The sequence below is a fragment of the Sphaerisporangium sp. NPDC051017 genome (assembly GCF_040683095.1).
Lineage (GTDB): Bacteria > Actinomycetota > Actinomycetes > Streptosporangiales > Streptosporangiaceae > Sphaerisporangium.
The window spans coordinates 1-44,543 of the sequence record NZ_JBFBCI010000066.1; the positions used below are offsets into that span (position 1 = coordinate 1).

Here is a 44,543-nt window from a genome sequence, read left to right on the forward strand (position 1 = left end):
TGAACCTGCGCCTGGAACCTTTCGGCACGTTCCCATCTCCTTCGGACTGTTACCACCCTATCGGGCGGTATGTCCGGAATCTCTGGGGCACCTCACAGTCCCTTTGTGTTTTTACGGGTGTCCTCATAGCCCCTACGAGGGGTCGCAACCAAATCACTTCCCTACGCGGTCAACAAGGGACGGCGCGGTCCTCATAGCCCCTACGAGGGGTCGCAACTCGCACCCGTTGATGTGTTCCCACATCTCTCCGTAGTCCTCATAGCCCCTACGAGGGGTCGCAACATGTACTTGCGGCGAGTCTGCCCAAGGATGATGGGTCCTCATAGCCCCTACGAGGGGTCGCAACTGCGGGTAGGTCCCGAGAGCCACCGGATAGTCAACGGTCCTCATAGCCCCTACGAGGGGTCGCAACAGCTGGCCGACGAAGATCTCGAAGGTGCCGCGTGGGTCCTCATAGCCCCTACGAGGGGTCGCAACGGCAAAACGGGCGGTACTTCTCATACCAGTATGAGGTCCTCATAGCCCCTACGAGGGGTCGCAACGCGTACTCCGGTTGTCCGGCACCGAGCTTGAACTGTCCTCATAGCCCCTACGAGGGGTCGCAACGTGTGGATCTTCAGTGTGCTGGCGAATCCCGGGCCGCGTCCTCATAGCCCCTACGAGGGGTCGCAACGGGTAGACGGCCGGGCGGCGGTACTCCGTGAACGAGTCCTCATAGCCCCTACGAGGGGTCGCAACGAGTACTCCTTCACCCCGGACAGGTGGTGGACCAGGTCCTCATAGCCCCTACGAGGGGTCGCAACGGGTCGTCCAAGTCGCTCGTCCACGTCGCGGTAAGGGGTCCTCATAGCCCCTACGAGGGGTCGCAACCCGGTCCTGCTCGGCTACATCCGAGCCGTGGACAGGGTCCTCATAGCCCCTACGAGGGGTCGCAACCTGGTGGCGCGGACCACCAGGATCATGTTCCGGAGTCCTCATCGCCCCTACGAGGGGTCGTAACATGCCGTAATTCTGTACATGCGCAGCGCGACTCAGTTGCTGGTGAGGTGCGGCTTCTGGGGGGTTGGGCCAGGGTTTGCGGTAGGTTCTCGCGTCCTCGGCGGCGTCCAGGACGTCCTGCAGGGGGCCGCCGAGGCCGGCCTGCACGGCGGCGGTGTCGATCGGGCGGCGCAGTTTCGGTCCCGACGGGCGCCGGTGTAGGCGGTGCGGCCGGACCGGCCGCGGACATTCCACCGCTTGCTACTATTCGTGCGAGTAGTATCTACTGACTGGTGCTCCTGGTCGCCAGTGACCGTGTCCCCTTTTCTTTCTGGAGCGTGCGCATGGTGTCCACCTCTGCCCCACCTCTGCCACGGCAGATGGCGAACAAGGTGCCCCTGGTCACAGCGACCTTCTGGGTCATCAAGATCCTCTCGACGACGGTAGGCGAGACGTTCGCCGACTACCTCACGGTCAATGTCGGGCTCGGCCCGGTGCTGACCGATGGTCTGGTGTTCGTCGTCCTGGCGGCGGCTCTGGTCCTGCAGGCGTCTTCCCGCCGCCACACCCCGTGGATCTATTGGCTGTCCGTGGTCTTGGTGAGCATCTCGGGAACGCAGATCACCGACTTCCTCACCGACACGCTCGGGATCAGCCTGTACGTCAGCACGGCATTGTTCACGGTGCTTCTGGCCGTGGTCTTCATCGTCTGGCATCGGCAGGAGATGACGCTGTCGATCACCGCGATCAACACGCCCCGGCGGGAGGCGTTCTACTGGGCAGCCATTCTGACCACGTTCGCGCTCGGCACCGCGGCAGGCGACCTGGCCACCGAGGCGTTGAGCCTCGGGTTCCGCAACGGTGCGCTGCTGTTCGGCGGCGCCTTCCTCATCACGCTGGTGCTGTGGCGGGTCGAGGCCTGGCAGGTGCCGGCGTTCTGGGCCGCCTACATCCTGACCCGCCCGCTGGGTGCCGCAGTCGGTGACCTGCTGACCCAGGACCATTCGCTCGGTGGTCTCGGCCTGGGCGCGACCAGGACCAGCATGCTGTTCTTCGCCGTCATCGTCGTGCTGGTCGCCCGCGAGCAGGTGGCCGCGACCAGGGCCCGCCGCGCGGGCTCGCACGCCGAGGGCAAGTCGGGCAGGGCTAGCCTGGGCCGGCCCGCGGACCTGGGGTGGGCGGCCGCCGGCATCGTGATCGTCGTCGGGATCGGCAGTTGGATGTCAGCAGGCGCCGCAGCCCAACCCGCCGATTCCCCTGCGGGGGTGACGCAGGCATCGAGTTCCAAGCTCGGGGACCTGTCTTCCTTCGCCGTCATCATCGACGACGTCAACGCACTCACCGCCAAGGGTGACCTGGCTGGGGCGAAGGCCCGGATCAAGGATCTCGAGGTGGCCTGGGACGCCGCCGAGGCTGGTCTCAAGCCCCGCTCGCCGAGTGACTGGCACGCTCTGGACGGTGCGATCGACGGGGCGCTGACCGCGTTGCGGGCCGACTCCCCGAGCCAGGCGCGATGCGGGGCGGCGATGAAGACCCTCGAGACGACCCTGAAACACCTGCAGGCATGAGCCCGCACCTCTACGGCGCAAGCTACGATTGCGGTCTGTAGTAGACCTGGGGGTGGGAATGACCGAGTCGCCGCGAAGGTCAGGCAGGCGTCCCCCGGGCGTCCTGGAGCAGGAGATCCTGGATTGCCTGACCGAGGCCGGTGGACCGCTGACTCCTGGTGAGGTGCAAACCCAGCTTGGTGGCGAACTCGCCTACACCACCGTAATGACCACCCTCGCCCGGCTGCACAAGCGAGGGCTGGCCGAGCGCGAGCCCGCCGGCCGCGCCTACGCCTACCGGGTGGCCTCCGACGCCGTGGCGGCGCAGTCGATCGCCGTGGCCGCGCAGATGAGCCGTCTGCTCGGGAAGGGCAGCGACCGTGCCGGTGTGCTTGCTCACTTCGTCGCCGACCTCGGTCTCGAGGACGAGCGGCTGCTCACCGAGCTGCTGCGCGGCCTCGAAGACGGTCGCCACGGGCGGGGGAGTGCCCGCCGGACAACGGGCGAGTGAGCGGTGGCGTGGCTGGTGTGGTCACCGCTGGTGGCCAATCTCGTGCTCGGCCTTCTCGGTCCGTGGATCGCGCGAACCCTGCCGCCCGGGATGGCGGTCCGACTGGTCCCGATCGCGATGGTGATCGTGGCCATGGGCACGGGGACGGTGCTGACCACGTTCGGGTTCCTGCTATTTGCGCAGGTACCTGAGGTGGCGTGGCTCGGCAACTGGTCCGCGAGCCGGCTCGGCGCCCAACAGCCGTGGCCGGTGGCGGCCGAGGCGATGGCTGGGATATGCGCCGCACTGCTGCTCGCCGCGGGTTTGCACACGACCGCGCGGGTGATTCGCGAGCTGGTCAGATTCGCGGGCACGGCCCGGCGACTGGTACCGGGTCCCGACGGGGTGGTCATCGTGCCCGGTGCGGTGCCGGACGCCTACACGCTTCCAGCACTGCCCGGAACTCCCGCACGTATTGTCGTGACGACCGCCATGCTGCGCGCTCTGGACGGTGAGGAAAGCCGTGTGCTGTTCGCCCACGAGGCAGCTCACGTCTCCGGCCGGCACCACATCTACGTCCAAGTGGCGCACCTCGCCTCCGCGACCAACCCCCTCCTGCGCCCCACCGCCCGCGCGGTGCGGTTCGCAGTCGAGCGAGCCGCCGATGAAGCCGCGGCGCACCGGCTCGGCAACCGCCGGCTGGTCGCCCGCGCGCTGGCCCGTGCGGCACTTGCCAAGGCCGCCGCGCTGCGCGCCGATGACCTCGGCCAAGGATCCACGGGCACCTCCTCCGTCAGCCTGTCGGCCACCGGTGGACAGGTCGCCCAGCGTGCGGCCGCCCTGCTGGCACCGGCACCACGCCCGCGCCGCGCCATCGCCGTCGGACTGCTGGCGCTGACCACCATCACGCTCCTGGGCTCCTCGGTGGCAGTGGACCAACTCGACGATCGGCTCGACCAAGCCGAGCTGCCCGCGCCAGTCCTGTCATCCTCCCTGTACCGGAGTTCCGAGTCCCTCGACCTGGCCGCGCTGCCCGGCGAGATCACAGTCATCGTCGGCGCGAACGCCTAGTTCGGCGCCGTCGGCGCCGTCCTGCTGGTCCTTTCCGGGTACGGGCCGACATGACGTAGCGTGACATTATGGAACGGATGAGTGATAGTGAATGGCGGCGGTTCGTGCTGGAGGGCACGCGGACGGGGAAGATCGGGGTCACCCGTGGCGACGGCCGCCCGCACGTCACCCCCATATGGTTCACGCTGGACGGCGACGATCTGATCTTCACGACCAGTGCCACCGGCCAGAAGGCCAAGAGCATCCGCCGCGACCCTCGTGTGGCGCTGTGCGTGGACGATGAGCGGGCGCCGTACGCGTTCGTCATGATCGACGGCACGGCGACCCTCTCGGACGACCTGGAGGAGTTGCTGAAGTGGGCCACCGTCCTCGGCGGCCGGTACATGGGCCCCGATCGCGCCGAAGAGTACGGCAGGCGCAACGGCGCGCCGGGCGAGGTCCTGGTACGGGTCCGCATCGGCAAGGTGATCGCCGCCAAGGACATCGCCGTCTGAACACTTGCGGGCCGACCGGTGCGGGCCGCAAGTGTCGTCCGGAAGCCGTGGTCCGAACGCGGGGGACTGAGGACCGCGTGCGGTGGCGATGGCGGCTCCGGGGTTTGGAACTCCTCAACCGCACCCGGTGGCGCGGGAAGGGGGCGGTTTCGGGACGCGGCGGCCCGAAGGCCGGGCGCCGCGGCGCCTCCGGGATTCCGCGGGTCAGGGACGCTCGGTCTCCAGCCGGACGGTGTCCTCGACGGTCGTCTCGCGGGTCGTCCTCAGCGCGGGGTCGACCGGGCGCAGGTAGGTCTGCCGCACGCCGGGCACCCGGTCCTCGACGACGAAGGTCGCCTTGGTGTGCACCGGGGAGCCGGGCACCTGGACCTGGGGCACCACGCGGAAGTCGGCGGTGAGTTGCTCGCGGTCCACCTTGGTCAGCACGTAGCCGCGCTGGTTGTTGTAGAACTTCAGATGCGGGTTGATCCGCAGGAACGGGTGGGCGGCAGGGTCGGAGTCCGCGCCGTCGCCGCCTGTGCTGATCGAGGTGGCGACCAGCTCCGACCCGACCGCCGGGCTTCCGGGGTCGTCGTAGTCGAGCTTCAGGTCCCCGGCCCAGTGCGCGTGCACGTCCCCGGTGAGGACGACGGCGTTGCGCACCTCGGCGTCCACCCAGCCCTGGGTGATCCTCTGGCGGGAGGAGACATAACCGTCCCAGGCGTCCATGCTGGTCACCTTGGCGGGGCCGGGGTCGTTGTCGCGCCGGCCGAAGAAGACCTGCTGGCCGATGATGTCCCACTGGGCACGCGACTGGTGGAACCCGTCGATCAGCCACCGCTCCTGCTCGTCCCCGGTGATCGAGCGGGCCGGGTCGGAGGCCGCCGGGCAGTCGCGGTACCCGTCGCCGCAGGCCTGGTCGTCGCGGAACTGACGGGTGTCCAGCATGTGGAACGTCGCCAGGCGGCCCCACCGGATCCGCCGGTAGAGCTGCATGTCGATGCCGCGCGGGACGGACGTGCGGCGCAGCGGCATGTTCTCGTAGTAGGCGCGGAAGGCGGCCTCGCGGCGGGCGAGGAAGTTCGGCTGCGGGACGTCGGGCCGCTCGGGCACCTCGCCGGCCCAGTTGTTGTCCACCTCGTGGTCGTCCCAGACGACCAGCCACGGCGCGGTGGCGTGCGCGGCCTGCAGGTCGAGGTCGGCCTTGTACTGGGCGTGCCGCTGCCGGTAGCCGGCCAGCGTCTCGGTCTCCGGGCCCTCGTGGTCGCGGACGTTGCCGCCGGGGATGGTGTAGGTGTTCTTGGTGTACTCGTACTGGTAGTCGCCGAGGTGCAGCACGATGTCGGGGTGGTCCTCGGCCAGGCGCCGGTAGGACGTGAAGTAGCCGTGCTCGTACTGCGCGCAGGAGACGAACGCCATGACGAGCGGCCCGCCGAATGTCAGCGGGTGCGGCGCGGTCCTCGCCCGGCCGACGGGTGACACGTACCCGCCGAGGCGGAACCGGTACCAGTAATCGCGGCCGGGCTGCAGTCCCTCGACCTCGACATGGACGCTGTGCCCCCACTCGGGGCCCGCTACCTCGACGCCCGCGCGCACGACGTGGCGGCAGCGCTCGTCGGCGTACACCTGCCACAGCACGGCGAACGGGCGGGACGGCATGCCGCCCATGCCGTCCTCGGCCGGCGGTTGCGGGGCCAGGCGCGTCCAGATGACGAACCCGCCGGGGCCGGGGTCGCCTGAGGCGACGCCCAGCATGAACGGGTCGGCGCGCAGGCCCCGGGAGGCGAGGCTTCGCGCCGTCTCGGCGGCGGGGGCGGGCTCGGCGAGCGCCGAGGTGGCGGGGACGGCGGCGACCGCCCCCGCGGCCAGTCCGGTGACCAGGAAGGATCGTCGGTCGAGGTGCGGCACGGAGGACTCCCAAGGTGATCACGTGTGGGACATCCGTAGCCATACCGACGATCATGACCCGTCAGTTAACGCAGATGGTCATGAAAAGGGCATACGTCTCCATCGCCCCGCCCTGTGACACCGGGGACGTTCCCGTCCTTCTCCTCCTCGGCCCAAGCTCCGGGTAAAGCCTCTACCGGTTTCGTCCGTAGTGCTCCGGCCTTCAGGCCGGGGTGAAGCGGACCGTCCCGCGTAGCGGGGCATGACCGATTCGCCGTCAAGTGAACCGGCGTCCACTCCGATCAGACCGGTCGTTTCTGCTGCTCGATGTACTGCTTGAGCACGGTCAGTGGGGCCCCGGCCAACCTGCCCGGCGAAGTAGGAGCCGGACCAGAAATGATCACCCTGCAGGTGCTTGCGGGCGTGGGCGCCGAACTCCTTGCGCAGCATCCGAGCCGAAACCCCTTCAACGAGTTGACCGGCTTGGACAAGGCGACCTTGGGCGGATGGTGGACCATCAGGTGGACGTGGCCGTGCCTCGCCGTTGAACTCACGATGTTCGACCTCGAAGACGGCACAGACCTCCCGCATGATCTGTTCGCTTCGGACCGGCATCGGGCCGGTGAAGGCGCCACGCCGATACTTCGTGATGAACACCAGACGAACGCAAAATGGGCGTGGAGGTTGGAGACGACGTGCCGTCCGGTGCGCGCATCGAGGTTCGGTTTCCGTCCCGGTGACGCAATGAAACGATACGATCACGGTGTGGCGAAGGTAAAGCAGGCGCGGGCGCATGTGGCCCGCCTGGAGTTGAGCGTGGCCCAGGCGGCGGTGCTGGACGGTCAGGCGCACACCGCTCGCGCGCTGTGGAACCTGCTGCACGAGTACTTCACCTTCCGGCAGGGCCGGTTGGCGACGTTGAAGGAGTGCGATGAGGCGATCCGGGTGGCTCGTGGTGAGATCGACTGGATGGGCCGGCTGCCCGCCCAGGCGGCTCAGGCGGTGCTGAAGACCTACCGGCAGGCGTGGGTGAACTTCTTCGACCCTGATCACCCTGCGGGGCGCCCGAGGTTCAAGGCCCGGTTGAGATCCCGGATGGCCGTTGATGTGCCCCAGGCCCGCGATCTGCAGATCAAGCGGGTCAACCGGCGGTGGGGTGCGGTCAGCCTGCCCAAGGCCGGGCGGGTGCGGTTCCGGTGGACCAAGGACCTGCCCGGCGTCACCAAGGGCGGCCCGGCCGGGCGGATCACCGGAGCCCGCCTGGTCAAGGACGCCTTCGGCTGGCACATCGTGTTCCGGACCGAACGCCAGGTGCCTGCCCCGGTCCGCCACTGTGGCCCGCAGGTCGGGATCGACCGGGGAATCAACGTCGCCCTGGCCCTGTCGGACGGCACCCCGCGTGAGCACGGGCCCTGGCTCACCGGCGGCGAGAAAGAACACCTGCGCCGCCTGGAGAAGAAGTCCGCCCGCCGGCGCGCCGCCCGTACCCCCGGGCAGCGGATTTCTCATCGGCTGACCCGTACCTATGACCAGATGGCCAGGCTCCGCGCGACAGCCAAGCGCCGAGCCGTGGACTGGCAGCACAAGACCACCACCGAACTCGCCGGCACCTTCGGCGTGGTCGTGGTGGAGGATCTGAAGATCACGAACATGGTCCGCTCCGCCACGGGTACCGTCGAGCGACCCGGCCGGAACGTGACGCGGAAGGCGGGGCTGAACCGTGCCATGAGCGGCGAGGCGTGGGGCCGTACGGTCACCTTGCTGGAGTACAAGACCCGTGATCGCGGCGGGCTGGTGGTGAAGGTGCCCGCCCCGGGCACCTCGCAGACCTGCCACCGGTGCGGGCACCGCGACGCGGCCTCCCGTGACGGCACCCGGTTCTCCTGCGCCGACCCCGGATGCGGGTGGACCGGCCACGCCGACACCAACGCCGCGATCAACATTCGCAACGCCGCAGGAACTGTGGTGTCAGGACGTGGAGACCTCGGGACTGCCCGGTCTGCGAAGCGTCAACCCCCGCGCGCCGCTTGACCACGACGCGACGGGAGAACCTCCGGCCTTCAGGCCGGGGAGGAGTTCAATCGGAGTAGCCGAGCTTCGACAGGCTCGGCTGCTGCCAGCCGCTCTGCGGGATGTCACCCCGGAAGGGCGGCGTGACGACCGGCGGCACGAACGTCTCCTTGATCGCGCGGGCGTTGACCCAGCGGACCAGGTTGAAGATCGAGCCGGCCTTGTCGTTCGTCCCCGAGGCCCTGGCCCCGCCGAACGGCTGCTGGCCGACGACCGCGCCCGTGGGCTTGTCGTTGACGTAGAAGTTGCCCGCCGCGAAGCGCAGCCGCTCGGTCGCCGAGGTGATCGCGTACCGGTCCTGGGCGATGATCGAGCCGGTCAGCGCGTACGGCGACACGCCCTCCAGTTGGTCCAGCACGGTGTCGTAGTGCCCGTCGTCGTACACGTGCACGGCGAGGATCGGCCCGAAGTACTCCTTGACGAAGATCTCGTCCTCGGGGTCGGAGCCGACCAGGACGGTGGGCCGCACGAAGTAGCCGGTGGAGTCGTCGTAGGAGCCGGTGAGCACCTCGACCGAGCCGGTGGCGCGGGCGCGGTCGATGGCGTCCCTGTTCTTGGCGAACGCGCGGGCGTCGATGACCGCGCCCATGAACGTCGACAGGTCGGCGGCGACGTCGCCCACCGTCAGCGACTCGGCGGTGGCCACGAAGTCGTCGCGGATCGCCGACCAGATCGAGCGCGGGACGTAGGCGCGGGAGGCCGCCGAGCACTTCTGGCCCTGGTACTCGAACGCGCCGCGGATCAGCGCCGTGGTCAGCACGGCCGGGTTGGCGGAGGGGTGGGCGAGCACGAAGTCCTTGCCGCCGGTCTCACCGACCAGGCGGGGGTAGGACCGGTAGCCGGCGATGTTGGCGCCGACGGTCCCCCACAGGTGCTGGAAGGTCGCGGTGGAGCCGGTGAAGTGGATGCCGGCCAGGCGCGGGTCGGTCAGCGCCGCCTCGGAGACGGCCGCGCCGTTGCCGGTCACCATGTTGATGACGCCCGGCGGCAGCCCGGCCTCCTCCAGCAGGCGCATGGTGAAGTGCGCGGCGAGCTGCTGCGTCGGCGACGGCTTCCATACGACGACATTTCCCATCAAAGCCGCGGAAGTCGGCAGATTCCCGGCGATGGCGGTGAAGTTGAACGGCGTGATCGCCAGCACGAAACCTTCGAGCGGCCGGTACTCCATGCGGTTCCACACGCCCGGCGACGAGCTCGGCTGCTCGGTGAGCAACTGGCGGGCGAACGCGACGTTGAAGCGCAGGAAGTCGATCAGCTCGCAGGCGGCGTCGATCTCGGCCTGCTGCGCCGTCTTCGACTGCCCGAGGATCGTCGCGGCGTTCAGCGTCGCCCGCCACGGCCCCGACAGCAGGTCGGCCGCCTTCAGGAAGATCGCCGCGCGCTCCTCGAACGGCAGCGCCCGCCACGCCGGGGCGGCCTTCAGCGCCGCGTCCACGGCGGCCCGCACGTCGGCGGCCGAGGCGTCGGCCGTGCGCCCGAGCACTTGCGCGTGGTTGTGCGGCTGCACCACGTCGATCGGGGCGCCGGAGGCCATCCTCCGCTCGCCGCCGATCGTCATCGTCAGATCGATCGCCGGGCCGGACAGTTCCTTGACGCGGCTCTCCAGGGCGGCCCGCTCGGCGCTGCCGGGGGCGTAACCGTGGACCGGCTCGTTGGCCGGGACGGGGACGTTGGTGACGGCATCCATGGAAGACCTCACTTGGAGCGGAGTGAACGCAGGAAGAAGGCGACGTTGGCCGGGCGCTCGGCGAGGCGGCGCATGAAGTACCCGTACCAGTCGTCGCCGTAGGGCACGTAGACGCGGACCGTGGAGCCGGCGACGGCGAGCGCCTCCTGCTTGTCGGTCCTGATCCCGTAGAGCATCTGGTATTCGAAGGAGTCGCGGCCGCGGCTGTAGCGGTCGGCGAGCAGCTCGGTGATCGAGATGAGCCGGTCGTCGTGCGTGGCCACCATGGGGTAGGCCTTCCCCCGCATGAGGATGCGCAGGCACCGCACGTACGCCTTGTCCACCTCGGACTTCTTCTGGTGGGCCACCGAGGCCGGCTCGGCGTACGCGCCCTTGACCAGGCGGACGCGCGAGCCCTCGTACGACAGATCGCGCAGGTCGCCCTCGCTGCGCAGCAGGTACGCCTGGACGGCGACGCCGGTGGCGGGGAAGTCCTCGCGCAGGTCGCGCAGGATCGACAGCGTGGAGTCGACCGTGGTGTGGTCCTCCATGTCCAAGGTCACGGCGCTGCCGGCGTCGCGGGCGGCGGCGCAGATCTCGCGCGCGTGGTCCAGGGCCATGCCCTGGTCGAGGCGCTGACCCACCGCCGACAGCTTGACCGACACCTCGGCGCGCTCGCCGAGCCCGAGCGGCCGCAGCGCGTCCAGCATCGCGACGTACGCCTTGACCGTGCCGGACGCGGCGCGCGCGTCGGTGGTCTCCTCGCCCAGATGGTCGAGGGTGACCGACAGGCCGGCGTCGGTGAGGCGGCGCACGGCGGACAGCGCGTCCCCGGCGTCCTCGCCCGCGACGAACCGGTTCACCACGTGCCGGGTGACCGGGAATCCCGAGACGGCGCGGCGCGCGAGAGGGCTCCGCGAGACCGCCAGAAGCAACGAACCGAGCATGTAAACCACCCTAAATCCGCAGTTCAGTGGCTTCCATGGACATCCGCCACGCCCGGCGTCCACCCGATTCATACAGATGTATGACAATGTTCAGGTGGACCTGCAGGAAATCGTGGACGAGATCGCGCGCGTGCTGGACGCCCCCGCGACGCTGGAGGACCGCTCGCTCCAGATGCTCGCCTACGCGGCGCAGAGCGGCGACATCGACACCGTGCGGCGCGAGTCCATCCTGCGCCGCCGCGCCACCGACGAGGTCCGCGCCTACTTCGAGGGCTACGGCATCACCTCGGCCGCGGGCCCCGTGCGCATCCCCGCCGACGAGGGCCTCGGCGTCCTCGCCCGCGTCTGCGTCCCCCTGCGCCACCGCGGCGTCACCTACGGCTACCTGTGGCTGCTCGACGCCGGCGCGCTCGGCGACGAACGGCTGGCGCAGGTCGTGCCCATGGTCGACCGGGCCGCCGCCGTCCTCGCCCGCGAGGCGCGCAGCCGCCAGGACCTGGGCGAGCGCCTGCGCGACCTGCTGTCGGCCGACCCCGAGCTGCGCGCCGCGGCCCGGCTCGACCTGGCGGGGCCGGTCGCCGCGATCGCCGTGCAGAGCGCGCCCGGCGGGGTCGTGCCGCTGTGGACGCTGCCCCGCGGCGTCCTCGCCGACCCCGGCGACCCCCTCACCGCCGTCCTGGCCCCCGCCGCCCAGGCCGAGGCCGTCGCGTCCCGGGTGCTCGGCATGTACGGCACGGCCGCCGGCATCGGAGGCGTCAGGGAGGACCCCGGCGAGGCGTGGCGGAGCTGGCGCGAGGCCACCCTCGCGCTGCGCGTCGCCCAGCGGGTGCCGAGGTTCGCGCCCGTCGCCCGCTGGGACGGCCTCGGCGTCCACCGCCTGCTGGCCCGGCTGCCCGGCGCGGAGCTGGCCGACCTCGCGGCCGAGGCGGCGGCGCTGGACGGCGAGCTCGCGCGAACCGTGGAGACCTACCTCGACCGCGGCGGGCACGTCGGCGAGACCGCCGCGCGGCTCGGCGTGCACCGCCAGACGCTGTACTACCGGCTGGCCAAGGCCGAGCGGGTCACCGGGCTCGACCTCGCCGACGGCGAGGACCGGCTCGTCCTGCACCTCGGGCTCAAGGCGGCCGAACTGCTCGCGGGACCGGCCCCGCGCGGGGTCAGGGCGCCCGGTAGATCTTGACCCAGTCGACGAACATCGACACCGTGGCCGGCGTGGTCGAGTCCCGGCAGGGCGACCACTGGTTGCAGACCACGTCGTTCTGCAGGGTGAGGTGCATCGGCCGCCCCGGAGGGACGTTCGGCCCGGTGTAGTCCCACGTCTTCCTGCCGTCCAGCCAGAACGTCAGCCGCCCCGGCAGCCAGTCGACGGCCACCGTGTGCCACTGGGTGAAGTCCGCGCGCATGAGGCTCTGCGCCTGCCGCGACTCGCCGCGATGGATGAAGATGCCGCCGGTCTGCCGCGACGCGTCGATCACCTCGGCGAAGTCGATCTCGGTGTACTCGGGGCTCTGGCTGTCCGGCCACAGCAGCGTGACCAGCGAGTACCCGCGGCCGGGCTCGCCGCGGAACCGGACCTCCCAGCGGCCGTAGGTCTGCGCCAGATGGCCGGCGACGCCGCCGGAGAGGTCCTGGCCGCCGTAGAAGCCGCCGGTCATGTGCAGCATGCCGTCGTGGACGGTGGTCGCCTGCGAGGTGCGCGGGTTCACCGCGGCGCCGGGGGAATGGTAGACGTCCCACTTGCCCCGGTCGATCTGCGTGCCGTCGAAGTTCTCCACGAGGACCGGCGTGCCCCACTTGGGATCGGCCTGCGCGGACACGTCGGCGCCCGCCGTGGGGCCGGGCGCCGGCGGCGCGCTCGTGCGGGGGGAGACGGTCGCGGCCGGGGGAGCCGTCCGGTCGGCGGACCAGGGGCCACCGGGGGGAGGGGCCGGAGAGTCGATGCCCCGGGGAGGGGCGGAGGCCGTGGGCGTGCCGCCGTACCTGCGGTCGTACACGGGAGGCGGGGGCCCGTCCAGCGAGTTCCCGCCTGGCCGGCCGGCCCCGCCGCCGCCCGGGGCGGTGGGGCGGCTCGTCACCGGCGGCGCGTGGGGCGGGTAGACCGGGAGGGACGCCGTGGGCGCGGGGGACGTGGGGGAGGCGGGGGCCGCGGTGCGGGCGGCGGGAGGCCGCGATTCCCGGGACTGCTTCGGGCCCTGCTCGCCCGGGACCGGGCAGAGCGCCAACGTCGTCGCCGCTACGATCATGTATGCGCTACGAATCGACATGCGCCCATGAAACCAAGCATCCTCCTGTGATCCCAGTGTTATAGCGAATTCGCGTCTCAGTAGGATCCGGGGTATTCACCTTGCAACAGGCAGGCCCCACACTTGGCCTTGTGTCGGATTTCGAGGTACTTGTTCTGGGTTCTGGCCCCGGCGGTCAGAAGGCGGCCATCGCGGCGGCCAAGCTCGAACGCAAAGTGGCCATTGTCGAGCGGCGCGACATGATCGGCGGGGTGTGCATCAACACCGGCACGATCCCCTCCAAGACGATGCGCGAGGCCGTCCTCTACCTCACAGGCCTCAACCAGCGGGAGATGTACGGGCAGAGCTACCGGCTGAAGGAGGACGTCACCATCGCCGACCTCACCATGCGCACCGCGCACGTGGTGGGACGCGAGATCGACGTGGTCCGCAGCCAGCTCTCCCGCAACCACGTCACGATGCTGGTCGGTTGCGGCCGGTTCCTTGACCCACACAGCGTCGAGATCGCCGACGAGAACGGCAAGACCACCAAGGTCACCGCCGACAAGATCATCATCGCCACCGGCACCCGGCCCGCCCGCCCCGCCAGCGTGGACTTCGACGACCGCACGATCATCGACTCCGACGGGATGGTCCGGCTGGAGCGCGTGCCCGAGTCGATGGTGGTCGTCGGCGCCGGCGTCATCGGCATCGAGTACGCATCCATGTTCGCCGCGCTCGGCACCAAGGTCACCGTGGTCGAGCGGCGCGACCGCATGCTGGAGTTCTGTGACCTGGAGGTCGTGGAGGCGCTGAAGTACCACCTGCGCGACCTCGCGGTCACCTTCCGCTTCGGCGAGACCGTCGCCTCCGTCGAGCGCCGGGCGCGCGGCTGCGTCACCGTGCTGGAGAGCGGCAAGAAGATCCCGGCCGAGACGGTCATGTACTCGGCGGGGCGCAACGGGGTCACCGACGGGCTCGGCCTCGCCGCCGCCGGCCTGTCCGCCGACGAGCGGGGCCGCATCGCGGTGGACGAGCACTACCGCACGGCCGTGCCGCACATCTACGCGGTCGGGGACGTCATCGGCTTCCCCGCGCTGGCCGCCACCTCGATGGAGCAGGGGCGGATCGCGGGTCACCACGCGTGCGACGAGCCGCTCAACGGCATTTCCCACCTCCAGCCGATCGGCATCTACACCGTCCCCGAGATCAGCTTCATCGGCAAGACCGAGGACGAGCTGACCAAGTCGCTGATCCCCTTCGAGGTGGGGGTGTCCCGGTACCGCGAGCTGGCGCGCGGGCAGATCATCGGCGACACCTACGGCATGCTGAAGCTCCTGGTGTCCCCGGAGGACCGCGGGCTGCTCGGGGTGCACGTATTCGGCACGGGCGCCACCGAACTGCTGCACATCGGGCAGGCGGTCATGGGCTGCGGGGGCACGGTCGACTATCTGGTGGACGCGGTGTTCAACTATCCGACCCTGGCCGAGTCCTACAAGGTGGCGGCGCTGGACGCGATGAACAAGATCCGCAGGATGGCGCGGTTCGCCGACTAAGCCTTTTCGGGCTGGACCATATTGAGGGATGGCATTTCATGAAATGTCACCCGTTACCTGCTTCGTAATAAAGGCACCATATGCTGCGCGATCATGCGCCGCATCCTCTCCCTCCTCAGCGCGTGCGTCCTTCTCACCGCCTGCACCGCGGAGCCGCCACCCGAGTTCCCCATGGGCGGGGGACGGTGGACCACTCCGCTGGCCACTTCCTCTTCCGCACCCCCGTCCCCGTCCCCTCCCCCCTCGCCTTCGCCTACGGTGAGGGAACTGCCGGACAGGGTGATAGCTCCGTGGGGCCGCGAGGCCGCGCTCAAGAGCCCGCTCTACAACGCGCCGAAGGCCGCGAAGGCGCGCTGCCGGCTACCTGCGTTCAGGACGGGCGGCCTCGCCTCGATGCGGCGCTACGGGAAGGCCATGTCCTCCTGCCTGGACGGCATCTGGGCGCGTGACTTCAAGGCGGCCAAGCTGTGGTTCGTACCACCGCGGGCCGTGTTCGTGCCGCGCCGGGTCAAGGATCGCGTGTGCGGTCAAATGCCGATGAAAGGCGCCGGCGGCACCTACTGCGGCCGGGCCAGGAAATACTGGGTCCTCCTGGAGCCGTCGGACGCCTACCGGGGGCAGGAGGCCTGGGTGGCCGAAGTCATCGCCCACGAGTACGGGCACCACATCCAGTATCTGATGAACATCACCGATTACGAGCACGCCGCCTGGTACGACGCCAAGACGCCGAAGGTCAAGGACGCCCTGAGCAGGCGCCTGGAGCTCCAGGCCGAGTGCCTGGCGGGCGTGGCGCTCAAGGCCATGGGCGGGGCCGTCCCGTCGCTCTGGGAGTTCCGGACCCTCTACCAAGGCACTCTCGACGCCCAGTGGGTCCGCGACCACGGGCGGCTCGCCACGCAACTGCGCTGGTTCGAGCGCGGGTACCGCGCGGGCGGCCCCAAGGTGTGCAACACGTGGAAAGCCCCCGGCCGGGACGTCACCTGACCACGGCCCGGGGCCCTGGGCGCGGCGCGGGACGCGGGGGCGCGCCTGGCCGTGGTCGCCCCGCGCGGCGACGACGCCCACCCCGTGGCCGCGCGCCTGTACCGGGGGCTCGGGTTCGGTGACGAGGCCAGAAGCCTCTTGTTCCGCACGCCCTGAAGATCGTGTCGCGCCGCCTCAGGCGTACGCGGCGACCATGCCGGTGACGACCAGCACCAGGGACGCGCCCGCGACGACCACGCCGAGCCTGCCCGCGATGCGCCGTCCCCGCCTGACGCCGAGCGCGAACATCGTCGCGTACGGCAGCCCCGCGTACACCAGGGGCGTGAGGCCGATGAGCGCGAACTGGGCCAGCACTCCGGCGGTCCCGGTGCGCACCACGCGGCCGGTTTCGACGTCGAGCCGTGCCCGGTAGCTCTGACCGGCCCGTGAGTCCGGCGAGGCCTGGAAGGTCTTGGTCTTCAGCGCGTCGTCGTCGGGGACGAACAGGCCCTGGCAGTCGTATCGCCCCTTGCCGAGCGCCTGGCAGGACGTGACGGTCAGGCTGCCGGGGGCGCCCGCCCTGCCGGTCGCGAGCATCAGGTCGCGGGTGGAGAAGAGCACGGGCGTCAGTCCCAGGACCACCCAGCAGACGAGAAGGATGTACATGCCGACGGGCCCGGGCGTGCGGCCCTTTCCCATCGCCCAGCCGGACGCGCTCGGATGTGTCATGGCGCCCATGGTGGCGGGCCGGACTTGGAAGCGGCTTGCCCCCGGCTGGAGGCACGGACGGCGGGGAAGCGGCGAAGCCCGTGTCACGCGACGCGACACGGGCTTTCGACGGGGAGGCGAGGTCAGGCGGCCTCGACCTCGTCCCGCTCCACGGGCTCGGCGCGGCCGGTGACGTCCTCGTACACGCGGACCAACTCGCCGATGGAGCGTCACGCGCGGCATGGGCCTGTGGGTGGCGCGGAGGCTCGCCAAGGAGCTGGTCCTCCGCACGGGGTTGAATGGGACAAGTCTGACAATGCGCTTTCAAATCTGACAAATCACAATGCGCTGCGCTCTGGCGGGGTACGTCAAGAAGCATGTGGCAGCGAACTCCACGCATACTCGTCGTGGGCGGCGGCCACGTCGGCATGTTCGCCGCCCTGCGGCTCCAGCGCCGCCTGCGCCGCGGCGAGGCCCGCGTCACCGTCGCCGACCTCGACTCGTACATGACCTACCAGCCCTTCCTGCCGGAGGCGGCCGCGGGGAACATCGAACCCCGGCATGTCGTCGTCTTCCTGCGCCGCGTGCTGCCGAGCTGCGAGGTCCTCAGCGGCCGCGTCGAGAACGTGCACCTCGGGTCGCGAACCGCCCGGTTCCAGCCCGCCGCCGGGCCCGCGCGGCATCTGGAGTACGACTACCTCGTGTTCTCGCCCGGCTCGATCTCCCGCACCCTGCCCATCCCGGGCCTCGCCCAGTGCGGCATCGGCTTCAAGACCCTGGAAGAGGCCATCCACCTGCGCAACCGCGTCATCGCCCAGCTCGACCTGGCCGTCTCGACCACCGACGAGCGGGTACGGCGGCGGGCGCTCACCTTCCTGTTCGTGGGCGGCGGCTACGCCGGCGTGGAGGCCCTGGCCGAGCTGGAGGACATGGCGGCCGATGCCTGCCGCTACTTCCCCGGCGTCGCGCGGCGGGACATGCGCTGGACGCTGGTCGAGGCCACCGGCCGCATCCTGCCCGAGGTCAGCCCCGAGATGGGCCGGTGGACGGCCCAGCAGTTGCGCCGGCGGGGCATCGAGGTGCGCCTGGGGACCAGGCTCGAGTCGGCCGTCGACCATCACATCATCCTCAGCGACGGCGACGAGTTCGACGCCGGCACCCTCGTGTGGACGGCAGGCGTCAAACCCCACCCGCTGTGCGCGAGCGGGGACCTGCCGCTGGACGAGAAGGGCCGGGTCAAGGTCGACCCCTTCCTCACCGTCGAGGGCACCCGGTTCGCCTTCGCCGCCGGCGACTGCGCCGCCGTCCCCGACCTCACCCGGCCGGGGGAGACCACCCCGCCCAACGCCCAGCACGCCGTACGGCAGGCCGCCCGGCTGGCCGACAACCTCCTCGCCACCCTGCGCGGCGGGTGCCGCCGGCCGTACGCGCACCGCGACACGGGCTCGGTGGCGAGCCTGGGGCGGTACCGGGGGGTCGCCAACGTTCGCGGGCACGAGCTGCGCGGGTACCCCGCCTGGCTGCTGCACCGCGCCTACCACCTGTCGAAGGTGCCGACCCTGGACAAGAAGTCGCGCGTCCTCGCCGACTGGGTCATGGGGTTCTTCTTCCGGCGGGAGATCGTCCCGCTCGGCGCCATGCAGGACCCGCGGCAGGAGTTCGAGTACGCGGCGCGCACGGCCCGCCAGGAGGCCGCCGAGCGCGTCCTGGCCCGGCCGGGGATCCGGACCGGCTGAGGAACCTCCCCGCCGGCACCGCGCGCAGGTCGTGAACCGTGCGGGAACAGGCGACCGCCGCGCGCCTGGATCCGAACGTGCTGCCCTTTCTCGGTCAGCCGCGGTTCAGGAGGGCCCGGGCGACGTCGACGTCGGTGATGAGGATGTTGATCCAGCCGCCGCGGGCCGCGCCGCGGATCGCGGCGAGTTTGGAGGCACCTCCGGCGACGCCGATGCGGCGATCCACAGCACGGAGCTGGTCCGGGGTTATGCCGATGATGCGGTCGTCGAAATCGGCTTCGACGGCTCGTCCCTCAGCGTCGAAGTAGCGGGTGCAGACGTCGCCGACCGCTCCGAGCTCCTGGAGCTGGCGCTGGTCTTCGAGGGTGATCGCGTTGCCGGAGCGGCGGAGCAGCGGGGAGGGCTCGAGGGTGCCGATGCCGACGAGTGCGAGGGTGAGGCGTGACCAGGTCTGCATGACCTGGGCGACGGTGGGTTCCTTGGACAGCAGCTCGCGGAGTTCGCGGCTGCCGACGAGTGCGGCCGAGGGCGCGAAGACCGGTCGTGCGCCGGTGAGTTCGGCGAGGCGGCTGGTGAGGCGGGTCGCGTGCAGTTGGACCTCTGGGCTTCCCGATCCGCCGACGATCTGGACGACCTCTTCCGCGACGGGGGTGGCCTTGGCGCGCATGACGTTGACCGATTCCAGGAGCGTGGCGCTCCAGGAGGAGATCCCGATGGTGTCGCCGCCCTTGAGGGTGGCGTCGAGGTAGGTGGCGGTCGCGGCGGCGAGTGCGGGAATGACGTCGGTTCCGGCGCCTTCGGCGTCGACGACGACGGCGTCGCGAAGCCCGTACTGCTGCACGAGGGCGTCTTCGAGTTCGGAGTGCACGCCGTCGGGGGAGACGACCACGGTGCGGACGACGTTGCGGTCGGCGGCTTCCTTGAGGAGGCGGGACACGCGCGGCTGGGACATGTTGAGCAGGGCGGCGATCTCGGGTTGACGTAGCCCGCGCTCGTGGTACATGCGCGCCACCTTGACCAGCAGTCGCAGGTGGTCGGGGCTGGGAGTCGAAGCGATCACCACGTGGTGTCCTGTTCCCTCTCGTTCAGGCGGGCGCGCCGGCCGGATGACCCGGTCTGCATGGTAAACGTTGCGAAGGCCAGGGGCGAGGCGCTGTGCTGCGCCCCTGGCGGTCGGCGGCTCAGAGCTTGGCGAAGACACCGTACTGGTCGGCGTTCTCCTTGGTGATGAGCTCGCAGTCGATCGACTGCTTCTCCTGCGCCCCGGTCGAGCCGGTCTTGACGAACTTGTCGGCCTGTTCGACCGCGGTCTCCGCGCCGAGCGCGGCCGGCTGCAGCGCCGTGGCGAGCATGGCTCCGGCCTTGATCTGCGCGATGGCGTCCGGGCTGCCGTCGAAGCCGACGACGACCACGTCGGTCTTCTTGGCGGCCTTCAGCGCCGCCACCGCGCCGAGGGCCATGGTGTCGTTGCCGGCGATGACGCCCTGGATGTCGGGGTTGCGCTGGAGGATGGTCTCCATCTTGCTGAAGGCCTCCTGCTGGTCCCAGTTCGCGGTCTGCTGCGCCACGCGCTTCATGCCGGGGTACTGGGAGATGACGTCGGCGAATCCCTTGGAGCGGACGCCGGCGTTGGTGTCGGACTCCTTGCCGGTGAGCTCGACGTAGTTACCCTGCTCCTTCATCGCCTTGACGAACTCCTGGGCGGCGAGCTGGGCTCCCTGGGCGTTGTTCGACACGATCTGGGCCTTGGCGATGCCGGTCTTGTTGATCTCCCGGTCGATCAGGAAGACCGGGATCCCGGCGTCGGAGGCCTTCTGGACGGGGCCGATCGAGGCGTCGGCGCCCGCGTTGTCGAGGATGATCGCCGCGGCCTTGCGGGAGATGGCGGCGTCGATCAGTTCGCTCTGCTTGTTGGGGTCGTCGTCGTGCGAGGCGACCGAGGTCTGGTAGCCGAGGCCCTCGGCCTTGGCCTTGGAGGCGTCGGCCTCCGCCTTGAAGAACGGGTTGTCGGGCGACGGGGTTATGATCGCGATCAGGTTGCTCTTGGGAGCGGCGGCGCTGGAGGCCCCCGCACCCTCGGGCTTGTCGGACGATCCGCACGCGGTGAGCGTCAGCAGGCCCGCGGTCAGGGCCGCGGCGGCCTGGACGACCAGACGGCGGCTGGGGTGGGACATGACTACCTCCTGTTGGGCACGTCGGCATCGACGATGGATGGGAATCGTGGAGAGCCGGACACCGAATCGCGCCGGTTGGTGGGTGAAAGTGATGGTCAGGGAGCCGTGTCTTCGGGCCTGACCTTGGTCGCGCCGAGGTCGGTCGGCTCGTTGGTGGCGATGGCGACGGCCGACGCCGCGGCTCCGCGGCGCTGGAAACGCTGCTGGCTCTGGTCGAGGATGACCGCGACGATGATGACGGTGCCCTTGATGAAGATCTGCCAGAACGTCGAGACGCCGAGGATGACGAGGCCGTCGGCGAGGAAGCCGATCACAAAGGCGCCGACGAGCGTGCCGCGTACGTTGCCGCGTCCGCCGGACAGGGCGGCGCCGCCGATGACGACGGCCGCGATGGCGTTGAGTTCGAAGCTGTCTCCGGCCTGCGGGGCGGCTGAGGTGAGTTCGGAGGCGATGATGATGCCGGACATCGCGGCGCAGGCGCCCGAGATCATGTAGACGATCGTCTTGACCCGCTTGACGGGCACACCCGTGAGTTCGGTCGCCCGCTCGTTGCCGCCGGTGGCGTAGAGCCAGCGGCCGAACGGCGTAGAGCGGAGCAGGACGGCCACGACGGCCACCAGGATGACCATGATCCAGATGGCGACCGGGAGACCGAGGGGGCGGCCACCGCCGATCCAGTCGAAGCCCGTGTTGTGCGTGCTGGGCTGTCCCGCCAGGTTGGGGTAGGTGGTGCCTCCGGAGATCAGGAGGGCGGCTCCGCGCGCGACGTACAACATGCCGAGGGTGGCGATGAACGGCGCGACGTTCAGCCTTGTGACCAGGATCCCGTTGACCGTGCCGACCACGGCGCCGACGGCGATGCACAAGATGACCACGGCCCACACCGGCGGGTAGGCGATGACGCCGAAGAGGCTCAGGCGCACGCCTTTGAGGAGTTCTCCGGCGACCACGCCCGACAGGCCCACGATGGAGCCCACGGACAGGTCGATGCCGCCCTTGAGGATGACCAGCAGCATGCCGAGCGCGAGGATGCCGTTGATGGCCACGTGCTTGGTCATGGTGATGAGGTTGTCGACGGTGAGGAACGAGTCGGACAGGAGGCTGAAAACGATGATCAGGACGCCGAGCGCGATGAACGCACGCAGTTCGAAGATCGAGTTGAGCGTCTTGAGCCGACGGGCCTCCGCGGCCGCCTGACGGCGCTGCTCCAGGACGGTCGCGTGGTCGTGGGTCAGGGTGTCGGTCATGGTCACGCCTCTTCGGTGGTGTCGGCGCCGTCGGCCAGGCTCATCAGCCGGTCTCGGGTGATCTCACCCGCGCGCAGGTCGGCGACCAGGCGGCCGCGGACCAGAACGAGCAGCCGGTCGGGAATGCGCAGCGCCTCTTCGGTCTCGGATGTGGTGAACAGGACGGCCAGGCCGCGTTCGGCCTGCTCGGCCATCAGCTTGAAGACGTCGGCCTTGGCGGCGACGTCGACTCCCCGGGACGGCTCGTCGAGCAACAGCACGCGCGGGCCTGTCATCAGCGCCTTGCCGATGACGACCTTCTGCTGGTTGCCGCCGCTGAGCGAGCCGATCGGGGCGTCGGGGCCGGCGGTCTTGACGGTGACATCCGAGATCATCGACTCGACCGCGGCGCGTTCCCGGCTTCGGTTCACGAAGAGGCGCCGGACGAACATGGTCAGGGCGGCCAGGGAGAGGTTCTGCCCGACGCTCATGGTCTGGACCAGGCCGTCGCGCTGGCGGTCCTCGGGGACCAGGGCCAGTCCGGCCCGGATCCGTTGGCGGACGTTGCCGGTGAGCGTGCCGCCGTGCATGAGCACCTGCCCGGAGTCGGCGTGCAGCCGACCGGCCAGGCATTCCAGCAGTTCGGTACGGCCGCTGCCCATGAGTCCGTAGATGCCGACCGTCTCACCGGCGCGGACACTCAGCGAGACGCCGTCGACGGCGAGACGGTCGGGGTTGGCGGCATCGGCGACGGACAGCTCGATCGTCTCGAGGACGACCGGCCCGAGGTGGGGATCGCGGACGGGGAAGAGCTCGTCCTGCTCTCGTCCGACCATCTTCCGCACGACCCAGGCGAGATCGACGTCAGCCGCCGCGGCGGCCGCGACCATGGAGCCGTCGCGGAGCACGGCGACGTCATCGGCGATGTCGAGCGCCTCTTCGAGATGGTGGGAGATGTAGACGATCGCCACACCCTGGCCGGTCAGTTCGCGGATGACCTGGAAGAGGGTCTCCACCTCCGGCGCGCTGAGCGCGGAGGTCGGCTCGTCCATGATCAGGATCCGGGCCTTCTGCAGCAGCGCGCGGGCGATCTCGACCAGTTGCTGCTGGCCCAGCCGCAACTCCCCGACCGGCTGATCAGGGTCGAGGGCCTCGTCCAGGCGCCGGAGCACGGTCGTGGCCAGCGCGCGCTCGGTGGAGCCGTCGACGAGGACGCCGCCGCGGGTGCGTTCGCGTCCCAGGAACAGGTTGTCCTGGATGCTCAGGTTCGGGCACAGGCTGAGTTCCTGGTGGATGATCGAGATACCGCGGTCGGCCGCGTCCCGCGCACTGCCGAACTCGACCACCTGCCCGTCCAGCTCGACGTACCCGGTCGTGGGCGATTCCACCGCGCTGAGGATCTTCATCAGCGTCGACTTTCCCGCGCCGTTCTCGCCGAACAGCACCGTCACACGTCCCGGAGCGATGTCGAGGGAGACGCCCTTGAGCGCCTGCGTGCCGCCGTACACCTTGGTGACGTCGACGGCCCGCAGGACGGGCGCGACCGGGGCCGTGGTGATGCCGGGGCGAGGTGTCGTGGTGGTCATGACACGGCCTCGATGGAGATCGGCGTGATCGTGAGCACGTCGGCGGTCAGCGGGGTCATCGCTCCCACGACCGTGATCTTCTTATCCTTGAGCGAGGCGACGTCGAGGGACGCCAGGACCTTGGACTTCACCTGGTCGTTCAGGGCGGTACCCGCGTCGGCGTAGTCGACCTGGTTGGTGAACTGGCCGAACTTGATGAATCCGACGGCGTCCCGCAGGGCCGTGCCGTTGATGGCCGGACCGATCTGCACAGAAACGCGGGTCTTGCCGACCCCGGGCACCGTCACCGGGAGGAGGCCGCTCTCGGCCGCGCCGGCGGTTCCGGTCAAGGTGACCGCGTAGCTGTAGGGTCCGGTGCCCTCGCGGTTGCCGTACTGCGTGCCGGCCGCGTCGGCGCCGGCCGCGATCGCCTTGTGCAGCGTCACGATGTCGACGGCCTTCTGCCGGATCGCCGGCACGACCTTCGGCTCGTAGGTCTGCGCGCCGTAGCCGGCCGGGTCGAACTTTCCGGTCTCCTCGGCTCGCGGGGCGCTGTCGGAGCGGTAGGTCGTGCCGGCCAGCATCGCGACGACCAGGAGCGCGAGCGCGATCAGGCTGCCGCGGCCGAGAGTGAGCCGGCCGTGGCGGTCCGGAGTGTTCCAGCCGGATCGCGGTTCCTGCGCTGTCGTCATGACATCCTCTCAATCGCGTGCGCGCCGAGGTCGCGGGCGGTCCTCAGAACCGCATGCCACCGTGCGACGGCGGTGCCGCGCCGATCGTCGCTCCAGGCCGGAGTGAAGACCTCCAGGCCGCTGTCGGCCCGCTGTTCCAGGTCGCCGGTGGTCCAGAGCCCCAGGCCCAGACCGGCGAGGTCGGCGACACCGGCGGCCGACAGTTCGTGGTGCCGGGTACGGGCCACCTCGACCACGCTGAGGTCGGCCTGCAGCTGCATCAGCGCACCGCTACGGGTAAGGCCGCCGTCGGCGAAGACCCGATCGGCATCGGGCATGCCCGCCAGTACGTCGTCGACCTGATGCGCCACCGATTCCAGCGCGGCGCGGGCGAGCTGTGCCCGCCCGGTGCCGAAGTCGAAGCCGGCCAGGACCGGCACCGCCCGGGAGTCCCACCACGGGGCGCCGAGACCACCGAAGGCGGGTACGAGCGTGACGTCACCGGCGTCCGCTCCCGCCGCCAGGTCGACGAGCACGTCCATGGAGATGCCCAGCAGTTCGGCGAGCCAGGTCAGCGTTCGCCCGCTGGAGCGGATGTTGGCCTCGCAGGCGAAGGTCGGCCGCCCGGTGGACCAGGCGATCGTGTCGCACACGGCGCCCGCCGGACCGCGCGTCCCGGCGACGGTCATCACCGATGACCCGGTGCCGTAGGTCGCCTTGACCACGCCCGGTCTCCAGCCCGCGTGCGCGAACAACGCGGCGTGCGAGTCTCCCAGCACCGCCAGCACCGGCACCCCCGCGGGGAGCGGGGCGAGATCACCGGTCTCGCCGAAGGGCCCGGTCGAGGGCACCACGCGGCCCAGCGCCGCGCGGGGAACACCGAAGATCTCCAGCAGTTCCTCGTCCCAGTCCCCGGTCTCGAGGTCCAGGAGCTGGGTCCGGGAGGCGTTGCCGATCTCGGTGACGAAGCTGCCGGTGAGCGAGGTGAGCAGCCATGCGTCGACGGTGCCGAGCCGCAGTTCGCCGCGTTCGCTGCGTTCGCGTGACGGGTCATGGCGGTCGAGCAAGGCCGCCATCTTCAGCGCCGAGAACATCGGGTCGAGCGGGAGCCCGGTCCGGCGCCGGACCAGGTCCCCGTACCCCCTGTCGATGAGCTCGGCCGCCCGGACCGCGCCTCGCTGATCCTGCCAGCTGATCAGCGGCGCGACCGGTCCGCCCGTCACCGCGTCCCACAACACCACCGACTCGCGCTGGGTGCTCAGCCCGATCCCCGCCACGGCCCGGGCGTCGAAGCCGCGCAGACAGGCGGCGACCGCGTCGCGGACGCTGCCGAGCAACTCCCCGGCGTCCTGCTCCGCCAGTCCGGGCGCCGGATGGCTCTGGGACACGGGCACGCTCGCGCGCGCGACGAGCTCTCCGGCGGCGTTGACCAGCAGGGCCTTGGTGGAACTGGTGCCCTGGTCGATGGCGAGGACGAGCGATTCCATCAGACTCGTCCCAGGGCCTCACGGGCTGCCGCGGCGATGCCCGCGGCGTTGAGACCGAAATGGTCGAGCAGGAAGGACGTGCTTCCCGTCGGCGCGAACGTGGGCACGCCCAGCATGCGGACCGGGACGGGCCGGTTCTCCGCGACGACCCTGGCGACCGCGGCCCCCAGGCCGCCGGAGACCAGTCCCTCCTCCACCGTGATGATCGCTCGGGTGTCCTGGGCCGCGGCGAGGACCTCCGCCACGTCCAATGGTTCGACGAACGTCATGTTGACCACCCGTGCCGCCAGACCCTGTTCGCGCAGCGACACCGCGGCTTCGAGAGCTCGGGAGACCATCGTCCCGATCGCGATCAGGGTCACGTCGCCGCCGTCGACGAGCCGGGTCGCCCGGCCCGTCTCGAACGGCGTGTTCGCGGGAGTGACCGCCGGCACCTTGAAACGAGGGATACGTATATATGAGGGACGGCCGCTCTCGACGGCCCAGCGGACCGCGCTTCGCGTCTCCAGCGGGTCGGCGGGGACGACGATCTGCAGCCGGGGAACGGCCCGCATCCAGGACAGGTCCTCGATGGAGTGATGGGTGGGGCCGAGCTCGCCGTAGGCCATGCCCGGGCTCTGTCCGCACAGGACCACGTGCCGGCCGCTGTAGGCGACATCCGCCTTGATCTGCTCCATGGCGCGTGCGGTGAGGAACGGCGCGGCGGCGGACACGAAGGGGATGAAGCCCGCGTTGGCCAACCCCGCCGAGACGCCGACGAGGTCCTGTTCGGCGATGCCGACGTTGATGAGCCGGTCGGGGAACTCTTCACGGAACTTGACCAGGTTGCTCGACCCGACGGAGTCGTTGCACACCGCCACGATTCGTTCGTCGGCGCGGGCCAGGATGGCGAGCTCGTCGGCGAAGTCGGCCCGGCAGTCGAAGGTGGGGGCCTTCTCGGCCACGGCGGTCATCGGCTCAGCTCCTCGAGCGCGAGGCGGACCTGCTCGTCGGTGGGCACCTTGTGGTGCCACTCGACCCGGTCTTCCATGAACGACACGCCCTTCCCCTTGACGGTGTTGGCGACGACGGCGACGGGCCGGCCCGTCGACGACGGCGCGAACGCCTGCTTGATGGCCTCGTGGTCGTGGCCGTCGATGACCCGGACCTCCCAGCCGAAGCTCGCCCACTTGGCGTCCAGCGGCTCCAGCGACTTGGTGTCCTCGGTACGGGCGCCCTGCTGCAGCCGGTTGCGGTCGACGACGGCCGTCAGGTTGGCCAGCTGGTAGTGGGCGGCCGTCATCGCCGCCTCCCAGTTGCTGCCTTCCTGCATCTCCCCGTCACCCAGCACGACGATGGTGCGCCAGGTCTCGCCGCGGAGCTTGGCGCCGAGCGCGCAGCCCGTGGCGACCGGGAAACCGTGCCCCAGCGGGCCGGTGTTGGTCTCCACCCCGGGCACCTTCACCCGGTCCGGGTGGCCGTTCAACGGCGACAGCGGCGCCATGAACTCCCTCAGCCGTCCCTGCGGGAAGAACCCGCAGGACGCCAGCGTCGAGTACAGGGCCGCCGCGCAGTGCCCCTTGCTCAGCACGAACCGGTCGCGCAGCGGGTTGGCCGGAGCGTGCGGGTCGAGCTTGAGGGTGCCCCACATGGCGGTCACGAGCAGGTCGGTCACCGACAGGTCACCGCCGACGTGCCCCATCTGAGCCGCCTGGATGGTGGTGAGAACGTCACGCCGGATCCGGGTGGAGATTTCGGCCAGCTCCGGAGCCGCCTGCGCGGGAGAGGCGGCACGAAGGCGAGCGCTCTTCTCGACGTACACCGCGGCGGCGTCCTCGTCGAGCTGGAGCGGCCGGGGCGCGACTTCCAGGGTGGTCATGCGGACTCGCTTTCCGCAAGCGCCCGGTAGAGGGCTCGCTTCGCGATGCGCTGGGCGCCGAGGGCGTCCTGCGCGGCCTGCGCCTCGGCGAGTTCCTCGCGGTCGAGGTGACCGAGCGCGTGGTGGAAGGCACGCATGGTGCGGATTCCCGCGCGTGCCGCCTCGACGGAGTCCTCGCGGAACGGGAACTGGTCGAGCTGCCAGACGCCCTGCCAGCCCGCGTCGCGCAGGGCGAAGAAGAACTCGAAGGTCTCCAGCAGGTGTACCGACCCGACGACCATGTCGTCGTCCCAGCCCCGGAAGTTGTCATTGACGTCGATCGCGAACAGCTTGTTCCGGGCGATCGCCATCCGTGCCGCCTCTGCCGGTGTCTCTCCGCCGTACAGGGAGTGGCCGAAGTCGAGCAGAACGCCGACGTTGTCCACCCCCATGTCCTCGATCGCGAGCAGCGTGCGTGCGACGGAGGAGAAGACCATCCGGTTGCGCGGCTCACGCGGCTTGTACTCGATCGCGAACTTCAGGTCGGGGAACGCCCGCGCCAGCTCCCGAACGGCGCCGACCGACTTGTCCCACAGGTCGGTGTAGTCGGCCTGGAAGGGATAGTCATAACCATCCTGACCGGGCCACAACTTCACGTAATCGATCCCGAGCTCGCGTCCGACCTCGGCCGAGGCCGCCACCAGGTCGATGGCGTCCTGGCGAACGGCGGGGTCAGGGTTGGTGAACCCGCCCTTGGCGAACTTGCCGGTGTAGATCTCCGGCGTGACGGCGATGGCGCGCAGGCCCTGCGCGGCGAGTGCGTCCTTCACCTCGGCGGTACCTATCCCACCGGGAGGGAAAGGCCAGTTGAGGTCGACGACCGACAGATCCCCGACCGCTCCGGCGAGCTCGATGGCATCCAGCACCGTCCGCGGCTCGCCGTACCCGTCGGTCGCGTACCGGTCGACGTACGTCGCGAAGTGCCAGATGCCGGCCCCGAAGACCGGCTCACCCTCATCTTGAATGTTTATGCGATCACGATCAGACATGCGTGCAAGTTACGGGAGGATTAAAGCGAGTGTCAAGGATCCGAGGGATGCCATCGCAGGGCTTCATCGTCACCCTGCGTGCCCGGTGAGGTCCGTTGTCATGAGCCTGGGCTTGGGCGTTCCCTCGCGTTGATCGCGAACAGTGATGAACCAGACCTCGCCTGCGCGGGCCGCGCCGGACGGTGCGGGTCGGGGGGGTCCGGAGTATGCCTGGTCGGAGGGGTGATTCGGAGCGATCCCCGGGGCCGGCGGGTGTGACCGGGCGACGCTCGATGTGGGGGCCGCCCGTTGCCGGATCGACGGGATGCGACAGGGCGAAGCCGACATCCGGGTACGATCCACCGATCTCCAAACCCTTGACATTTGTTTCCGGCTGGTTAATGGTTCATCTCAAGTCGGGCCCGCATAAACATTCACCCCCCGTTTCGCGGAGAGATCCCCCTGATCGTGCGGGTGAACTCGGGCCACCAAGGAGGGTTCATGCACGTAACACCCCAGACAACCGCCAGACGCCCCCGGCGACGAGGGCGGCGTCTCGTCACCTTGATCGCGCTCGTGGGAACCATGGTCTCGATGGGCGGCGCCGCCTCCGCATCGGCGACGCTGCTGGATCCTCCGCTCGGCGTCGAGCCCCGAGGCGGCAACGGGCACGGTGACAAGCCGCGCGTCATCCTCATGCACGACCCGGAGTTGGACGACCAGAACACGCTCATCCGCTACCTGCTGTACAGCAACGAGTTCGACACCGAGGGCCTGGTCTACTCGAGCAGTGGTGTGCACTGGGCCGGCGACGGAAAGGGCACCAAATGGTTCGTGCCGGGGCGCGAGTACACCCGGTTCGGACTGAACCTGTGCCCGTGCACGTCATGGCGGTGGAAGCAGGGCGAGCGCTTCATCGATGACGCGGTGGACATCTACGCGAAGGTCTACCCCAACCTGCGGGTGCACGCCAGGGGCTACCCGTCCCCGCAGGAGCTGAAGTCGAAGATCCTCACCGGCAACATCGAGTTCGACGGCGACATCTCCAAGGACACCGCCGGATCCGAGCTGATCAAGCGGTCGCTGCTCGACGATCGGCCCGGCCCCGTCTATCTGCTCACCGGCGCGGGTCAGAGCACGATCGCCCGGGCGCTGAAGTCGATCAAGGATCAGTATCAGAACACGCCACAGTGGGCCGCCATCTACAAGAAGGTGTCGCAGAAGGGGATCATCCAGTCCTTCGGCGACCAGGACGGCACCTACGCCGGTTACATCAAGCCCAACTGGCCGGACCTGGAGTTCCGGCAGATGTCCACCAGCATCTGGGGCTATGGCGCCCGGGGTGCGGTGCTCCCGCAGGACGCCAAGTACCTGTCCGCCGAGTGGACGAAGGCCAACGTGTCCGGCGTCGGGCCGTTCGGTGAGTTCTACCGGGTCTGGGGCGATGGGAAGCAGATGGTCCCCGGCGACATCTTCGACTTCTTCGGCTTCTCCGGCCTGACCACCGAGCAGCTCAAGGCGATGGGCTATGTGGTGTGGACGGCGCCTCAGGAGAAGGGATCATGGATCTCCGAGGGTGACACCTCGATCTACATGAACCTGCTCGACAACGGTCTGCGTGGTTATGTCGACGCGAGCTACGGCGGCTGGGGCGGGCGCAACGGGGCGGATGTCAACGCCTCCGGCACGCCGTCCACGTCCTACGCCGCGAGCCGCTGGTTCGGCGCGGCCCAGCAGGACTTCGCCGCCAGGTTCAAATGGAGCGTCACGCCGAAGTACTCCAAGGCGAACCACGAACCGACCGTCAAGGTGGCCGGGCCGCTGGACCGGACCGTTTCGCGCGGCCAGTCGGTGGTCATCAACGGGCTGACCGTTGACCCGGACGGCGACCAGCTGACCAGCACGTGGTGGCAGTACACCGACGCCGACACGTACCCGGGCACCGTCGCGCTCACCCAGAAGTCGGCAGGGCGGCAGCTGAACAGCGTGCGTCTGCAGGTGCCCGAGGACGCGCTGCCCGGCCAGACGATCCACCTGATCCTGCAGACGACCGACAACGGCTCGCCGGCGCTCACGTCGTACCAGCGCGTGGTGCTCACCGTGAAGGGCTGAAGCCCACCTCGGCCCGAACGCCGATAGCACTCGCGGGCCGGGTTCGATGAGCCCCGGGTGATCGCGCAGCCGCGACATCCCCTCATCGAGCCCGGCCGTGCGCCGTCATCCGCTCGCAGCGCCGAGCCGGCCCGGCCGTAACCCATCAGTGGCTTTCGGTGGGCTGCCACGGCTGGGTGGGTGCCTGCTGGGGCAGAGACTTGTGAGGAGGAGGGCATCGTGCTGGCCGAGCGCATGGGGGGATTTCGTGGTGATACGTACCGATAAGTGGTGACTAGCGCGTTGCATCGTCGCCCCTGTCGTGGGGATGTGGCACCACCGTGCCGGTCGATTCGGCACGGCGGGCAGGCCGGCATGCGGACCGTGGATGTCAGGAGTCGCGCGGGACCACCAGGCCGGATTCGTAGGCGAGGACCACGAGTTGGGCACGGTCGCGAGCGTGGAGCTTGGCCATGGCTCGGTTGATGTGGGTTTTCGCGGTCAGCGAGCTGATCACCATGCGGTCGGCGATCTGGTCGTTGGACAGGCCCTGCGCGACGAGGGCGACGGCCTCGCGTTCGCGGTTGGTCAGTTCCTTCAGCCCTGTGCCGATGCCGGTGTTGAGCGGCTGGGTGATGTACCGGTCGATCAGTCGGCGGGTGATCGACGGCGCGAGCAGGGCGTCGCCGCGCGCGGCGACGCGTACGGCATGCAGGAAGTCTTCCGGCACGATGTCCTTGACGAGGAATCCGGCGGCGCCGGCGCGCAGCGCGTTGAAGACGTATTCGTCGAAACCGTAGTTGGTCAGGATGACCACATGCACGCCGGCCAGAGTCGGGTCTGCGGCGATGCGCCGGGTCGCCTCGATGCCGTCGATGACCGGCATCTGGATGTCGATGAGCGCGATGTCGGGCAAGTGTTCCCTGGCGAGGGCCAGGCATTCCTTCCCGTTGGCGGCCTCGGCCACCACCTCGATGTCGTCCTCGACGTCGAGGAGCGCGCGGAATCCGCTGCGGATGAGCGGCTGGTCGTCGACCAGCAGGACACGGATCATGTGGTTCGATTCATGGGTAGTTCGGCCTGGACGGTGAAGCCGCCCTCGCTGCGCGGTGCCGCCCGCAGGCGACCGCCGAGGGCGGTGACTCGTTCACGCATCCCGAGCAGCCCGACGCCGGGCACCGGCGCGGTGTCCGGAGTGGCCTTGCCGTCGTCGTCGACCCGTATGACCAGGGCGTGGGGACGGTAGTCGATCCGGACCGACGCCGTCGCGGCGGCGGCGTGACGGGCGACGTTGGTCAGCGACTCCTGAATGATCCGGTAAGCAGTCTGGTCCACCGTGGGCGGCACGTCGTTTCGGTGTCCCTCGATCGTCAGCTTCGCGTCCAGGCCGGTCGTCCGAGCGCGTTCCACCAGCTCCGGGACGTGGTCGAGCCCATGAGGCGGGCTCTTGCCGTCGTCGCGCAGCACCTCCAGGGTCGCTCGCAGTTCCCGTGCCGCCTCCCGACCGGCCTCCCGGATCGCCAGCAGGGCCTCCGGCACCTGTTCACCCCGCTTTTGGGCCAGGTGGACGGCGACTTCGGCCTGCACCTTGATGACGGAGATCTGGTGGGTGAGCGAATCGTGCAGTTCCCGCGCTATGTGCAGCCGCTCCTCGTCGGCGCGGCGTCGCGCGGTCTCCTCCCGGGTGCGCTCGGCCTCATCCGCTCGCCGCTCGGCCTGCCGCAGTGCTTCACCCGCCGCACCGGCCGCGATCAGCCAGGCCAGCTCCAGGGCGCCTCGGGCCTGCGCGAACGCCTCGCCTGTGTCGTGCAGACCTGAGGCTAGAGCCGCGAGGGGGAGAAGGGCCAGCATGGTCACGCTCGCCGCCACCGTGATGGTGCGGTGTCCCGCCCGTACGGCCGCGTACACGGCGAACAGGTACGCGACGGCAGGCACGTCGAAACCGGCCGCCTGGTAGCCCACCGCGCACAGCCCGGTGAGGACCAGGACGGGAACCGGAGCCCGGCGGCGCGCGGCCAGCCCGAGGCCGCCGGCCGTCAGGAGCGTGTAGCCGAGCAGGTCGGCGTACGTGGCGGAGGGATGCCTGGACAGTCCGGTGACCAGCAGCGTCGCCGCCACGCCGACGGCGATCGCCCAGTCTCCGGCACCCGCCCGGACACCGGACCGTCCTGTGCTCATGCGCGCACCATAGCCGGATGTTCGCGTGGACGACTCATGCGCACGGACGATCAGCCGCCTACCGCACACGCGGTATCTTCGCGGCTCCTGCGGCGTCTGCGGCAGCCGGGCTTCGGCATCGGTGGCAGCGCGAATTGCCTGCGTTCGCAGGACGACCGGCGGTGGGTCCAGCGGACATGATCAGGCGACGTCCAGTCGTAGGGGAGAAGGAGCACCTCATGTCCGTCCGTCACCTGTTCGCCGCCACTGCGGTCGCCCTGCTCGGAGGTTTCGGGGTTGCCGCACCGGCGGCCGTGCACGTCTCGGTGCAGCCGGCCGCCGTCAGTGCGTACGCGTTGACCGCCGGGCGTCTGTGGTCCTTGGTGGCCGTGGTGCTGGGGCTGGTCGGCGTGGTCCTCGGCGGACTCGCCCTGGCCCGCTCCGCCGGTCGTGCCGGCACCGGAAGCGGGAGAAGGGGGGCCGGCGTGGCTCTGGTGGCGGGACTGGCCGGCGTGGTCGTCGGTGGTCTGGTCGTGGCCGCCGCCGATGGAGGTCCCGGCACCGGCGGCGGAATAGTGGGGGGCTTCGTGGCCCTGGTGGTGGGGCTGATCGCCATGGTCCTCAGCGGGCTGGCTCTGGCCCACTCTCGCCGTACCGGCTGACCTGCTGACCACAGCGGATACGAGCCCGCGTTCGACCGCCGTTCGGCGGTCTGGGGCGGCACCGCTGTCGGTCCCCGGCAGCCGGCTCAGCGGGGAGCACGGGTTTGATCGAGGCCGGAGTGCGGCTCTCTTCCGCAGCGCGATCCCGGCGACCGGCGTATCGGATGCCGATATCGTCGATCGTTTCCCCTAGGCCGCTATATAGGCCGCACGCCGTCATGTCATGAAGCGCGGGTCGTGATCACCCTGCGCAGACCGTAGGCGGCGGCGCCCGCGGTGAGCACCGCGGCGCCGGTGACGACCGAGGACAGTGGCAGGGAGAAGGCAAGGACCAGGCATCCTGCCAGGCCGATGGCGGGCACCACTGGCGCGGGGCGCCCCTCGGCCGGGGTGAGGGTCCAGGCGGCGGCGTTGGCGATGGCGTAGTAGACCAGCACGCCGAACGAGGAGAAACCGATCGCGCCGCGCAGGTCCGCGGTGCCGGCCAAGATCGCCACGACCGCGCCGATGACCAGCTCGGCGCGGTGCGGAACGTTGAAGCGGGGGTGGACGGCGGACAGGGCGTGCGGCAGGTGCCGGTCCCGGGCCATCGCCAGCGTGGTGCGGGAGACGCCCAGGATCAGCGCCAGCAGTGAGCCGAGTGCGGCGACCGCGGCGCCGGCGCGCACCAGCGGCGCCAGTGCGGCCGGCCCGGCGGCGCGCACGGCGTCGGCCAGCGGTGCGCCGGTCTCGGCGAGGCCGGCGGCGCCCAGCACGGCCAAAGCCCCGATCGCGACCGCCGCGTACACCATCAGGGTGAGGCCGAGCGCGATCGGGATCGCGCGGGGGATGGTGCGGGCCGGGTCGCGGACCTCCTCGCCCAGGGTGGCGATGCGGGCGTAGCCGGCGAAGGCGAAGAACAGCAGGCCCGCTGCCTGCAATACCCCTATGGCGGTGGCATCGGATGTCACATCCAGCCGTGCGGGGTCGGCGGCGCCGGAGGTGAGCAAGGCGAAGGCGACCGCGGCCAGCAGGGCCACCACCACGGCGACGATCCCTCTGGTCAGCCAGATCGTCTTGTGCATCCCGGTGTAGTTGAGCGCGGTCAGCGCCACCACGGCCGCCACCGCGATGGCGTGCGCCTGCTGCGGCCACACGTAGGAGCCCACGGTCAGCGCCATCGCCGCGCACGAGGCGGTCTTGCCCACCACGAACCCCCACCCGGCCAGATACCCCCAGAAATCCCCCAGGCGCTCCCGCCCGTAGACGTAGGTGCCACCTGAGGCGGGATAGCGGGCGGCCAGCCGCGCCGAGGATGTCGCGTTGCAGTAGGCGACCACCGCCGCCACCGCCAGCCCGAGCAACAACCCTGAGCCGGCCGCGCGCGCCGCCGGCGCGAAGGCGGCGAAGACACCGGCGCCGATCATCGAGCCCAGCCCGATCACCACCGCGTCGGCCGGCCCCAGACGCCGCTCCAGCCGCCCTTGCCTGGCGGGAGCCGGTGTGCCGACCATGACGACCTCCAGCGAATTCGGTTCCCGATATCGGCCAACGATACCGATGGCGGGCCGGCAGGGCTCCCTCGGGGGAACGCTCTGGCGGTACACGGCTGTCGTGACGGCGGGCCGGAGTGGATGCCGTGGCGGCCGACGCGGAGAGGGTCGTCCCGAGGCGGCGTCGCGCGGGCGGGTTCTGCGGTCCATGAGCGGCCCGGCACCGCGACCCTGTGGCGTGGCGCCGTAGACGGCGGACCGCGGATACGACCAGCGGTAGCATCGGATGCCGATATCGGTTTCGTCACACATCGGTGCGCCGAAGCGACCGCACGGCCGAAGAAGGGGGGGCAGGGGTGCGCGAGTTCCTGCGCGGCGCGGTGCGGCTGCACATCCTGCACCACGCCGCCGAGCAGGAGATCCACGGCGCGTGGATGTCCGAGGAGCTCAAACGCCACGGGTACGCCATCAGCCCCGGCACGTTGTACCCGACCCTGCACCGCCTGGAAGCCGAAGGACTGCTGGTCTCCGAGCAGCGCACCGTCGGCGGACGGGTGCGCCGGGTCTACCGCGCCACCGACTCCGGCCGCCAGGCACTGGCCGAGGACCGCGCCGCCCTCGCCGAACTCGCCCGCGAGCTCCTGCCCGGCGAGCGGTGACCTCCGCCCTGTCCGTGCTCCGGCTTTGAGGTTGGGGACGGACTCGCGAGATGGCCCGCCTCCACTCGTTGCCCACTCTTAGGAAAGACTCGAACATCCCTGGAAGCCGTCGTTTGCGCCAAGCGGAACAGGGCCACCTGGATCAGGTCTTGAGCCGTCGGAGGAGGGGAAAGTCCGGCCCACGGTTGTACGACGGCGGGGATCCTCAGGGGCGGGAACTCAGATGGGCCTGGATGGCTTCCATGACGGCTTGCGGGGAGGTCGAGCGGCTGAAGGTGGCGACGACGACCTGGTCGTCCCCGGCCTCTTTCGGCTGCTCGAGGTGGCGGAAGGTCGCGATCACGTAGCCGAGGGCGTGGTCGAGTGGGCCTGAGGGGTCGTACATGCCGCCGGCGCGCAGCCACCCTCGTAGGACCTGGTTGTGGGCCGCGACGACGGATGCGGCCATGAGTTCGGCGCGCAGGTCGGCGTCGGGGGTTCCGGCCAGCCATGTGCCGATGAATTCGCGGAACAGGCGCTGGTAGCGGGCGACGCTGGCGATCTCTCGGTCGCGGAGTGCCGGTACGCGGCCGACGAGGCGGTAGCGGCGCAGCGACACCTCCGCGTCGTCCACGTAGTGGGCCAGCACGATGCGGACCGCGTCGGTGACGGCGACGATCGCGGTGCCGGCGGTCGAGGCGCGCAGGCGGGCGTCCACTGTCGCGAGCAGGGTGTCGTGGTCGGGGAAGATCGCGTCTTCCTTCGAGCGGTAGTAGCGGAAGAACGTGCTGCGACTCACCCCCGCTCGGGCCGCGATGTCGTCGACGGTGGTCTCGTCGTACCCGTTCTCGTCGAAGAGCGCCACCGCCGCCTCGGCGAGGCGGTGACCGATTGACGGAGTGCCCATGGGGCCATTGTCGCGGATCCAGGGTTGTGGGTCTTCGCGAGACTGAGTATTTTAATGTTGAAACTCAGTCTTACGCCGAATGTGGTGATTCATGGAACCGCGTGGCACCGCGGCCAGCCTGACCGGCCTCGAAGAGCGTCTGGATGAGGCGATCCGCACCGCCGAGAAACGGGCGGCCGCCAAGCAGCATGCCAAGGGCAGGCTCACCGCCCGCGAGCGGATCGAGCGTCTGCTCGATCCCGGGTCGTTCGTCGAACTGGACGCCCTGGCCGTGCATCGCAGCACGTCCTTCGGCATGGAACGTCATCGCGTCCCCGGCGACGGAGTGGTCACCGGGCACGGTACAGTCGGCGGCCGGACGGTCTGCGTCTTCTCCCAGGACTTCAGCGTGTTCGGCGGGAGCCTGGGTGAGGTGTACGGCGAGAAGATCTGCAAGGTCATGGACTTGGCCATGAAGATCGGGGCGCCGGTCGTCGGCATCAACGAGGGCGCGGGCGCGCGCATCCAGGAAGGCGTCGTCTCCCTCGGCCTGTACGGCGAGATCTTCCGCCGCAACGTGCGCGCCTCGGGCGTGATCCCGCAGATCTCCTTGATCATGGGTGCCTGCGCGGGTGGGCACGTCTACTCGCCGGCTCTCACCGACTTCACGGTCATGGTGGACGAGGCGTCGCACATGTTCGTCACCGGCCCGGATGTCATCAAGACGGTGACCGGTGAGGACGTGACCTTCGAGGAACTGGGCGGCGCCCGCGTGCACAACAGCCGCAGCGGTAACGCCCACCACCTCGCCGATGACGAGGACGACGCGCTGGACTATGCCCGCGGGCTGCTGTCGTACCTGCCGCAGAACAACCTCGACGATGCGGCCCATTTCGGGTCCCCGGCGGACCTGGAAATCAGTGACGGCGATCGTGCCCTCGACACGGTCGTGCCCGACTCGGCGAACCAGCCGTACGACATGAACGAGGTCATCGCCGCACTCCTGGACGACGGCGAGTTCCTGGAGGTGCAGGCGCTGTTCGCGCCCAACATCGTGGTCGGCTTCGGCCGCGTCGAGGGTCGGTCGGTCGGTGTGGTGGCCAATCAGCCGATGCGGCTGGCCGGCACGCTGGACATCGACGCCTCGGAGAAGGCCGCCCGGTTCGTACGCACCTGCGACGCGTTCGGCATCCCGGTGCTGACGCTGGTGGACGTGCCCGGCTTCCTGCCCGGCACCGAGCAGGAGTGGAACGGCATCATCCGCCGCGGGGCCAAGCTGCTGTACGCCTACGCCGAGGCGACCGTGCCGCTCGTCACGGTCATCACCCGCAAGGCGTACGGCGGGGCCTACGACGTGATGGGCTCCAAGCATCTGGGCGCGGACGTCAACCTCGCCTGGCCGACCGCGCAGATCGCCGTGATGGGCGCGCAGGGCGCGGTCAACATCCTGCACCGCAGGACGCTGGCCGCGGCCGGCGACCCCGAGACGCTGCGGGTGGAGCTGGTGCGTGAGTACGAGGACACCCTCGCCACGCCGTACCTGGCGGCCGAACGCGGTTACGTCGACGCGGTGATCGCGCCGCGCGAGACCCGCCGCGAGGTCGTCCGAGCCCTGCGAATGCTGCGCGGCAAACGTGACGCCCTGCCGCCCAAGAAGCACGGGAACATCCCGCTGTGACCGGGCCGCAGATGACACAGGTGCTCCGCGTGATCAAGGGCACGCCGCTGCCGGAGGAACTGGCCGCGCTGACGGTGGTGCTGCTCGCGGCGCATGACACCGGCCCGGTCACGCCGCCGGCGCCGTCCGGCTGGCGTGATCTGGCGCGCCGGCACGCGTTGCGCCGCCCCCTTACGACCGGTCCCCAGGGATGGCGGGAGTCGAGATGGACCTATGGAGGACTTCTGTGAGCGGTTCCCTGCGGAAAGTGCTGGTGGCCAACCGCGGCGAGATCGCCGTCCGCGTGATCCGGGCCTGTCGGGACGCCGGCATCGCCTGCGTGGCGGTGTACGCCGAACAGGACCGCGACGCCCTGTTCGCGCGCATGGCCGACGAGGCGTACGCGCTCGGCGGCGCCACGCCGGGGGAGACGTACCTGGCCATCGAGAAGATCATCGAGATCGCCGGCCGGTCCGGCGCCGACGCGGTCCATCCCGGATACGGCTTCCTCGCCGAGAACGCCGGATTCGCCCAGGCGGTCATCGACGCAGGGCTGGTATGGATCGGGCCGCCACCGTCGGCGATCACCGCACTCGGCGACAAGGTCCAGGCGCGGCACATCGCGCAGCGGGTCGGAGCCCCTCTGGTCGCGGGGACCCCCGATCCCGTCTCCGGGGCCGGCGAGGTGCTGGCCTTCGCCGAGGAGCATGGTCTGCCCGTCGCGATCAAGGCGGCGTACGGCGGAGGCGGGCGCGGGCTGAAGGTCGCCCGGACGATGGAGGAGATCCCGGACCTGTACGAGAGCGCCGTACGCGAGGCCGTGACGGCGTTCGGCCGGGGTGAGTGCTTCGTGGAGCGCTACCTCGACAAGCCCCGGCACGTGGAGACCCAGTGCCTGGCCGACGCGCACGGCAACGTGGTCGTTGTCTCCACCCGGGACTGCTCGCTGCAGCGCCGCCACCAGAAGCTCGTCGAGGAGGCGCCCGCGCCGTTCCTCACCGCCGGGCAGGAGGCCCTGCTGCGCGACGGTTCCAAGGCGATCCTCCGCGAGGCCGGTTACGTGGGCGCCGGGACGTGCGAGTTCCTCATCGGTCAGGACGGCACCGTGTCCTTCCTGGAGGTGAACACCCGGCTCCAGGTGGAGCATCCGGTCACCGAGGAGGTCACCGGCGTCGACCTGGTGCGGGAGATGTTCCGGATCGCCGCGGGGGAGGAGCTCGGCTACGGAGACCCGGAGCCGCGCGGCCACTCCATCGAGTTCCGCGTCAACGCCGAGGATGCCGGGCGCGGCTTCCTGCCCGCCCCCGGCGCCATCACCCGCTGGCGTGCCCCCTCCGGACCGGGTGTGCGGATGGACGCCGGATACGAGCAGGGCGAGACGGTTCCGGGCTCCTTCGACTCCTTGATCGCCAAGCTCGTCGTCACCGGTGCCACCCGCGCCCAGGCGCTGCAACGGGCCCGCAGGGCGCTGGCCGAGTTCGAGATCGACGGCATGCCGACCGTGCTGCCGTTCCACCGCGCCGTCGTGCAGGACCCCGCGTTCACGGGCGAGCCCTTCACCGTCCACACCCGATGGATCGAGACGGAGTTCGACAACACGATCGCCCCGTACGACGGTCAGCCCGGCACGTCTGCCGACCCGGCGGAACGCGAGCGGATCACGGTCGAGGTGGCGGGCAAGCGCCTGGAGGTCGTACTCCCCGCCGGCCTCGGCGCCGGCTCGCGTAGCGGCGACGGTGCGAACCGGCCTTCGGCCCCGGGCGTCCGCCGTCGCGGCGGCACCGGTGCGGCGAAATCCGCAGCGAGCGGAGATTCCCTGGTCAGCCCCATGCAGGGGACGATCGTCAAGGTCATGGTCGCCGACGGCGACGAGGTCGCCTCCGGCGACACCATCGTCGTCTTGGAGGCCATGAAAATGGAGCAGCCGCTCACCGCCCACAAAGTCGGCATCGTGGTCGGCATGTCCGCGAAGGTGGGGGCGACGGTGTCCGCCGGCGCCGTCGTCTGCGAGATCAAGGACCAGGCGTGACCGGCCCCGGCCTCCCTCGAGCGTGGAGGCTGAAACCGCAGGTCCTGCCCAGAAAGGGCCGGGAGGAGCAGCGGACGTGACTCTCTCTCAGACATTTCAGTCGGGCGCGGAGTTTCCTCCCGCGACGCGGGAGCGGTGGCGGGAACTGGCGGAGGAGGTTCTCCGCAGGTCGGGCCAGGCGGCCGAGTCGCCGGAGCGGGCGCTGGCGAGCGCGACCTACGACGGCATCACCATCGCCCCGCTGTACGACCCCATTGATCTCCCCGCGGTGCCCGGGCTTCCCGGCCTCCCCCCGTACGCCTTTGGGGGCCGTAGACTCGGCGCCGCGTGGGAGGTACGGCAGCGGCACGAGGTCGCCGATCCCGAGGCCGTCATGGCCGACCTGGAGAACGGCGTCGACTCGCTCTGGCTCGCCGTTGCCCCCGAGGACCTGCCCCGGGTCCTCGACGGCGTCCACCTGGACTGGATCTCGATCGCGCTGGACGCGGGTGGTCGTACTCGGGAGGCGGCGGACGCGCTCCTGGCGCTGGCCGCCGGACGCGGCGTCCCCGCCGCGGCCCTGCGGGGCTGCCTGGGGGCCGACCCATTGGGCATTCTCAGCCGCTGCGGCACGGCACCCCACCTCCCGCAGATGGCCGAACTCGCGCGCCGCTGCGCCGACGACCTTCCTGGCATGCGCGCGGTCGTCGTCGATGCCACGCCGTACCACGAGGCGGGTGCCGGCGACGCGGAGGAGCTTGGATGTTCGATCGCGACCGGCATCGCCTACCTTCGGACGCTCACCGCCTACGGGCTCGGCGTGAATGAGTCCTTCGGTCAGCTGGAATTCCGGTACGCGGCGACCGCCGACCAGTTCGCCACGATCGCGAAGCTGCGCGCGGCCCGGGTGCTGTGGGCGCGAGTCGCAGAGGTGTGCGGCGGGCCGCCCGGTCAACTCCAGCACGCGGTGACCTCGGCGGCGATGGTGACGAGGCGAGATGCGTGGACGAACATGCTGCGCACCACGCTGGCGTGCTTCGCGGCGGGAGTGGCCGGGGCCGACGCGGTGACCGTGCGGCCGTTCGACGACGCGGTCGGCCTGCCCGACGGCTTCTCCCGCCGGATCGCCCGCAACACCTCGGCATTGCTGGTCGAGGAGGCCCGGGTGGCCAGGGTGAGCGACCCGGCCGCCGGGTCCTGGTATGTCGAACGTCGCACCGCCGACCTGGCGGAGGTGGCCTGGCAGTGGTTCCAGGAGATCGAGGAGGCGGGCGGGATGGCCGACGCGCTCGCGTCGGGGCTCGTGGCCGGCAGGATCGCCGCCACCCGGGCGAGCAGATCGCGCGACATCGCCCGCCGGAAGGCGCCGATCGTCGGCGTCAGCCGGTTCCCTGACCTGTCCGAGGCGCCCCCTGCGCGCACCCCCACGCCACGGACCCCCGAGGGAGCGCTGCCGAGGATCCGTTACGCCCAGGAGTTCGAGGACCTGCGTGATCTAGCCGACGACCGCCCATCCCGGCCGCAGGTGTTTCTGGCCGCCATCGGCTCGAGGGCGGGCGAGCACGTGGCGCGGGCGTCGTTCGCGGCGGACGTCTTCCACGCGGGCGGCATCGAGTCCATCACCTCCAGACCGGCCACCGATCCGGACATGATCGCGGACGAGTTCGCGGCGAGCGGTGCCGTGGTGGCCTGCCTGTGCTCGAGCGACCAGATGTACGACGAGCACGCGGCGACGGTTGCCGAGGCTCTCCGGAAGGCGGGCGCGGTCAGGATCTGGCTGGCCGGCAGGGGACGGTACGACGGCGTGGACGGGAACCTGTACGCGGGGTGCGACGTGGTCGACGTGCTGCGGACGACGCTCGCGGATCTGGAGGTGGGCGCGTGATTCCGGACTTCCGCGGTGTCGGCCTGACCGGATCAGGCCGACCGGACATACCGTCGATGACTGGCGAAGGCGCGTGGGAGAGCCCGGAGGGCATCCCGATTGCGCCGATGTACACGCCCGCGGATCTTGAGGCGCCGGCCGCGGCGGGGGAGTACGACCCACGGACCTACCCCGGGATCCCGCCGTACGTGCGCGGGCCGTATCCGACGATGTACGTGACCCGGCCGTGGACGATCCGCCAGTACGCGGGGTTCTCGACGGCGGAGGAGTCCAACGCGTTCTACCGGCGCAACCTCGCCGCCGGGCAGAAGGGCCTATCCGTGGCGTTCGACCTGGCGACGCACCGGGGGTATGACTCAGACCACCCTCGTGTGGCGGGCGATGTGGGCATGGCGGGCGTGGCGATCGACTCGATCTACGACATGCGCGTCCTGTTCGACGGCATTCCGCTGGACCGGATGAGTGTGTCGATGACGATGAACGGCGCCGTGCTGCCGATCCTCGCGCTGTACATCGTGGCCGCCGAAGAGCAGGGGGTGAAGCCGGAGCAGCTCACCGGGACCATCCAGAACGACATCCTTAAGGAGTTCATGGTCCGCAACACCTACATATATCCGCCCGGCCCGTCGATGCGGATCATCTCCGACATCTTCGCCTACACTTCGGCCCACATGCCGCGCTTCAACTCCATCTCCATCTCCGGCTACCACCTGCAGGAGGCCGGGGCCACGCTGGACCTGGAACTGGCCTACACCCTGGCCGACGGGGTCGAGTACCTGCGCGCCGGGACCGCCGCCGGCCTCGACATCGACGCGTTCGCGCCGCGGCTGTCGTTCTTCTGGTGTATCGGGATGAACTTCTTCATGGAGGTCGCCAAGCTGCGCGCGGCCAGGCTGCTCTGGGCGGGCCTGGTGAAGGACTTTGGGGCCGGAGACCCGCGGTCGCTGGCGCTGCGCACCCACTGCCAGACGTCCGGCTGGTCCCTGACCGCCCAGGACGTGTTCAACAACGTGGTGCGCACCTGCGTGGAGGCGATGGCGGCCACCCAGGGGCACACCCAGTCGCTGCACACCAACGCCCTGGACGAGGCGCTCGCCCTGCCGACCGACTTCTCCGCGCGCATCGCCCGCAACACCCAACTCGTGCTGCAGCACGAGTCGGAAACCACCCGGGTGATCGACCCCTGGGGCGGCTCCCACTACGTCGAGACCCTCACCCGGCAGCTGGCACGCAAGGCGTGGCAGCACATCGCCGAGGTGGAGGAGGTCGGCGGCATGGCCAGGGCGATCGAGGCCGGGCTGCCCAAGGCGCGCATCGAGGAGGCCGCCGCCCGCACCCAGGCCCGCATCGACTCCGGTGCCCAGCCGGTGATCGGCGTCAACAAGTACCGCACCGACGCCCAACCGGAGGTGGAGGTGCTCAAGGTCGACAACACCGCCGTACGCGCCCGGCAGGTCGAGCGGCTGCGCAGGATCCGGGTCGAGCGCGACCCAGAGGCCGTGCGCGCCGCGCTGGACGCGCTCACCCGCGGGGCGGCCTCGGACGGAAACCTGCTGGCCCTGGCGGTGGACGCGGCCCGGGCGCACGCCACGGTGGGGGAGATCTCCGAGGCGCTGGAGAAGGTGTTCGGCCGGCATCAGGCGAGCGTGCGGACCATCTCCGGCGTGTACCGGCAGGAGATGGGCCCCGGGGCCGACACCGTCCGCGAGGCCTGCGACCGCTTCGCCGAGGCCGAGGGACGGCGCCCGCGGATCCTGGTGGCCAAGATAGGCCAGGACGGCCACGACCGGGGCCAGAAGGTGATCGCCACCGCCTTCGCCGACCTGGGCTTCGACGTGGACGTGGGCCCGCTGTTCCAGACCCCGGCCGAGGTCGCCCGTCAGGCGGTCGAGGCCGACGTGCACATCGTCGGCGTCTCGTCGCTCGCCGCTGGGCACCTCACGCTGGTGCCCGCGCTACGCGAGGAGCTTGCCGCCGTCGGCGTCGACGACATCATGATCGTGGTGGGCGGGGTCGTCCCGCCCGGCGACGTCCCCGCGCTGTTGGACGCCGGGGTCGCGGCCGTCTTCCTGCCCGGCACCGTCATCACCGATGCCGCCCTGGACCTGCTGCGGCAGCTGTCGGCCCGGCTGGGTCACGACCTTTCCACCCGGTGATCCTGTCAAGCGCCGCTTGCATCGAATGGCCTGGATCGTGCGAATTGGCCATCACGTCGAAATTCTTCATGAAACGGAGGGCTCGTGCTCTGGGTGTCGATGGTCGGGCTCGGTGGGACCGCAGTGGCGGTCGTGCTGGCGGGCTGGCGCGCGTTGTTCCTCTACCGGCTCGCCACCAGCGGCCAGCCGGCCCCGGAGCGCGTCGAGTACGCCGGGGCGAACGTGGGCGCGGAGATCAAGGCGCAGTTGGTCGAGGTGTTCGGCCAGCGCAAGCTGCTGAAGTGGACGCCGTCCGGCACGGCGCACTTCTTCGTGATGTGGGCGTTCTTCATCCTCGCCACGGTCTACCTGGAGGCGTACGGCGCGCTCATTCAGGGCGCGATCACCGGCAGGCCCGACTTCCACATTCCGTTGATCGGGACCTGGCCGGTGCTGGGGTTCCTGCAGGACTTCATCGCGGTCGCGGCGCTGATCGGGCTGATCGCGTTCGCGGCCATCCGGCTCAGGAACTCGCCGAAGAAGCTCGGCCGCGGCTCGCGGTTCTCCGGCTCGCACCTGGGCGGCGCCTGGCTCATCCTGTTCATGATCTTCAACGTGCTGTGGACGATGTTCCTGTTCCGCGGCGCGGC

The 44,543-nt window shown here is 70.2% G+C and carries 35 protein-coding genes, 2 pseudogenes and 1 CRISPR repeat array; of the genes and pseudogenes, 18 read left to right on the forward strand and 19 right to left on the reverse strand.

Annotation, left to right across the window (positions count from 1 at the left end; all coding sequences use genetic code 11):
• The first annotated feature begins 119 nt into the window (after positions 1 to 119).
• Positions 120 to 1,000: a CRISPR direct-repeat array (repeat unit 30 nt; unit sequence GTCCTCATAGCCCCTACGAGGGGTCGCAAC).
• 358 nt (positions 1,001 to 1,358) lie between these two features.
• The 4 genes from AB0M95_RS34390 to AB0M95_RS34405 all read left to right on the forward strand — a co-directional run bounded on the left by AB0M95_RS34390 (position 1,359) and on the right by AB0M95_RS34405 (position 4,580).
• Positions 1,359 to 2,546 carry a hypothetical protein gene (locus tag AB0M95_RS34390; protein ID WP_363773855.1) on the forward strand — a complete coding sequence of 396 codons (1,188 nt, stop codon included), beginning with the start codon at positions 1,359 to 1,361 and terminating at the stop codon, positions 2,544 to 2,546.
• A gap of 58 nt (positions 2,547 to 2,604) precedes the next feature.
• Complete coding sequence (locus AB0M95_RS34395; RefSeq protein WP_363773858.1) at positions 2,605 to 3,036, forward strand: BlaI/MecI/CopY family transcriptional regulator; 432 nt, start codon at positions 2,605 to 2,607, stop codon at positions 3,034 to 3,036.
• A gap of 3 nt (positions 3,037 to 3,039) precedes the next feature.
• The gene (locus tag AB0M95_RS34400; RefSeq protein WP_363773861.1) at positions 3,040 to 4,086 is read left to right on the forward strand and encodes a M56 family metallopeptidase; all 1,047 of its coding nucleotides are present in this window, start codon (positions 3,040 to 3,042) and stop codon (positions 4,084 to 4,086) included.
• A 77-nt stretch (positions 4,087 to 4,163) separates the two neighbouring features.
• Positions 4,164 to 4,580: a PPOX class F420-dependent oxidoreductase gene (locus AB0M95_RS34405; RefSeq protein ID WP_363773864.1), complete on the forward strand. Its 417-nt coding sequence runs from the start codon at positions 4,164 to 4,166 to the stop codon at positions 4,578 to 4,580.
• 204 nt (positions 4,581 to 4,784) lie between these two features.
• Here the strand turns inward: AB0M95_RS34405 and AB0M95_RS34410 are convergent, their stop codons facing one another.
• Entirely contained in the window at positions 4,785 to 6,467 is a 1,683-nt protein-coding gene (locus AB0M95_RS34410) for an alkaline phosphatase D family protein (RefSeq protein ID WP_363773867.1), read from the reverse strand.
• Between the two features lie 78 nt (positions 6,468 to 6,545).
• Positions 6,546 to 7,081, reverse strand: a pseudogene (tnpA, locus tag AB0M95_RS34415) (IS200/IS605 family transposase).
• Between the two features lie 130 nt (positions 7,082 to 7,211).
• Here tnpA and AB0M95_RS34420 point away from each other — a divergent pair.
• Positions 7,212 to 8,477 (forward strand): transposase, encoded by a 1,266-nt coding sequence (locus tag AB0M95_RS34420; protein WP_363773870.1) that lies wholly within the window; start codon positions 7,212 to 7,214, stop codon positions 8,475 to 8,477.
• A 46-nt stretch (positions 8,478 to 8,523) separates the two neighbouring features.
• Here AB0M95_RS34420 and pruA read toward each other — a convergent pair whose 3' ends face one another.
• Together pruA and AB0M95_RS34430 are read right to left on the reverse strand one after the other, a co-directional pair.
• The gene (pruA, locus tag AB0M95_RS34425) at positions 8,524 to 10,203 is read right to left on the reverse strand and encodes an L-glutamate gamma-semialdehyde dehydrogenase (protein ID WP_363773873.1); all 1,680 of its coding nucleotides are present in this window, start codon (positions 10,201 to 10,203) and stop codon (positions 8,524 to 8,526) included.
• Positions 10,204 to 10,211: 8 nt separating this feature from the next.
• Positions 10,212 to 11,129 carry a proline dehydrogenase family protein gene (locus tag AB0M95_RS34430; RefSeq protein WP_363773876.1) on the reverse strand — a complete coding sequence of 306 codons (918 nt, stop codon included), beginning with the start codon at positions 11,127 to 11,129 and terminating at the stop codon, positions 10,212 to 10,214.
• A 94-nt stretch (positions 11,130 to 11,223) separates the two neighbouring features.
• Between AB0M95_RS34430 and AB0M95_RS34435 the strand changes: the two genes are divergently transcribed.
• Positions 11,224 to 12,309 (forward strand): helix-turn-helix domain-containing protein, encoded by a 1,086-nt coding sequence (locus tag AB0M95_RS34435; protein WP_363773879.1) that lies wholly within the window; start codon positions 11,224 to 11,226, stop codon positions 12,307 to 12,309.
• On the opposite strand, the gene AB0M95_RS34440 is transcribed toward AB0M95_RS34435, so the two are convergent.
• Entirely contained in the window at positions 12,287 to 13,393 is a 1,107-nt protein-coding gene (locus AB0M95_RS34440; RefSeq protein WP_363773882.1) for a family 16 glycosylhydrolase, read from the reverse strand. The genes AB0M95_RS34435 and AB0M95_RS34440 overlap by 23 nt on opposite strands.
• A gap of 110 nt (positions 13,394 to 13,503) precedes the next feature.
• Between AB0M95_RS34440 and sthA the strand changes: the two genes are divergently transcribed.
• On the forward strand, positions 13,504 to 14,907 hold the full coding sequence (gene sthA, locus AB0M95_RS34445; RefSeq protein ID WP_363773885.1) for a Si-specific NAD(P)(+) transhydrogenase: 1,404 nt from the start codon (positions 13,504 to 13,506) through the stop codon (positions 14,905 to 14,907).
• A gap of 279 nt (positions 14,908 to 15,186) precedes the next feature.
• Entirely contained in the window at positions 15,187 to 15,891 is a 705-nt protein-coding gene (locus AB0M95_RS34450; protein WP_363773888.1) for a neutral zinc metallopeptidase, read from the forward strand.
• Between the two features lie 174 nt (positions 15,892 to 16,065).
• Here AB0M95_RS34450 and AB0M95_RS34455 read toward each other — a convergent pair whose 3' ends face one another.
• On the reverse strand, positions 16,066 to 16,599 hold the full coding sequence (locus AB0M95_RS34455) for a hypothetical protein (protein ID WP_363773891.1): 534 nt from the start codon (positions 16,597 to 16,599) through the stop codon (positions 16,066 to 16,068).
• Positions 16,600 to 16,955: 356 nt separating this feature from the next.
• On the opposite strand from AB0M95_RS34455, the gene AB0M95_RS34460 reads away from it, so the two are divergent.
• On the forward strand, positions 16,956 to 18,314 hold the full coding sequence (locus AB0M95_RS34460; protein WP_363773894.1) for an FAD-dependent oxidoreductase: 1,359 nt from the start codon (positions 16,956 to 16,958) through the stop codon (positions 18,312 to 18,314).
• A 94-nt stretch (positions 18,315 to 18,408) separates the two neighbouring features.
• On the opposite strand, the gene AB0M95_RS34465 is transcribed toward AB0M95_RS34460, so the two are convergent.
• The 9 genes from AB0M95_RS34465 to AB0M95_RS34505 form a co-directional block, all read right to left on the reverse strand.
• Positions 18,409 to 19,374, reverse strand: coding sequence for a sugar-binding domain-containing protein (locus tag AB0M95_RS34465; protein ID WP_363773896.1), 966 nt, complete (start codon positions 19,372 to 19,374; stop codon positions 18,409 to 18,411).
• Between the two features lie 121 nt (positions 19,375 to 19,495).
• The gene (locus AB0M95_RS34470) at positions 19,496 to 20,488 is read right to left on the reverse strand and encodes a D-ribose ABC transporter substrate-binding protein (protein ID WP_363773899.1); all 993 of its coding nucleotides are present in this window, start codon (positions 20,486 to 20,488) and stop codon (positions 19,496 to 19,498) included.
• Between the two features lie 95 nt (positions 20,489 to 20,583).
• Positions 20,584 to 21,735, reverse strand: coding sequence for an ABC transporter permease (locus AB0M95_RS34475; RefSeq protein WP_363773902.1), 1,152 nt, complete (start codon positions 21,733 to 21,735; stop codon positions 20,584 to 20,586).
• A gap of 2 nt (positions 21,736 to 21,737) precedes the next feature.
• Positions 21,738 to 23,300, reverse strand: a complete 1,563-nt coding sequence (locus AB0M95_RS34480; protein ID WP_363773905.1) for a sugar ABC transporter ATP-binding protein — start codon at positions 23,298 to 23,300, stop codon at positions 21,738 to 21,740.
• Positions 23,297 to 23,971: a DUF2291 domain-containing protein gene (locus AB0M95_RS34485; protein ID WP_363773908.1), complete on the reverse strand. Its 675-nt coding sequence runs from the start codon at positions 23,969 to 23,971 to the stop codon at positions 23,297 to 23,299. The genes AB0M95_RS34480 and AB0M95_RS34485 overlap by 4 nt, the downstream gene beginning before the upstream one ends.
• Positions 23,968 to 25,437 (reverse strand): FGGY family carbohydrate kinase, encoded by a 1,470-nt coding sequence (locus tag AB0M95_RS34490; protein WP_363773911.1) that lies wholly within the window; start codon positions 25,435 to 25,437, stop codon positions 23,968 to 23,970. The genes AB0M95_RS34485 and AB0M95_RS34490 overlap by 4 nt, the downstream gene beginning before the upstream one ends.
• A complete protein-coding gene (locus AB0M95_RS34495; RefSeq protein WP_363773914.1) occupies positions 25,437 to 26,390 on the reverse strand; it encodes a transketolase C-terminal domain-containing protein in 954 nt (317 codons plus the stop codon). Before AB0M95_RS34495 ends, AB0M95_RS34490 begins: the two co-directional genes overlap by 1 nt.
• The gene (locus AB0M95_RS34500) at positions 26,387 to 27,295 is read right to left on the reverse strand and encodes a transketolase (protein ID WP_363773917.1); all 909 of its coding nucleotides are present in this window, start codon (positions 27,293 to 27,295) and stop codon (positions 26,387 to 26,389) included. Before AB0M95_RS34500 ends, AB0M95_RS34495 begins: the two co-directional genes overlap by 4 nt.
• Positions 27,292 to 28,323: a TIM barrel protein gene (locus tag AB0M95_RS34505; protein WP_363773920.1), complete on the reverse strand. Its 1,032-nt coding sequence runs from the start codon at positions 28,321 to 28,323 to the stop codon at positions 27,292 to 27,294. Before AB0M95_RS34505 ends, AB0M95_RS34500 begins: the two co-directional genes overlap by 4 nt.
• Positions 28,324 to 28,803: 480 nt before the next feature.
• On the opposite strand from AB0M95_RS34505, the gene AB0M95_RS34510 reads away from it, so the two are divergent.
• Entirely contained in the window at positions 28,804 to 30,414 is a 1,611-nt protein-coding gene (locus AB0M95_RS34510) for a nucleoside hydrolase-like domain-containing protein (RefSeq protein WP_363773923.1), read from the forward strand.
• Between the two features lie 370 nt (positions 30,415 to 30,784).
• Here AB0M95_RS34510 and AB0M95_RS34515 read toward each other — a convergent pair whose 3' ends face one another.
• Together AB0M95_RS34515 and AB0M95_RS34520 are read right to left on the reverse strand one after the other, a co-directional pair.
• Positions 30,785 to 31,447 (reverse strand): response regulator transcription factor, encoded by a 663-nt coding sequence (locus AB0M95_RS34515; RefSeq protein WP_358514164.1) that lies wholly within the window; start codon positions 31,445 to 31,447, stop codon positions 30,785 to 30,787.
• Complete coding sequence (locus AB0M95_RS34520; RefSeq protein ID WP_363773926.1) at positions 31,444 to 32,571, reverse strand: histidine kinase; 1,128 nt, start codon at positions 32,569 to 32,571, stop codon at positions 31,444 to 31,446. The genes AB0M95_RS34515 and AB0M95_RS34520 overlap by 4 nt, the downstream gene beginning before the upstream one ends.
• Before the next feature lie 218 nt (positions 32,572 to 32,789).
• On the opposite strand from AB0M95_RS34520, the gene AB0M95_RS34525 reads away from it, so the two are divergent.
• Complete coding sequence (locus AB0M95_RS34525; RefSeq protein ID WP_363773929.1) at positions 32,790 to 33,212, forward strand: DUF6223 family protein; 423 nt, start codon at positions 32,790 to 32,792, stop codon at positions 33,210 to 33,212.
• A gap of 221 nt (positions 33,213 to 33,433) precedes the next feature.
• Here AB0M95_RS34525 and AB0M95_RS34530 read toward each other — a convergent pair whose 3' ends face one another.
• Positions 33,434 to 34,705 (reverse strand): APC family permease, encoded by a 1,272-nt coding sequence (locus tag AB0M95_RS34530; RefSeq protein WP_363773932.1) that lies wholly within the window; start codon positions 34,703 to 34,705, stop codon positions 33,434 to 33,436.
• Positions 34,706 to 35,040: 335 nt separating this feature from the next.
• On the opposite strand from AB0M95_RS34530, the gene AB0M95_RS34535 reads away from it, so the two are divergent.
• A complete protein-coding gene (locus AB0M95_RS34535) occupies positions 35,041 to 35,343 on the forward strand; it encodes a PadR family transcriptional regulator (protein ID WP_363773935.1) in 303 nt (100 codons plus the stop codon).
• A gap of 205 nt (positions 35,344 to 35,548) precedes the next feature.
• On the opposite strand, the gene AB0M95_RS34540 is transcribed toward AB0M95_RS34535, so the two are convergent.
• Positions 35,549 to 36,229, reverse strand: a complete 681-nt coding sequence (locus tag AB0M95_RS34540) for a TetR family transcriptional regulator (RefSeq protein ID WP_363773938.1) — start codon at positions 36,227 to 36,229, stop codon at positions 35,549 to 35,551.
• Between the two features lie 91 nt (positions 36,230 to 36,320).
• Here AB0M95_RS34540 and AB0M95_RS34545 point away from each other — a divergent pair, with 91 nt between their 5' ends.
• The 6 genes and pseudogenes from AB0M95_RS34545 to AB0M95_RS34570 all read left to right on the forward strand — a co-directional run.
• The gene (locus AB0M95_RS34545; RefSeq protein WP_363773941.1) at positions 36,321 to 37,886 is read left to right on the forward strand and encodes an acyl-CoA carboxylase subunit beta; all 1,566 of its coding nucleotides are present in this window, start codon (positions 36,321 to 36,323) and stop codon (positions 37,884 to 37,886) included.
• Complete coding sequence (locus AB0M95_RS34550) at positions 37,883 to 38,116, forward strand: acyl-CoA carboxylase subunit epsilon (protein ID WP_363773944.1); 234 nt, start codon at positions 37,883 to 37,885, stop codon at positions 38,114 to 38,116. The genes AB0M95_RS34545 and AB0M95_RS34550 overlap by 4 nt, the downstream gene beginning before the upstream one ends.
• An 8-nt stretch (positions 38,117 to 38,124) precedes the next feature.
• Positions 38,125 to 39,894 (forward strand): biotin carboxylase N-terminal domain-containing protein, encoded by a 1,770-nt coding sequence (locus AB0M95_RS34555; protein ID WP_363773953.1) that lies wholly within the window; start codon positions 38,125 to 38,127, stop codon positions 39,892 to 39,894.
• 76 nt (positions 39,895 to 39,970) lie between these two features.
• Entirely contained in the window at positions 39,971 to 41,758 is a 1,788-nt protein-coding gene (locus tag AB0M95_RS34560) for a methylmalonyl-CoA mutase family protein (RefSeq protein ID WP_363773947.1), read from the forward strand.
• A 56-nt stretch (positions 41,759 to 41,814) separates the two neighbouring features.
• Positions 41,815 to 43,914: a methylmalonyl-CoA mutase gene (gene scpA / locus AB0M95_RS34565; protein ID WP_363773950.1), complete on the forward strand. Its 2,100-nt coding sequence runs from the start codon at positions 41,815 to 41,817 to the stop codon at positions 43,912 to 43,914.
• Between the two features lie 84 nt (positions 43,915 to 43,998).
• Positions 43,999 to 44,543, forward strand: a pseudogene (locus AB0M95_RS34570) (Fe-S oxidoreductase); the annotation flags it as partial.

What these genes read in the sequence shown, in the direction of transcription:
- AB0M95_RS34390 (WP_363773855.1), top strand. Translation starts at nt 1,359, where the DNA reads ATGGCGAACAAGGTGCCCCTGGTCACAGCGACCTTCTGGGTCATCAAG.
- AB0M95_RS34395 (WP_363773858.1), top strand. Translation starts at nt 2,605, where the DNA reads ATGACCGAGTCGCCGCGAAGGTCAGGCAGGCGTCCCCCGGGCGTCCTG.
- AB0M95_RS34405 (WP_363773864.1), top strand. Translation starts at nt 4,164, where the DNA reads ATGAGTGATAGTGAATGGCGGCGGTTCGTGCTGGAGGGCACGCGGACG.
- pruA (WP_363773873.1), bottom strand. Translation starts at nt 10,203, where the DNA reads ATGGATGCCGTCACCAACGTCCCCGTCCCGGCCAACGAGCCGGTCCAC.
- AB0M95_RS34430 (WP_363773876.1), bottom strand. Translation starts at nt 11,129, where the DNA reads ATGCTCGGTTCGTTGCTTCTGGCGGTCTCGCGGAGCCCTCTCGCGCGC.
- AB0M95_RS34440 (WP_363773882.1), bottom strand. Translation starts at nt 13,393, where the DNA reads ATGTCGATTCGTAGCGCATACATGATCGTAGCGGCGACGACGTTGGCG.
- AB0M95_RS34455 (WP_363773891.1), bottom strand. Translation starts at nt 16,599, where the DNA reads ATGACACATCCGAGCGCGTCCGGCTGGGCGATGGGAAAGGGCCGCACG.
- AB0M95_RS34460 (WP_363773894.1), top strand. Translation starts at nt 16,956, where the DNA reads ATGTGGCAGCGAACTCCACGCATACTCGTCGTGGGCGGCGGCCACGTC.
- AB0M95_RS34470 (WP_363773899.1), bottom strand. Translation starts at nt 20,488, where the DNA reads ATGTCCCACCCCAGCCGCCGTCTGGTCGTCCAGGCCGCCGCGGCCCTG.
- AB0M95_RS34475 (WP_363773902.1), bottom strand. Translation starts at nt 21,735, where the DNA reads ATGACCGACACCCTGACCCACGACCACGCGACCGTCCTGGAGCAGCGC.
- AB0M95_RS34480 (WP_363773905.1), bottom strand. Translation starts at nt 23,300, where the DNA reads ATGACCACCACGACACCTCGCCCCGGCATCACCACGGCCCCGGTCGCG.
- AB0M95_RS34485 (WP_363773908.1), bottom strand. Translation starts at nt 23,971, where the DNA reads ATGACGACAGCGCAGGAACCGCGATCCGGCTGGAACACTCCGGACCGC.
- AB0M95_RS34490 (WP_363773911.1), bottom strand. Translation starts at nt 25,437, where the DNA reads ATGGAATCGCTCGTCCTCGCCATCGACCAGGGCACCAGTTCCACCAAG.
- AB0M95_RS34495 (WP_363773914.1), bottom strand. Translation starts at nt 26,390, where the DNA reads ATGACCGCCGTGGCCGAGAAGGCCCCCACCTTCGACTGCCGGGCCGAC.
- AB0M95_RS34500 (WP_363773917.1), bottom strand. Translation starts at nt 27,295, where the DNA reads ATGACCACCCTGGAAGTCGCGCCCCGGCCGCTCCAGCTCGACGAGGAC.
- AB0M95_RS34505 (WP_363773920.1), bottom strand. Translation starts at nt 28,323, where the DNA reads ATGTCTGATCGTGATCGCATAAACATTCAAGATGAGGGTGAGCCGGTC.
- AB0M95_RS34510 (WP_363773923.1), top strand. Translation starts at nt 28,804, where the DNA reads ATGCACGTAACACCCCAGACAACCGCCAGACGCCCCCGGCGACGAGGG.
- AB0M95_RS34515 (WP_358514164.1), bottom strand. Translation starts at nt 31,447, where the DNA reads ATGATCCGTGTCCTGCTGGTCGACGACCAGCCGCTCATCCGCAGCGGA.
- AB0M95_RS34520 (WP_363773926.1), bottom strand. Translation starts at nt 32,571, where the DNA reads ATGAGCACAGGACGGTCCGGTGTCCGGGCGGGTGCCGGAGACTGGGCG.
- AB0M95_RS34525 (WP_363773929.1), top strand. Translation starts at nt 32,790, where the DNA reads ATGTCCGTCCGTCACCTGTTCGCCGCCACTGCGGTCGCCCTGCTCGGA.
- AB0M95_RS34530 (WP_363773932.1), bottom strand. Translation starts at nt 34,705, where the DNA reads ATGGTCGGCACACCGGCTCCCGCCAGGCAAGGGCGGCTGGAGCGGCGT.
- AB0M95_RS34540 (WP_363773938.1), bottom strand. Translation starts at nt 36,229, where the DNA reads ATGGGCACTCCGTCAATCGGTCACCGCCTCGCCGAGGCGGCGGTGGCG.
- AB0M95_RS34545 (WP_363773941.1), top strand. Translation starts at nt 36,321, where the DNA reads ATGGAACCGCGTGGCACCGCGGCCAGCCTGACCGGCCTCGAAGAGCGT.
- scpA (WP_363773950.1), top strand. Translation starts at nt 41,815, where the DNA reads ATGACTGGCGAAGGCGCGTGGGAGAGCCCGGAGGGCATCCCGATTGCG.